The 57,671-nt window shown below is 46.9% G+C and carries 47 protein-coding genes (1 of these 47 running past the window's edge); 27 read left to right on the top strand and 20 right to left on the bottom strand.

What is annotated here, in order from left to right; translation table 11 throughout:
* From ACJJIB_RS06320 to ACJJIB_RS06280, 8 genes are all read left to right on the top strand, one after another.
* Positions 1-382, top strand: the 3' portion of a protein-coding gene (locus ACJJIB_RS06320; RefSeq protein ID WP_444888235.1) for a YcxB family protein. 101 nt of this gene lie to the left of the window's left edge; the window shows 382 of its 483 coding nt (coding positions 102-483); the start codon falls outside the window, past its left edge; its stop codon occupies positions 380-382.
* 1,140 nt (positions 383-1,522) lie between these two features.
* Positions 1,523-2,113, top strand: coding sequence for a hypothetical protein (locus ACJJIB_RS06315; RefSeq protein WP_444888234.1), 591 nt, complete (start codon positions 1,523-1,525; stop codon positions 2,111-2,113).
* Positions 2,114-2,606: 493 nt separating this feature from the next.
* Positions 2,607-2,852 (top strand): VF530 family protein, encoded by a 246-nt coding sequence (locus ACJJIB_RS06310; RefSeq protein ID WP_226648534.1) that lies wholly within the window; start codon positions 2,607-2,609, stop codon positions 2,850-2,852.
* A 622-nt stretch (positions 2,853-3,474) separates the two neighbouring features.
* Entirely contained in the window at positions 3,475-4,161 is a 687-nt protein-coding gene (locus ACJJIB_RS06305) for a DUF1963 domain-containing protein (protein ID WP_444888233.1), read from the top strand.
* 518 nt (positions 4,162-4,679) lie between these two features.
* The gene (locus ACJJIB_RS06300) at positions 4,680-5,150 is read left to right on the top strand and encodes a hypothetical protein (RefSeq protein WP_444888232.1); all 471 of its coding nucleotides are present in this window, start codon (positions 4,680-4,682) and stop codon (positions 5,148-5,150) included.
* 1,173 nt (positions 5,151-6,323) lie between these two features.
* The gene (locus ACJJIB_RS06295) at positions 6,324-7,145 is read left to right on the top strand and encodes a hypothetical protein (RefSeq protein WP_444888231.1); all 822 of its coding nucleotides are present in this window, start codon (positions 6,324-6,326) and stop codon (positions 7,143-7,145) included.
* A gap of 644 nt (positions 7,146-7,789) precedes the next feature.
* Entirely contained in the window at positions 7,790-8,410 is a 621-nt protein-coding gene (locus ACJJIB_RS06290) for a class I SAM-dependent methyltransferase (protein ID WP_444888230.1), read from the top strand.
* Between the two features lie 808 nt (positions 8,411-9,218).
* Complete coding sequence (locus ACJJIB_RS06280) at positions 9,219-10,463, top strand: cytochrome-c peroxidase (protein WP_444888228.1); 1,245 nt, start codon at positions 9,219-9,221, stop codon at positions 10,461-10,463.
* A gap of 521 nt (positions 10,464-10,984) precedes the next feature.
* On the opposite strand, the gene ACJJIB_RS06275 is transcribed toward ACJJIB_RS06280, so the two are convergent.
* The gene (locus ACJJIB_RS06275) at positions 10,985-11,347 is read right to left on the bottom strand and encodes a reverse transcriptase domain-containing protein (protein ID WP_444888913.1); all 363 of its coding nucleotides are present in this window, start codon (positions 11,345-11,347) and stop codon (positions 10,985-10,987) included.
* On the opposite strand from ACJJIB_RS06275, the gene ACJJIB_RS06270 reads away from it, so the two are divergent.
* The gene (locus ACJJIB_RS06270; protein ID WP_444888227.1) at positions 11,327-11,596 is read left to right on the top strand and encodes a hypothetical protein; all 270 of its coding nucleotides are present in this window, start codon (positions 11,327-11,329) and stop codon (positions 11,594-11,596) included. The genes ACJJIB_RS06275 and ACJJIB_RS06270 overlap by 21 nt on opposite strands.
* Before the next feature lie 565 nt (positions 11,597-12,161).
* Positions 12,162-12,395 (top strand): DUF5062 family protein, encoded by a 234-nt coding sequence (locus ACJJIB_RS06265; RefSeq protein WP_252084850.1) that lies wholly within the window; start codon positions 12,162-12,164, stop codon positions 12,393-12,395.
* A gap of 259 nt (positions 12,396-12,654) precedes the next feature.
* Here ACJJIB_RS06265 and ACJJIB_RS06260 read toward each other — a convergent pair whose 3' ends face one another.
* Positions 12,655-14,064: a YdgA family protein gene (locus ACJJIB_RS06260; protein ID WP_444888226.1), complete on the bottom strand. Its 1,410-nt coding sequence runs from the start codon at positions 14,062-14,064 to the stop codon at positions 12,655-12,657.
* Positions 14,065-14,626: 562 nt separating this feature from the next.
* On the opposite strand from ACJJIB_RS06260, the gene ACJJIB_RS06255 reads away from it, so the two are divergent.
* The 15 genes from ACJJIB_RS06255 to ACJJIB_RS06185 all read left to right on the top strand — a co-directional run bounded on the left by ACJJIB_RS06255 (position 14,627) and on the right by ACJJIB_RS06185 (position 31,590).
* On the top strand, positions 14,627-15,304 hold the full coding sequence (locus ACJJIB_RS06255) for a DUF3885 domain-containing protein (RefSeq protein WP_444888225.1): 678 nt from the start codon (positions 14,627-14,629) through the stop codon (positions 15,302-15,304).
* A gap of 488 nt (positions 15,305-15,792) precedes the next feature.
* On the top strand, positions 15,793-16,206 hold the full coding sequence (ndhC, locus tag ACJJIB_RS06250; protein WP_252084847.1) for an NADH-quinone oxidoreductase subunit A: 414 nt from the start codon (positions 15,793-15,795) through the stop codon (positions 16,204-16,206).
* Positions 16,207-16,224: 18 nt separating this feature from the next.
* Entirely contained in the window at positions 16,225-16,872 is a 648-nt protein-coding gene (locus ACJJIB_RS06245; RefSeq protein ID WP_444885845.1) for a NuoB/complex I 20 kDa subunit family protein, read from the top strand.
* 41 nt (positions 16,873-16,913) lie between these two features.
* On the top strand, positions 16,914-18,719 hold the full coding sequence (gene nuoC, locus ACJJIB_RS06240; RefSeq protein ID WP_444888224.1) for an NADH-quinone oxidoreductase subunit C/D: 1,806 nt from the start codon (positions 16,914-16,916) through the stop codon (positions 18,717-18,719).
* Between the two features lie 130 nt (positions 18,720-18,849).
* Positions 18,850-19,416, top strand: a complete 567-nt coding sequence (gene nuoE, locus ACJJIB_RS06235; RefSeq protein ID WP_444888223.1) for an NADH-quinone oxidoreductase subunit NuoE — start codon at positions 18,850-18,852, stop codon at positions 19,414-19,416.
* Complete coding sequence (gene nuoF, locus ACJJIB_RS06230) at positions 19,394-20,668, top strand: NADH-quinone oxidoreductase subunit NuoF (RefSeq protein WP_444888222.1); 1,275 nt, start codon at positions 19,394-19,396, stop codon at positions 20,666-20,668. The genes nuoE and nuoF overlap by 23 nt, the downstream gene beginning before the upstream one ends.
* A gap of 56 nt (positions 20,669-20,724) precedes the next feature.
* Positions 20,725-23,565, top strand: a complete 2,841-nt coding sequence (gene nuoG / locus ACJJIB_RS06225) for an NADH-quinone oxidoreductase subunit NuoG (RefSeq protein WP_444888221.1) — start codon at positions 20,725-20,727, stop codon at positions 23,563-23,565.
* A gap of 3 nt (positions 23,566-23,568) precedes the next feature.
* Positions 23,569-24,525, top strand: a complete 957-nt coding sequence (gene nuoH / locus ACJJIB_RS06220; protein ID WP_252084841.1) for an NADH-quinone oxidoreductase subunit NuoH — start codon at positions 23,569-23,571, stop codon at positions 24,523-24,525.
* Positions 24,526-24,565: 40 nt separating this feature from the next.
* Positions 24,566-25,084, top strand: a complete 519-nt coding sequence (gene nuoI, locus ACJJIB_RS06215; RefSeq protein ID WP_444885850.1) for an NADH-quinone oxidoreductase subunit NuoI — start codon at positions 24,566-24,568, stop codon at positions 25,082-25,084.
* A gap of 166 nt (positions 25,085-25,250) precedes the next feature.
* Positions 25,251-25,775, top strand: a complete 525-nt coding sequence (nuoJ, locus tag ACJJIB_RS06210) for an NADH-quinone oxidoreductase subunit J (RefSeq protein WP_252084839.1) — start codon at positions 25,251-25,253, stop codon at positions 25,773-25,775.
* Positions 25,765-26,082, top strand: a complete 318-nt coding sequence (nuoK, locus tag ACJJIB_RS06205; protein ID WP_435583630.1) for an NADH-quinone oxidoreductase subunit NuoK — start codon at positions 25,765-25,767, stop codon at positions 26,080-26,082. The genes nuoJ and nuoK overlap by 11 nt, the downstream gene beginning before the upstream one ends.
* 1 nt (position 26,083) lies before the next feature.
* Positions 26,084-27,922 carry an NADH-quinone oxidoreductase subunit L gene (gene nuoL / locus ACJJIB_RS06200; protein ID WP_444888220.1) on the top strand — a complete coding sequence of 613 codons (1,839 nt, stop codon included), beginning with the start codon at positions 26,084-26,086 and terminating at the stop codon, positions 27,920-27,922.
* Positions 27,919-29,511 carry an NADH-quinone oxidoreductase subunit M gene (gene nuoM / locus ACJJIB_RS06195; RefSeq protein WP_444888219.1) on the top strand — a complete coding sequence of 531 codons (1,593 nt, stop codon included), beginning with the start codon at positions 27,919-27,921 and terminating at the stop codon, positions 29,509-29,511. Before nuoL ends, nuoM begins: the two co-directional genes overlap by 4 nt.
* The gene (locus ACJJIB_RS06190) at positions 29,508-31,049 is read left to right on the top strand and encodes an NADH-quinone oxidoreductase subunit N (RefSeq protein ID WP_444888218.1); all 1,542 of its coding nucleotides are present in this window, start codon (positions 29,508-29,510) and stop codon (positions 31,047-31,049) included. Before nuoM ends, ACJJIB_RS06190 begins: the two co-directional genes overlap by 4 nt.
* Positions 31,050-31,131: 82 nt before the next feature.
* Complete coding sequence (locus tag ACJJIB_RS06185) at positions 31,132-31,590, top strand: hypothetical protein (RefSeq protein ID WP_252084835.1); 459 nt, start codon at positions 31,132-31,134, stop codon at positions 31,588-31,590.
* Positions 31,591-31,658: 68 nt separating this feature from the next.
* On the opposite strand, the gene ACJJIB_RS06180 is transcribed toward ACJJIB_RS06185, so the two are convergent.
* The 7 genes from ACJJIB_RS06180 to ACJJIB_RS06150 all read right to left on the bottom strand — a co-directional run bounded on the left by ACJJIB_RS06180 (position 31,659) and on the right by ACJJIB_RS06150 (position 42,313).
* Positions 31,659-34,139, bottom strand: a complete 2,481-nt coding sequence (locus ACJJIB_RS06180) for a TonB-dependent receptor plug domain-containing protein (protein WP_444888217.1) — start codon at positions 34,137-34,139, stop codon at positions 31,659-31,661.
* Positions 34,140-34,644: 505 nt separating this feature from the next.
* Complete coding sequence (locus ACJJIB_RS06175; protein ID WP_444888216.1) at positions 34,645-35,355, bottom strand: aspartate/glutamate racemase family protein; 711 nt, start codon at positions 35,353-35,355, stop codon at positions 34,645-34,647.
* Positions 35,356-35,474: 119 nt separating this feature from the next.
* A complete protein-coding gene (locus ACJJIB_RS06170; protein ID WP_252084832.1) occupies positions 35,475-36,293 on the bottom strand; it encodes an MBL fold metallo-hydrolase in 819 nt (272 codons plus the stop codon).
* 149 nt (positions 36,294-36,442) lie between these two features.
* Positions 36,443-36,946 carry a protein disulfide oxidoreductase gene (locus ACJJIB_RS06165; protein WP_444888215.1) on the bottom strand — a complete coding sequence of 168 codons (504 nt, stop codon included), beginning with the start codon at positions 36,944-36,946 and terminating at the stop codon, positions 36,443-36,445.
* Positions 36,947-37,027: 81 nt separating this feature from the next.
* Complete coding sequence (locus tag ACJJIB_RS06160; protein WP_444888214.1) at positions 37,028-39,061, bottom strand: protein-disulfide reductase DsbD family protein; 2,034 nt, start codon at positions 39,059-39,061, stop codon at positions 37,028-37,030.
* 971 nt (positions 39,062-40,032) lie between these two features.
* On the bottom strand, positions 40,033-41,061 hold the full coding sequence (locus ACJJIB_RS06155) for a glycosyltransferase family 4 protein (protein ID WP_444888213.1): 1,029 nt from the start codon (positions 41,059-41,061) through the stop codon (positions 40,033-40,035).
* A gap of 94 nt (positions 41,062-41,155) precedes the next feature.
* Positions 41,156-42,313: an NAD-dependent epimerase/dehydratase family protein gene (locus ACJJIB_RS06150; RefSeq protein WP_444888212.1), complete on the bottom strand. Its 1,158-nt coding sequence runs from the start codon at positions 42,311-42,313 to the stop codon at positions 41,156-41,158.
* A 1,089-nt stretch (positions 42,314-43,402) separates the two neighbouring features.
* On the opposite strand from ACJJIB_RS06150, the gene ACJJIB_RS06145 reads away from it, so the two are divergent.
* Positions 43,403-45,031, top strand: a complete 1,629-nt coding sequence (locus ACJJIB_RS06145; protein ID WP_444888211.1) for a di-heme oxidoredictase family protein — start codon at positions 43,403-43,405, stop codon at positions 45,029-45,031.
* Positions 45,032-45,088: 57 nt separating this feature from the next.
* Here ACJJIB_RS06145 and ACJJIB_RS06140 read toward each other — a convergent pair whose 3' ends face one another.
* Positions 45,089-45,571 (bottom strand): GFA family protein, encoded by a 483-nt coding sequence (locus tag ACJJIB_RS06140; protein WP_444888210.1) that lies wholly within the window; start codon positions 45,569-45,571, stop codon positions 45,089-45,091.
* Positions 45,572-45,663: 92 nt separating this feature from the next.
* Here ACJJIB_RS06140 and ACJJIB_RS06135 point away from each other — a divergent pair, with 92 nt between their 5' ends.
* Complete coding sequence (locus ACJJIB_RS06135; protein WP_444888209.1) at positions 45,664-46,458, top strand: class I SAM-dependent methyltransferase; 795 nt, start codon at positions 45,664-45,666, stop codon at positions 46,456-46,458.
* A gap of 115 nt (positions 46,459-46,573) precedes the next feature.
* Here the strand turns inward: ACJJIB_RS06135 and ACJJIB_RS06130 are convergent, their stop codons facing one another.
* The 10 genes from ACJJIB_RS06130 to pilW all read right to left on the bottom strand — a co-directional run bounded on the left by ACJJIB_RS06130 (position 46,574) and on the right by pilW (position 57,653).
* Positions 46,574-47,395, bottom strand: coding sequence for an MBL fold metallo-hydrolase (locus tag ACJJIB_RS06130; protein WP_444888208.1), 822 nt, complete (start codon positions 47,393-47,395; stop codon positions 46,574-46,576).
* Between the two features lie 165 nt (positions 47,396-47,560).
* Positions 47,561-48,250: a tRNA (N6-threonylcarbamoyladenosine(37)-N6)-methyltransferase TrmO gene (gene tsaA / locus ACJJIB_RS06125; RefSeq protein ID WP_444888207.1), complete on the bottom strand. Its 690-nt coding sequence runs from the start codon at positions 48,248-48,250 to the stop codon at positions 47,561-47,563.
* A gap of 53 nt (positions 48,251-48,303) precedes the next feature.
* A complete protein-coding gene (locus tag ACJJIB_RS06120; protein ID WP_444888206.1) occupies positions 48,304-49,767 on the bottom strand; it encodes an NAD-dependent succinate-semialdehyde dehydrogenase in 1,464 nt (487 codons plus the stop codon).
* A gap of 138 nt (positions 49,768-49,905) precedes the next feature.
* A complete protein-coding gene (der, locus tag ACJJIB_RS06115; protein WP_252084821.1) occupies positions 49,906-51,300 on the bottom strand; it encodes a ribosome biogenesis GTPase Der in 1,395 nt (464 codons plus the stop codon).
* Between the two features lie 139 nt (positions 51,301-51,439).
* Positions 51,440-52,603 (bottom strand): outer membrane protein assembly factor BamB, encoded by a 1,164-nt coding sequence (gene bamB / locus ACJJIB_RS06110; protein ID WP_252084820.1) that lies wholly within the window; start codon positions 52,601-52,603, stop codon positions 51,440-51,442.
* Positions 52,603-53,307: a YfgM family protein gene (locus ACJJIB_RS06105; RefSeq protein ID WP_444888205.1), complete on the bottom strand. Its 705-nt coding sequence runs from the start codon at positions 53,305-53,307 to the stop codon at positions 52,603-52,605. Before ACJJIB_RS06105 ends, bamB begins: the two co-directional genes overlap by 1 nt.
* Positions 53,308-53,376: 69 nt before the next feature.
* On the bottom strand, positions 53,377-54,639 hold the full coding sequence (gene hisS, locus ACJJIB_RS06100; RefSeq protein ID WP_444888204.1) for a histidine--tRNA ligase: 1,263 nt from the start codon (positions 54,637-54,639) through the stop codon (positions 53,377-53,379).
* Positions 54,640-54,702: 63 nt separating this feature from the next.
* Entirely contained in the window at positions 54,703-55,815 is a 1,113-nt protein-coding gene (gene ispG / locus ACJJIB_RS06095) for a flavodoxin-dependent (E)-4-hydroxy-3-methylbut-2-enyl-diphosphate synthase (protein ID WP_444888203.1), read from the bottom strand.
* 100 nt (positions 55,816-55,915) lie between these two features.
* Complete coding sequence (locus ACJJIB_RS06090; protein WP_444888202.1) at positions 55,916-56,884, bottom strand: RodZ domain-containing protein; 969 nt, start codon at positions 56,882-56,884, stop codon at positions 55,916-55,918.
* Complete coding sequence (gene pilW / locus ACJJIB_RS06085) at positions 56,874-57,653, bottom strand: type IV pilus biogenesis/stability protein PilW (protein WP_444888201.1); 780 nt, start codon at positions 57,651-57,653, stop codon at positions 56,874-56,876. The genes ACJJIB_RS06090 and pilW overlap by 11 nt, the downstream gene beginning before the upstream one ends.
* Positions 57,654-57,671 lie beyond the last annotated feature (18 nt).

Genomic DNA, 57,671 nt, shown 5'->3' with positions numbered 1-57,671 from the left:
TCTTCCTACATTATTATTATCTTCTGGTGCGGGATTACTGTTATTTACTGAGCAACCTAAGATCGCAAGTTGCACGTTAATTGCATTAGGCGTGCTGGAACTGATTCACATTCGATATCGACGAGCTTGGTGGTTAGCACGGCAGATGCTTGGGAAAAGTGCCGGTAGTGAGGTGAAATTAACCATAGATAAGGATGGAATCCAGACACAGAATCCTTATACGATAGCAGCTCTATTGTGGGCAGATATCGAGCGTATTATTGAAACCGATTTAGGGCTTATTTTGGTGGCTAAATCTGGGGGGCAGCAGTACTTGTCTAAATCGTTATTACCTGCTGAATTAATTAATGAGATAGTTACCAAGATTAAGGGTAAACATTGATTTCAATAAAAATTAAAGTCGTGCCTACAATGCAGCTAATACAATACACAACAAACTGCCCAAACGCGACGCCCCTACAGGGTCGCCGCTTGGTAAGGTGTTATGCACAATAGACATGTATATAAACCCAAAAACTAGAAACCAAAAAGCAGCACTATTAACTATAGCAGTGTCAGTGGCATTATTAGCTACTTATGTGTTCAATAGTGAGGGATTCTGCTACGACAGACATAATGGTTTGTACTGTTACCAAGGAACTAATTTGTATCTGATTGGTGTTGGATTACTTTTTACTAGTTCTGCAATATTGGTGCACTTAGCTGAACTTTATGCAAAACGCACAGTAATTGTTCTGCACTGCAGCCTATCTTTAGCGGTGTTTTGTGTAGGTATTATAATATTTTGGGTAGCGGTATTTATGGCAGGGCCAAATGCATAGGTAGTTTCTAGCTACCGGCCCCACACCACCCATCATGCGAGTTCGCAATGGGCAGCTCCCTATTCTTAATAAATTTCTACCCAGCGATAGTATTGAACAGTTCTTCAATCGAGTTGAATATCAGGGCAGTGCGCCACTTCAACTTTATACCCGACTAGAAGCATATCAGTAGGCTACTATGCCGTCGGCTGACTTCTGTTTAATCGCCTTGATCATTACTGACCGAGACTCTGCTAAGTATCACTACTTATATCTATTCCCGCGATGGTGGCTAACGGGTTGGACCTACTTGTGAGTCAGCGGTCACGCTGACAACTTCACAGCAGCAAGCTAAACAGATCTCCCCAGATAAGAAAGTGAACTTTCACTACCCAACTGCATCATTGACTCTACCCGTTAGATCACCCGGCTTCGGTGTCCTTTGCTACCTCGCCTCCAGGCTTAACCTTATAGGATGTTTCGGTCCGCCAGCTCATAGCTTTACTAGCCGCTTCATCCCCACAAGACCTCCCAGTTTGGCAGTTGCCATTCGCCAGTAGTTAGCATTTAATGGAATCCATTAAATGGTGAGCTTCCTACAGGGGGACTTTCACATCATTAGTCCATGCCCATACTGGGTGTGGAAAGTCAATCAATGCCACCCCTTCGGGGCTGGACCTCCACACTAAGTGCTTCGGCCCATTATTGAGGCGTTAAGTGAAATGATGAAATACACTCCATTACTCTTACTATTGATGTGGGCTACACCAGAAAATGTTTTTGCGTGTATGAAAATTGCTCCCTTTATGCTTAAGGAGTATGAGGGTATGTCAGTCTATGAATCGAATTTGGCGTCGAGTGATATTGCTTTTCGAGGGTACTTGATACAAGCGGAAACTACGGCACGAATATCTCGGGAAGAGGGTGGTGTGAGAATCTATAAGTATCTCGTAATTGAGCCATTTAAAGGGAATATTAAAAAAAATGAGATCGTGGAGGTATCACAAAATCGTACTTATTGTAGCTTTACTTATAGTATCGACAAAGAACATTTAGTTTATCTTACAAAAGATAAAAGCGGACTATATCAATTTGGTATGGCTAACTCTGGCCCGTTATTAGATCAAATTCTTGATATGGAAAAAGAGGAAGATGTAGAGTTTTATCAAGAGATCGTGGAAGCCGGTAGAGGATCTGATTATGTGGTGCGATCATATTTTCCCAACGGGAAGCCAAGAATTTACACATATAGTGTTGAAAAACAGCTGGACAAAGTTCGTGCCGCAACATTATTTAAATCGGGTAGTCAGTAGTTTCCACCTGCCGGCCCCACACCACCAATCGTACGAGTCCGCAATGGGCGGCTCCCAATTCGTACGAGCCAACGATAGTCTCGAACAGCTCTTCATTTGAGCTGAGTGTCATGGCAGTGCGCCACTTCTGAGTCAGCAGCCACGTTGACAGCTTCCCAGCAGTAAGCTAAACAGACCTCCTCAGACAAGAACCTGAAGTTTCACTACACAACCACGTCATTGACTCTACCCGCTAGACCAAATGGCTTTGGTATCCTTGGCCACCTCCCTTCCAAGCTAAGCTTTATAGGATATTTCTGTTCCTCAGCTCGTAGTTTTGCTAGCAGCTTCCTCCCCCACAAGGCCTCCCGGTGTTACAGTTGCCATTCACTAGTAGTTGGCATTTAATGGCGACCATTAAATGGTGATTTTCCTAAAGGGGACTTTCACCCCATTAGTTCACGCCCATGCTCGTGGCATTATGCGTCATTAAACATAGGGTATTGATTGAAGAATGAGTAAAGAACAACCAAATAATCCGCTACATGGTATTACTCTTGAGAAAGTTGTTACACGATTGCAGGAGCATTATGGCTGGGATGGTTTGGCAGATAGGATTAATATCAATTGCTTTAAGAGCGACCCATCAATTAAGTCTTCGCTCAAGTTTTTACGCAAAACCCAGTGGGCGCGAGATAAAGTCGAGAATCTGTATATCTCAACTTTTGAAAATAAATCTCCGTGGGGTAATCGTAAATAAGCACTATTTGGTAACCACATAGATGTCGCTGTGATTAGGCAGGGACAGGCGCATAAATCGGATAGCCGGTAGTTTCTAGCTACCGGCCCCCACACCACCCATCGTGCGGGTCTGCAATGGGCGGCTCCCTACCCGTAATGGCTCTCTACCTAACGATAGTGCCGAACAGCTTTTCATTTGAGTAGAGTATCATGGCAGTGCGCTACTTCTGAGTCAGCGGCCAGGCTGGCAGCTTCACAGCAGCCAGTTAAACTGATCTCCCCAAATAAGAACGTGACCTTTCACTGCACAGCTGCACCATTGACTCTACCCTTAGACCACCCCGTTTCGGTGCCCCTCCAGCCTAAGCCTTATAGGATGTTTCTGTTCGCCAGCTCATAGTCTTGCTAGCGGCTTCCTCCCCACAAGATCTCTCAGTGTTGCAGTTGCCATTCGTTAGTAGTTAGCATCTAATGACGCCCATTAAATGGTGACTTTCCTACACGGGACTTTCACCCCATTAGTTCACGCCCATACTAGGCGTACCAAGTTACTCAAGTACACTCCGTTCCGCTTCCACGGGACAGCCTACACTGAGTTTCAGCTGCCTATTAGCAAGGGTTTAGAGTACACAAGGATAAGTATGATTACTCGTAATACAATAAAATTTAAAGTAACTGAATTACCGATTTCTGATGTTGTTACAAAATTTGGCGGTCAGCCTAATTGGCTTGAGGAAGCTCAATGGCCAATAAGCTCTGAAATGGATTCTCCCATGCGCTTTATTTGTCAGATCAAACTTACAAATGATCTATTTCCAGGCTGTGAGGGAAAAGTGGCCTATATCTTCATGACAGATGATGATGAGTACGTTGATGGAACATGGGAGCCAGATGGTGGCGAGAATGCAGTAATTATTCAACCGGGTGGTAAGCCTCAAATTAAGGTACGAAATATCACCACTGGACCAACTTTACAGGACTATGTTGAAGTAAAGGGGAAAACTGGTCTTTACCCAATAGACATCGAATTAGCTGTTGATCTTTCAGCCTCAAAAGACCCAGAGTTCATTCCAGAAGCAGAACGCTTTGACCTAGCTGACGAGGACTATGAAAAATACTGTAATAAGCTGGGAGGAAATAAAATTGGTGGGACACCTAGCTTTCTACAAGGTGACGAATTTCCCGGAGATACGGATGACTGGTCACTTCTTATGCAGCTAGATTCCTGTGAAGTTCCATTTAGTATCAATTTTGGAGACTCCGGTGTTTCATACGCATTCATAAATAAAGAGGGAACGATTGGTAAGTTCCTCTGGCAATGTTGTTGAGCTGCTCAAAATCGTGTAGCCGGCAGTTTCTAGTTACCGGCTACTACACCATTCATCGCGGGGGGTGCGTAATAGGCCGCTCCCTATCCATATGCTTAACGATAGTCTCGAACTGTTACGCCCTGACAGTTTCACTGTAGTAAATTAAACAGATTTCCCCAGATAAGAACGTGAACTTTCACTACTCAACTGCATCTTTGACTCTACCTATTAGATCACCCGGCTTCGATGTCCTTGGCTCCCTCACCTGCAGGCTAAGCCTTATAGGATGTTTCTGTTCCTCAACTTATATTTTACTAGCGGCTTCCTCCCCACAAGTTCTCACAGTGTTGCAGTTGCCATTCGCTAATAGTTAGCATTTAATAGAACCCATAAAACAGTGATCTTCCTACAGGGGACTTTCACCCCATTAGTTCACGCCAATACTTGGCGTACCAAATTAATCAACGGTCGCCTACGGCTGAAGAGCCAAGTTATTTGTCCGCTATTGAGGCGTTAAACCAAAAAGGAGCTACCCAGTGTATCGATGCATAGTATTTATCCTGATTCTTTTTGCAAGTCAGGTTAGAGCAGATTACGGATATACATATAGTGGCGATTTAAATGGTGATGGTATAGCCGATAGAATCATGTCTGGACCATCAGCAATGTTCGGCAATAGTGGCGGCCCTTTTATAATCTATCTAAGTAAGGCGGATGGAACATACATAAATAAAGTTGTGGCATTTCACCCAAAGGCAATTGCTTTCGAAAAATATGAATCCGGCCGTAATAGTCTATGGGGTTATTGGAGACATGGCACGCGGCAAGGAACATTATTCAAATTATCTTTGGATGGTGAGTTCAAGGTAGAGAGCATCACTATAAACCCAATCGGGTCTAATCTTTCGTCGGGCATATATTCGACGGTTTTTGATAAAAATTCTTTATTGAAAATAAAAAGAGTTGAGGGCTACATGCCACCAGATTATCCATGGGGGAAAGGGTAGAAACACACACTAGGACAGTCAAAGACTGGAGGATTATGTCAACAGTAGCGAAAGCTCTATTTCTGACAATTCTTGCTCTTTGATTTAGAAGTAAACGAGTTCAAGTTCTGGGAATTTGCATTCAGGTCTTAGAAAACGCTATTTTTAGATCAAAGAGCGGTAATCTTGATATAGAGCATTTGGGTTAGGACTAGAATAGCAGGGCGAGGCTGAGAGGAAGCTTCGGCAATCGCCTATTCCGTGTACCCAGTGTTTATCGAGTTGAGCATAAACTTCTTGCACAGCCTCTCATTAGCTGGTTTCTAATTTAATGGATAGCTTTGCATCGATAAGCAATACCTTATTTTTTTACAGATACACTTTTTTCCAACCCTCCTAAATCTCTGCCAGCAGGTCGAGCTATTTGTATCTTAACGCGGTCATTCTAACCTTTGATTGATCACCAAAGCTCTGAACTTCTTTGTGTATTTATTTTATGTTTCTTGGTTGCTAACGGATAGAAAAATCTATGTTAATACTTAAATCGAGGGGACATATAAAGCTACAACATGAATAGACAGGCAAAACAATTGGGTTGCTCGAAGGAATTTGGCCTATTTCTGTTTAGGAAATATTGTTAAATCAATAACTTTTTTGGAGGGGGATGGCGGGTAAAAGGTCTTTAGTGAATGACCTACCCATATAAAATTATTGCTTGCAATCTTGGTTTTGAAAATAATATTATTTAACATGGATAGATACTGGAGATACCGATAAAGAAGATATTGCCAGCATTTATTATTGTTGTGGCCATTAGTGTGCAGACTAGTTTTTTCGGAAGGATTTTAAAAGATTCTCGCGTCAAAATATAAGCATAGGTTGTTTAAGTTATAGCTTTCCATCTTCATGATGAGCGAAGAATTTTACCTATCTATCAATGACCGAACAAGGTCAGAGAAGTTATTGCCAAGCATGTCAAGTAAGGTGTGGCCGGGGCTCTCATATGCGAAATACGATGAGCTTTCTCATGAACTATTTATTTCCACTGAATTGGTATTTAGGGAAAGCTCGAACTTTAATCAGTTGTCCTATGCCAAATATTTTTTATATCCTTTCATTTCGTTTTGTTAATCGAGCATAGTTTTATGGCATTAATGTCTGCAACAAGAGCATATTTAAAAACAGGAGAAAAAAATGGGCTATCACATCACCGTAAATATCGCAAATCACTGTAAGACCGATATTAAATATACCAAAAACATGAATCAATCCGAGGGTAATATTGAGCATGGCCCAGTAGATACTATTCCCGCGTTAACAACCACGAGAGCTTTCACAGGCTGGGCTAAAGGAAGTGACATGGCCGCTGGATATGTCCTTTATTATCTTCCTGGGAATAGCGGCAGCAAGATGAAGATCAACTACGCAAGCGAAACCGCGATAACTTCGCAAACCGATGGCGAAAAAGCGTATACGGCTTGTGTCTACGTATTCGCGCAGACCCCTAATAAGCCTGGATATAGCGCTGAAACGACGGGTTATTTCTGGGTCATGGATGACGCGATATTAATTTCGAAAAAAAAAGGCGGTAAAGACGAGTACACGGCCACCCTTCACGTATATCCGATAGGGGATCCGTACGAGATGAAAGAAGAAATTGAACCGGTAAGTCCTACCTATTATCTCGACAATCAGACCAAAAAGTGGATTCATTTATGCGACTACGCTAATCCACATCCATATGAGCTTTTGAATGGGACTACATCGATTGGACCAGGGCAAAAAGTGATGATACTTGATGGCTTTTCTGGAACCCAATGGGAGTCCCCATACGCTAATTTGCAGTACAGTATCGACGAAGACCACACCTTCTCAATCCAACCAGAATCCAATAGTGGATACGATGGCTGGCAACCTACGAGCGTGTCTTGGCCGCAGGGCAAGGGAAACTACAACACCTCGATCGCGGGGAATAATAGCCTGGGCCACACCACCATAACTTTAACGGAGTCCTAACGATTAAGGATTAACTACGCTTCACCGCAATCAATCCATCTTGTAAGACAAGCTCGATTTTATCGTGGATAGAGCTTCTTATTTAAGGGAGTAATTATTTGGGCAACTATTTTATTTATCAAAAAACTAAAGTGGACACCCTGTTGTTTTTAGTTTTCTTATTGGTAAGTTCCTCTGGCAATGTTGTTGAGTAGCTCAAAATCTAGTAGCCGGCAGTTTCTAGTTACCGGCTACTACACCAGTCATCGCGGGGGTGCGTAATCAGCCTATCCAAGTACTTAACGATAGTCTCGAACTGGTTAAGCCCATATATGAGTCTATTACCGCCCTGACAGCTTCACTGTAGTAAATTAAACAGAACTTCCCATTTCAGAGTATGAACTTTCACTACACAACTGCATCTTTGACTCTACCGGTTAGATCACCCGGCTTCGGTGTCCTTGGCTGTTGCAGTTGTCATTCGCCAGTAGTTAGCATTTAATGGAACCCATTAAATGGTGACCTTCCTACAGGGGATTTTCACCCCATTAGCTCATGCCCATGCTGGATGTACCAGTAGTCAGCATCGCCCCTTCGGGGCTAGACCTCGCTACGCTCGGCCGCTGTTGGCGGCGTTAGATTTTTTTACTCATCGGAGATAGGGAATGTCAACGAGAGAAATCTCCAACTATTATGACTCAACAGAACATAGTGATACTCGTGAAGATTTGATTTTTGCTCTTAGCAAAGTAAAAGGAAAAAGGATTTCTGTTGATTGTGGCTGTGGAGCAGGATCAGATATAGCTTATTTGCGCAGTAATAATTTCACGGTTCATGCCTTTGATATCGAGAATGAATCTATATCTAGATGTCGTAAACGATTCAAAGATGATGAGCAGGTTATTCTATCAAGGGATAGCTTTAATACTTTCCATTATCCTGAGTCCTCGCTGGTAGTTGCTGATGCCAGTCTTTTCTTTTGTCCTGAAAAAGATTTTGAGTCAGTTTGGTTGAAAATAACTAACTCTTTGACAGAGGGTGGAATCTTTTGCGGTTCATTCCTGGGGCCGAAAGATACAATGGCTGGGCCTGAGTATGATAAGGAAGCATTTTGGAGTGATACTCTAGTTATGAATGAATCGAAGATTAAAAAACACCTCAGTAACTTTGAGCTATTAAAGTGGACTGAACATGACCTTTCAGGAGAAACTGCAGATGGCACACCGCACCATTGGCATATATTCTCCATCGTAGCGAGAAAAAATTCTAAATCGGGTAACCAGTAGTTTCTAGCTACCGGCCCCCACACCACCCATCATGCATGTCCGCAATGGGCGGTTCCCTATCCGTAATAAATCTCTACCCAACGATACTGTCGAGCAGCTCTTCCATCGAGTTGAATGTCATGGCAGAAGAAAGGAGACGATAGCAGATGTAAGAGCCTATATTGCTTTTTACAACTCACGCAGAATGCATACAACACTGGGGGACCTATCCCCTATCAAATTTGAGAAATGTACTTAGAGGAGTGTTCGGTTGGAGTTGACCGCAACAGAGTGGGGTGAAAGAACTGAAATAGGCGTTTAAATTAACTAACGGTGGTTAGAGTCTGGCAATCTGACTTATGTGCGCCACGCCCCTGAGCTATTTTTTTAAAGAGGCTAGGCTACCGTAGATTATTGAATTGCAAATATATTTACCAGATTGCCACTTTATAGGAAATCTATAATCTAAAGTAGCTAATAGATTCGCTTTGGGACTTAAAGGGTCTTTAATAGAAAGATAGATAGTGAACCACTGGCTCCCTGGTCAACTATTACTTGAAATCAGGACTCTTAACTCATGAGTAAAGATACAAGATTTTTTCATAGTGTTTTTTCAAAATACGGTGATCTTTCCAAGGAGCAGTGGAAGCTGGCGCTATGTAATGTAACGCAAATATATACAGCGGATAAGATTAAAATGTTCTCTGTCTCAGAAAGAAAGGGAAGAAGCGAAATTGTAGCTTCAACGAGAGAATTTGCTGTAAAGCAGCATGCAAAGTACGAGGATTACAGCAAGATAATTAAAGCTAATAGGCGCGGGGGGCTGGGTATGTTGATCGTGGCCGGCACCATGATTGCCTTCTCGGTCTTCGTCCTCCCTTTGACGGGGGAAACGGCCACCTCATCAGACACGACACCCGCGGCGCTTCCGCCGCTGCAGAACACCCCACTCCCCGATCGGGTTAAGCTGGGATTCCTTCTTTACAACGACCTGAACATCTCGGCCAGGCGTAACACCGGCTGCGTCACCTGTCACGCGCACTCGGCCGGTTTCGCCGATCCACGCAGTGCCGCCGATCCCGTAAACATGCCGGTCTCCCCCGGGTCCGAGCCCGGGAAATTTGGCACGCGCAACGCCCAGACCGCCGCTTACGCAACGTTCAGCCCCCCATTCCACTGGGATGAGCAGAACCAGACCTATGTCGGCGGGCAGTTCTGGGATGGCCGGGCCAACGCGCTGAAAGACCAGGCAATCGGACCGCCACTCAACCCACTGGAGATGGCCATGCCGAGCAAAGAGGCGGTCCTCGCGCGCCTCGCGGAGAATCCGGTCTATCTCGAGGCCTTCCGGCGGCTCTACGGCGTAGACCTCAAGTGGCCACAAGTCGAGATGGTCTACCCCAAGTTCGGCGCCGCAATCGGGTCCTTCGAGCCCACTGACGAGTTCGCCGAGTTCAACTCCAAGTACGACTACTACGTTGCAGGCAAGATCGACCTGACCCCGCAGGAACAGTTGGGACTCCAACTGTTCAACGGCAAAGCCAAATGCAGCAACTGCCATAGTAGCAAGCCGCCGGCGAACTACCCGCACGCCCTGTTCACCGACTTCACCTACGACAACCTGGGGCTCCCTGTGAACCCGCGAATCGCCGGCCTGCACGGCGTCGACAGCCTGCCACTCGACCTAGGCCTGGGCGGTCGGCCAGAGATTGCCGACAAGCACCCCGACGGATCGCAGAATGGTAAATTCAAGGTCCCCACTCTCCGCAACATTGAGATCACCCCACCCTACGGGCACAACGGCGTCTTCGCCACGCTCGAGCAAATCGTCCATTTCTACAACACCCGTGATACGCTCGGTGAAGTGCCCGACGCAACCGACCCGAACTTCGGAATCACCGGCTGGCCTAAACCCGAAGTCCCTAAGAACGTCAACCGGGCCGAGCTGGGCAACCTCGGGCTGACAGACGAAGAAGAAGCCGCAGTCGTGGCGTTCCTGAAGACGTTGACCGACGACGCGTTCGACGAAAAGGACCTCGAACACCCCGAAGGCGAGGCACCGCTGCGCCGCTGACGATAAACAAATTGTCGAGCATGTTTGGATGTCTGGAGTCCATTCAATATCACTAAATCCTATCCAGGCAGTAGACTTTCGGACATCTCGCTCAGCTGGATGCTAGCCCGTGTCACTACGCATACCGACCTCTTCCCGATGAGAAATGCCCCCAAAACCCAGATAGCTTTGAATCCAACATCAGGGGCTGATTACGAGAGTCAATCAACCTTGAATCTGACTTCTAGGCTTTATCCCTATCAACGCCTGATGAATTAGACACTACCGGATAGTAGAGATATCGATGAGAGGTTTCGACACAAATTCAAGAGCACTGATCGACGCAACTTACTGCCTGCGAGTCTCAAAACAACCGGGGATTACTTGGCTTTTAGTATCGTTAACCTTGAGCCTAAGCTTGCGCTTAACAATGCGTTTAATACTCGCCATAGCCCGTTTACCCGCGCGTTTAGAGGCAACGACGATCACAAAATCATCCACATAGCAGACAAAATTGTGTCAACGTTTTTCCAGCTCTTTGTCTAGCAAGTCGAGTACAATATTGGAGAGCAGCGGCGATAAAAGGCCACCTTGTGGCACCCCTCATGACAGGCTTTCCAATATCCATCTTCTACACATCCTGCGTGCAAGTAAGTTGCGATCAATTTGAGTAAACGCTTATCGCTGATTCTTTGGCCAAGTAAACTCATAAGGAAATCATGATTTACTCGATCAAAAAATTTAGATAAATCGACATCCTCCGCTGTTCGTTTCCCATCCTCGATACACTTTCGCAGCTTTTTCACTGCATGGTGCTGTGATCGCTTTGGACGGAAGCCATAACTAAACTCCGAAAAAGTTTTATCGAAGATGTGGTGGATAACTTGGGCGACAGCTTGCTGAATAACACGATCAAAGTTCGTAGGTATCCCAAGACCTCGCTGACCACCATCTGGCTAGCGGATGTAGACACGCCTAACGGGAAGCCGCTGATAATGGCCTTGCCAAATAATTTCAACAATCGCACCGCCAACTACCTTGAAGTGCTGAACAAACTCATCGATGGTAATCCCATCAATGCCTGTGGCACCTTTATTGCCGACTGGCAACAGATCGATAGGCTGCCCTGTCTTTTAACCCTGGAGTTTGGTTGAGGCCTTCACCGTGTCCAAGGTATTAATCTTGGCCCTTAGCTACTATGCCGTCGGCTGAGTTCTGTTTAATCACCCTGATCATTTCTGACCGAGGCTCTACTATGACCCACTATTTTGTCTACTCCACGATAGTGGTGGACCTACTTATGAGTCAGCGTCCACGCTGACAGCAAAACAGATCTCCCTAGATAAGAACGTGAACTTTCACTGCACAGCTGCATCATTGACTCTAGCTGTTAGATCACCCAGCTAAACCTTATAGAATGTTTCTGTTCGTAAGCTCGAAGTTTTGCTGGCGGCCGTCTCCCCAAAAGACCTCGCGGTATTGCAGTTGCCATTCGCTAGTAGTTAGCATTTAATGGAATCCATTAAACGGTGATCTTCCTACAGGAGACTTTCGCCCTATTAGTCCACGCCCATACTGAGTGCACCAAGCGCCTGTAAATTGACCTCCGGCCATTGTCACCTTTTTTGCCAAAACCTTAACAAATAAGGTGACAGTAGCCTCCGGCAGTTGAGGCGGGCGTTAGGTGCGTAATATCGACGACCTCTTTGAGAGATGATAATGAAGAAACTCAAAAACGAAAAAGAGATGGTGAAAAAGGCTATAGCACTCGGTACTGCATATGGCACCAAGCGAGGCGTTGTCGAATTCGAAGCTACCGATTCAGCTCACGAGAAACTCGAATATATTTATCGTCTTTTAGTTCACGATAAATTAATTCAACCGCTTCCAGAAGACAAAATATCACAGAAAGCTATCATGCATAGGTTAGCAATATGGGCCTCAAAGCAGTGAAGAGAGGAGTTTTATTGTAAGACCAGGAAGTATTTGGTAGCCATACTAAAAGGACTTAAAAAGTCATAGTCATGGGTTAGCAGCCATTAGCGCCGATATTCCTACGTATTCAACACAAATAAAACTAAACTATGCCCGGCTTTGTTTATAGCTTAGGTAAACACCGTTAACACAAAAAAACCGATAAATCGTCAGCCTTAGAAGAGGAGTATGAAGTGGCTTAAGATAAGCCACTTCAATCACAAACAGCTAATATCCGTTAAAGGGGCAGCGGCATAGGTTTTTCATTCACCTTAAACTCGCTGTCTTTCAGGCTGATATTGGAGCTGTAGCCGTCATTGCTTGATACTAACAAACCTTGTTGCTCAAGAGACGCTAATATGGTTGGTACTTGTTGAGCAGCTACTTGCTCCAGCTGCTCTTCACTCATGCCTTGGGTTTGCGGGTTATTTTTCAATTGAGCTTTCATCACTTGTACGGCCATAAATTCAATCAGGGCTTTATCGCCGCTTAGCTTGCCGTCAACTAAGGCATGTGACAGCCAGAAAGCCGGATCTAGTGGTTGCTCCGGTAACACGCTAATGCCAACTAAGCTAGTATGAAGGTTACTGTTAAAGCTGCCTTGCGGGAAAGTACCACGTAAGCTGGTAATATTCACTTGAGGTTCGCCAGCCACTAAAGATAACAGATTAGCGTTCATAAACTCCATAGCCTTAGCTCCTGCCTCTTCAGCAGGCAGCGTATTGAGTGAGTAGGCAAAATCCTGATAAGACTTCCAAAATTCTTGGCTGATATTGGCGACCTCAATCTCAAGGGCCAAATCTTCACCATGGAATTCAGCTATGTCGACCTTTTTAGAGCCGTAAGCAACCTGCATATTTCCCAGTTGTTTTTCTTGGTTGAATTCAGTACTGCCCTTCACATATAAGTCAGCAATGTCAATATTTTCGTTTTGTTCTCTATCATTTAAACTGATGGCACCAAGGTTAATTATTATATCAGAATCATAAAAAGCACTTTCAAAGATTGCCTTAAAGGAGGAAGCCATGGTCATATCCATAGTCAAACTTTCAGCCTTGACGTCCCTTAACTCAGAAGTGACAGTAAGGCTATCGGCACCCCCCTGGTAAGTTAGTTGCCCATCCTGATATTGCCCGTTACCCTGGAAACCGCTGAAAGTTAACTGAGCTTTATGATCTTCAATATCAGTAGTAAATGGCGTAATGCTGTCGTTATAGTAATAACCACCTAAAACATTCATATTGCCATGAAGCTGGTAAAAAGGCGTTTGCTCAGCCCACACTAAATGTTCACGTAATTGATCACCGGCAGCTTCTAGTGTCCAGCCAAGCCATCCGAAACCGGCATGTTCACCGAAGCGAAAGGGGCCGTGGGAAGCACTGAAATCTACTTCTACAGAAAAAGATTCAAGTTCAGGGGTATCTGACACATCCGAGAAAGCATTGAAATCCATGCTTACCAAAAAGGTAGTCTGGGTTGAAAACCAGGATGAATCCATGCTTTTTATTTCAACCGTGTATGCCGAATTTTCATTTGCGGCAGTGACTATTTCATCAATGGATGACTCAAGTTGAATGCCGGCAATTTTCGGTGCAACAACACCAGTAAGCACTGCTGCTGGAAGCAATACACTCAATAATTTCTTCATTAAAACGAATCCAAACTACAAATTGGCTGAGAAGTAAGTCTATTATTATCTCATATTTACAGTCAGCTGTAAGCCAAAATATAAATACTTATTCTTTCTTGGTGTAAACTACAAACGGACGCCCCTATAACAACAATATGTAAAGCGGACTCAATAAAACTCACCACATCTAGTCCTTAATATTGGAGGCGGGAAGCCTTGCTCGCCGAAAATGTGAACGCTGTAATTAGTTGTAATTGGTACAAACTTTTATATTCTATAAGGGATCGCGTAAATGTAACCATTGGTAAGTTGAGATTCAGTTTGCTGGGCAACCGGAAAGTATAAATTCATGTATTTGTGATTGTAATTATTGCCTGCATTCAGCTTTAAAGTGCATCACTTACTTTACCCGTTAGATCTCCCGGCTTCTGTATCCTTGGCCAGCTCGTAGTTTTTCTATCGACCTCCTCCCCACAAGACCTTGCGGTATTACAGTTGCCATTCATTATTAGTTAGCATTTAATGGAATCCATTAAAGGTGATCTTCCTACAGGGGCTTTCACCCCATTAGTCCACGCCCATGTTGGGTGTACCAAAGCCATCAACCATTGCCAGCAAAGCTGCCTGGACCTCTGCACTATGTGCTCCAGCTGGTTATGACGGCGTTAAGGCTACAATGAATATTCGAGAATCTATCCAGTCTCAATTTTCCGGAAAAGCTTTCGAAAGACCTTTGTTCTATACCCACAAAGGAGGTCTTCGTTTTGAGCTTTCCTTAGGTGGAGATTGGCTCGATCAATTTGATTTAGCATTACGTAAATCTCACGAAATATGTGAAGAAATAATCGATAAGGAGATTGTTGCCTGTTACCGTATCTTTAGTAACGAACCCCTAGTATCTTCTATCTCCACTTTTCGTGAGCTTAGAAACATTGGATTATTTCCCAAGAAAGTGAAAGAGAAAGAGCACTGGCTTGAGCGTGTAGCGGTAGATGAAGGCTGGATTGAGGGGGAAACTGAAGATTACTGGCATACAATTGCGATAAGACTACCCAAATCAAGTCTGAAGAAGCTACTTTGGTGCAGCATGGCACAAGACTTAGGCGTCAAGCCATGTCCGCTAGTAAACATCTACCTCTTTGATCTAACTAAAGGAGTTGAAGCTTGGCCTTATGATGTTCGAGGCATGGACGTTATTGGCAACAAAGCCATACTGTCTCAGCTATACAAGAAATTCGACTCATACCTTCTCGACTAGGATAGAGAGATGATGGACACGAATTTTGGCTAACGCCTTAAATCGGGGGGCACAGTCCCCTGATTTATCCTCCGCATCACTCCCCATACTAATCCCAATCCCAGCTCTCTCTATCTTGCATCGCCTTCTCACCTATTTTATTGCGCCATACATTTCTTAAATATCTCCATTTATTGACACAAAATTAAGTTTTTCAATCACTGACGTTAATTATCACAGAATCCCATCTAATAAAAAGTAAAGGTATAAGAATTAAACGTTCCTTAGTGATACTGGCGTAATCTTGGACTAAGCCTTATAAACAGTGAACAAGCAAACAAGGATTTTGGGAGCTAGCAGGCACCTCGTTGAAGTAGAGGGCAACTCAAAAGTATTCCATTCGTTTTCTGTACCAGAAATCGTTCCTATCAAAAAAATACCATGTATTTTCGCGGCGGTACTAAGAATCAATTCGGGCGTGACCCATAAGAAAAACGGGGAGAAAGAAGTTGAACTACCCAGAGCAGCTCAACCCGGAAGTGTGGCCTCTTGTCGTTTATTGCCTTGCTGTACTCGCACTAATTGTCCTGATGCTGAGCCTTTCCTATTTTCTCGGGCAGAAGAGAAGAGATCCCGCAACAGATGAACCTTTTGAATCGGGGATTATCTCCCAGGGCAGTGCTCGCCTGCGAATTTCAGTTGCCTACTATTTGGTTGCCATTTTATTCATTGTATTCGACCTGGAAGCGGTTTATCTGTTTAGCTGGTCAATTGCCTTCTTTGAGACCGGACTTCTCGGCTTTATCGAAGCCACAATCTTTATTGTCATCCTACTGGTAGGGCTGATCTACCTATGGCGCCTGGGTGCATTGGAGTGGGGCGGACAACAAAAAAGTTTGATTGGCCGCAAAAATAATCAATAAAGAAACCAGGAAAATACCATGCGCTGGCAGCTGAGTAAGGCAGATGATGTCATCGCCTCTGACTCCCGTAAGTCAAGTGGCGAGGAATTCGAAGAAGACCTGCAAAAAAATGTTCTACTCGCCAAGTTGGAAGAGTTAGTCGCCTGGGGACGCTCTAATTCACTTTGGCCATTTAACTTCGGGCTTTCCTGCTGCTATGTGGAAATGGCCACTGCATTTACCAGCCGCCATGATATCTCCCGTTTCGGCGCAGAAGTCATTCGTGCAACCCCACGGCAAGCTGATCTTATTGTAATTTCTGGCACCGTATTCCTAAAAATGGCGCCTGTGGTACAGCGGCTCTACGAACAAATGATCGAGCCTCGCTGGGTGATATCCATGGGCTCTTGTGCCAACTCTGGCGGCATGTACGACATTTACAGCGTGGTGCAAGGTGTCGATAAATTTTTGCCTGTAGATGTATATGTCCCCGGGTGCCCCCCACGCCCAGAAGCATTACTGCAGGGTCTCACTCTGCTACAAAAATCCGTTGCTGCCGAGCGCAGAAATTTCAGTTGGGTAGTGGACGAACAGGGAACCAGAAAAGTAGCCAAACCAAGCCAGCGGGATTTGCATCGAGAAGAACGGATGCGTACGGAACTATTGCGCTCTCCAGATACGGTTTAAAGCTTAAAGCGCTCTAATAAAACAATAACAATGGGACCCTCATGACAGGCGTTATAGCAAAAAGTATTCACAGTGAGACTGCCTATAGCAAGGAGGCTGAGCTATTCCTGCGTGATCTCGACCAGGAATATCATTTGCACAATTACTGGTTACAACCAAATTGTGGAGATATGCCCACTCTATGGGTAGATGCCCAGTCCCTGATTCCCATATTGCAATTTCTCAAGGTGAATATTTCCCGTCCATTCGCCATGCTTTACGACCTCAGCGCAATAGATGAGCGCTTGCGAATAAACCGCGGAGAGGGTCCAGAAAAGCAGCCAGCTAGTGATTTTACCCTGGTCTACCAACTCCTATCTTTCACTCGCAATTTATTTATCCGCATTAAAGTCGCTCTGGCCGAATCCAAGCTTTCAGTACCATCAATTGATGATATTTGGCAAAACGCCAACTGGTATGAGCGGGAGGTTTGGGACCTCTTTGGGATTAATTTCGAAGGGCATCCACATTTGCGCCGGATTATGATGCCCACTACCTGGAAAGGACATCCCCTGCGCAAAGATCATCATGCGCGCGCCACAGAAGTAGACCCTTTCAGTCTTTCTGAAGAAAAAGAGCGTAAGGAGCAAGAGGCACTATTATTTCGTCCTGAAGATTGGGGCATGGCTCGTGCCAATGAAGACTCAGAGTTTATGTTTCTAAATCTGGGGCCAAACCACCCCAGTGTGCATGGCGTTTTTCGCATCGCCCTGCAACTCGATGGTGAACAAATAGTGGATGCGGTACCGGATATTGGTTATCACCATCGCGGCGCAGAAAAAATGGCAGAACGCCAAGCCTGGCATACCTATGTGCCCTATACAGATCGTATTGATTACCTGGGTGGCGTTATGAATAACCTGCCTTACGTATTGGCTCTGGAGCAACTCGCTGGAATTCAGGTGCCAGAACGTGCCCAGGTTATTCGTGTAATGATGTGTGAGTTTTTCCGCATTTCCAGCCATCTCGTCTTTTTCGGCACCTTTGCTCAGGACGTCGGACAGATGTCCCCAGTCTTTTACATGTTTATCGACCGGGAGAAACTATTTGGCATAGTCGAGGCCATCACTGGTGGGCGTATGCATCCGGCCTGGTTTCGGATCGGCGGTGTAGCCCAGGATCTACCAGAGGGTTGGGAAAAGATGGTCCGGGAATTTCTCGACTATATGCCACAACGCTTGCGCGATTACGACGGGATGGTAATCAAAAATAAACTGCTACAAAAACGTACACGGGGCATCGGCGTCTACAATACCGCTGAAGCACTGGAGTGGGGAGTGACGGGTCCCGGTCTGCGCGCAACCGGGCTTGAATGGGATTTACGTAAAAAACGCCCTTACAGTGGCTATGACCAGTTTGAATTCGATATTCCCAGCTATGATGGTGGTGATTGTTTTGATCGGTGTCGCGTGCGAGTGGATGAAATGTGGCAGAGCCTGCGTATTATCCGCCAGTGCCTGGAAAATATGCCAGCTGGGCCCTATAAATCCGATCACCCATTGACGACGCCTCCACGAAAGGGGCGCACTATGCAGGATATAGAAACCCTCATCCAACACTTTGTAAATAACAGTTGGGGACCAGTAATGCCCGCCGGTGAAGTGTGTTTTCCAATCGAAGCCACTAAAGGTCTCAACAGTTATCAAATTGTCAGCGATGGAGGGACGACATCATACCGCACCAGAATACGCACCCCCTCATTCCCACATTTACAAATGATTCCACTTATGTCACGGGGACTGTTAATTGCGGATCTTATTGCAATCATTGCCAGTATTGATTTTGTGATGGCAGATGTTGACCGATAACAACAATAAATTCAGCTTAGATTATGGGGAGATTTATGAAATACAGGATTCGATGCTCTTATGTCGCAGTAACCACCGGCGGCAGTAGCATCTTCTAGATGCCTCCGTGATTCGACCATAGGAGGCGAAAATGTCCAGCGTACTAGAACCGGAACTGATCGAAGTAATGGAGCAAAGTAACAAGGATCCAGAAGAACTCTCCGAAACCCTCACCGATGAGGAAAAGCGAGAAATTGATGAAGAGGCCTCTCACTATGAGGGAAAATCTTCTGTGGGTTTAGAAGCACTTAGAATCGTACAAAAGTATCGGGGCTGGATTTCAGACGGTAGTCTACGGGCCATTGCAAACTACTTGGAGATGCCTGTAGCTCAACTGGAGAGCGTAGCCACTTATTTTCAACTGATTTTTCGTCAGCCCGTTGGGAAAGAAGTGATCTTGCTTTGTAAAAGTGCCAGCTGCTGGGTTATGGGCTGTGATCAGTTACAAAAACATATAAGCCAGAGTCTACAAATTGAACCAGGCCAGACAACTAAGGATGGAATATTTACTCTACTAGAGGCTCCCTGCTTAGGCGACTGTGATAAAGCGCCTGTACTCATGCTGGGAGAGGAAATGTATAGAAACCTCGATGAATCAGCTATCGACGAACTAATCGATAAAAAGAAACAAATCCATGCTGACAAATCCTCTCACTAAAAATATCTCCAAAGAAAATACCGCAGCAGATATCACCCGGTACCTGGATAATGATGGTTACCAAGGATGGCGCAAAGCGCACTCTATGGTACCGGATGACATTATCAATCTTGTCAAAGATGGCGGGTTACGTGGACGCGGTGGGGCGGGATTTAACACTGGATTGAAGTGGAGCTTTGTTCCCCGAGGCGAAGGATCCCCTGAGCAAAAGTTTGTTGTCTGCAACGCAGATGAAATGGAGCCGGGCACATTCAAAGACCGCCTCCTTATGGAGCGTGATCCACATTTATTATTAGAAGGGATGGCAATTGCTGCCTACGCCATAGGCGCATCCATTGGTTACATATTCATTCGCGGGGAATATCACCTGGCAGCAGAACGCCTGGAGCGAGCAATAGAGGAAGCAAAATCTCAAGGTCTTATCGGAAAAAATATTTTTGATAGTGATTTTTCATTGGAGATTTTTGTGCATCGCAGTGCAGGTAATTATATCTGCGGTGAAGAGACAGCGCTTCTCAATGCTCTCGAAGGGCAACGTGCAATCCCCAGAGCTAAACCACCATTCCCTCAAGTAAGTGGCTTATGGGGTAAACCTACAGTTGTAAATAATGTAGAAACCTTCTGCAATATACCTCATTTGGTAGCATATGGAGTCGACTGGTACCGTGGTTTGGGCGTCGGACAGGATGCTGGCAGTAAAATATTTGGCGTCAGCGGCAAAGTCAAAAATCCCGGCACTTGGGAATTGCCAATGGGTACCCCTATTCGTGAAATCATTGAACAGTATGCTGGTGGCATGCGAGATGGACTTCGGCTAAAAGGTTTTCTACCAGGCGGAGGATCTACCGATTTCCTGGGGCCCGATCACCTCGATCTCCCTATGGATTATGACGTGATCGGCAAGGCTGGTAGCCGTATGGGGACCGGAACAATTATTGTGCTGGATGATAAAACCTGTCCTATTGGACTGGTACTAAATCTTACACAGTTTTTTGCGCGCGAATCCTGTGGATGGTGTACTCCTTGCCGAGATGGCTTGCCCTGGATTGTGAAAGTTCTGCAAAGAATCGAGAGTGGGGAAGGTCTGCCCGAAGACCTTGAATTGCTACATGAGCAATGTAAGCGCATTGCCCCAGGTAAAACTTTCTGTGCATTGGCTCCTGGGGCAGCAGAACCCATTCAGAGTTCCCTCAAACTATTTGAACAGGACTATATAGATCATATCAAGAAAGGCTGTTGCCCCTATAAATAACTAGCGAAAGAGATTGGCCGGACTCCCAATAATATCAAATAAATAATGGATTAACGATGCCAACCATAACGATCGATGGCGAGAAGTATCAGGTTGATGGCGATCAAAATCTTCTCAGCAGCTGTCTGACTGTAGGTCTAAATGTCCCCTATTTTTGCTGGCACCCTGAAATGGGCTCGGTAGGTGCTTGCCGGCAATGTGCCATGATCGAATATAAAGACAGTGAAGACCAATCGGGTCGATTAATTATGAGCTGTATGACACCAGTTCGAGATGGTGGTATCTACAGTGTCAATGCCGAGGCAGCAAAAGAATTTCGCGGTAGTATCATTGAAGACCTGATGACCAATCATCCCCACGACTGTCCAGTTTGTGAGGAAGGTGGTGAGTGTCACTTGCAGGATATGACTGAAATGTCAGGTCACACCATGCGCCGCTATAGGGGCACCAAGCGCACACATCGCAATCAATATCTTGGTCCATTTATCAATCATGAAATGAATCGGTGTATTACTTGCTATCGCTGTGTACGGTTTTACAACGATTATGCTGGAGGGAGTGATTTACAGGCACTCGGTCGTAATCATCAGGTTTATTTTGGTCGTCAAGAAGAAGGTCGCCTACAAAATGGCTTCAGCGGAAATTTGGTTGAAGTCTGCCCTACTGGTGTTTTCACTGATAAAACATTCAGTGCACATTTTGTTAGAAAATGGGATCTACAAACAGCGCCTTCGGTTTGTGAACACTGTGCAGTAGGGTGTAACACTGCACCTGGTGCAAGAGAATCCAGCAATGGTAACGACCCTGTACTAAGGCGTATTACCAATCTCTTCCACCACGATATAAACGGTTACTTTCTCTGCGATCGAGGTCGTTTCGGGTACGAATATGTCAATGGCTCAACACGCATTGATCAGGTATTAAGTGTACATAATGAGGAGCTTATTAGCTCCACTGCAGATTCAAAAGATAAACTTCACTGTAAAGTAAACCCCCGCGATGGTGTTCTACACCTATCGGTACAAGTCACCGCAGCTCAACGTCAACTTCGCCGGATCATTGGCGTTGGCTCTCCCCGAGCATCAATAGAAAATAATTTTGCTCTACAGCAACTAGTTGGAGCCGACAATTTCTTTTCTGGGCTAAACCGTCTCGATCAGCAATTATTGCAACAGATCAACACTATACAGACTGACGAACGAATAAAAAGTCCCACTACTCCAGAAATAGAATCCGCAGATGCGGTTCTGATAATCGGTGAAGATATCTATAACACGGCGCCCCGTATTGCCTTGGCTGTGCGTCAAGCAGCACGTAATCGTCAAAAAAAGCAGGCTCAAAATTTAAAAATTCCTTTGTGGCAAGATGCTTCCGTAAGACAACTAGAGGGTGATCCCAGCCCGATTATTTTTATAGGAACAGAGCTTACCGACCTCACAGATATAGCCAAAACCACCCTGTTTGAGTCACCAGAAAAAGTTGTACAGTTTACTAATGCACTCACTGAGGAAATCAAAAATTCTAACAACCAGGGAACTGAAAATACCTCAGAACTACAGAAACAGATTAGACACGTGGCTCAAATACTGGAAAACGCGATTAATCCACTGATTATATCCGGAGTATCCAGCAGGCATCCCGACACTTTAAGCGCCGTAGCCAATCTGGCTTGCGTAATAAGCGATCACAAAAAGTCACCCACTAATCTGTATTTAAACTGTGGTGAAGTTAACAGCTTGGGATTAATTCAGCTTGTTAATGAAAGTGATAACAATCTGGATCAGCTCTTAGAGTCACTGACAACAACAAAGAATACTATTCCAACCAGTCTTGTTGTGCTGGAAAATGATCTATATCGGCGACTGGATACACCATCTGCAGAGAAGATTTTTTCTCTAGTGGATGAAGTTATTCTGATGGATTCTCTACTTACGCCTACCGCCAAAAGAGCCAACTGGATCTTCCCAGCATCTACAACAGCCGAATCACAGGGTACTTATATAAATAATAATGGTTTAGCCCAGCGATTTTATGCAGTCTATGAAGGCAAAGGATACATTCAGGAGAGCTGGCGCTGGCTTGTGGATGCTGTAGATTTCTGTACTGAGAAGTCCGCTAACCTCTCAGTGATCAACAGCTGGAAGCACAGTACAAATCTCAGTAATGCCATAGCGAAGGAGTTCACGACACTGGGGGTTCTCGCTGATCTCGGCCCCAATGAAGACTATCGCATAGATGGTCTTAAGATCGCTCGACAAAGTGCCCGTTATAGTGGGCGTACCGCTATCCACGCCCAACAACATGTTTCAGAAACACCCCCCATTAAAGATCCTGATGCTCCCATGAGCTTCAGTATGGAAGGCATACACAATCCCAATAAAACTCCACTCCAGGCAAATATTTGGTCACCAGGATGGAACTCCAATCAATCTATCTTTAAGTTTCAACAACAAGTTGGTGGTGAGCGTAAAGGGGGGCCGTCAGGCAAAAGAATTGAACGAGCTCCACGACCTATCTCTGAATACCTCCCCTCTAGTGGTGAATTAGAGCATCCATCAGAAACCTCCAATAAAGTACAGATGCTTCCCATTTATCGCCTCTTTGGTAGTGAGGAACTCAGTAACCAATCAATGTCTCTCTCTGAAATTATTGACGGTCCATTTATATTGATACATCCAGATACCCTAGCTCACTACACTCTGACTATGGGAGAACTGGTAGATATAGAAACTAGCAATGACACCCATAGAGCAGAAATAAGACCCTGCAACACCATACCCCATGGGTGTATTGGTGTGCCTTTTGGATTACCGGGAATGGAGACCCTGGCTCCTCAGATTCCTGGCTATGCCTCTCTACGTCCGGCAGTGGCACCTATGATTAGCGAGGATCAATAAGCCATGAGTACACCAATCTGGATTACTCTGCTCAATATTTTCGGTGTACTTATCGTTACCGTGTTACTCGCAGCTATTCTCACTTGGGGAGAGAGACGACTTCTTGGATTTTGGCAGGATCGGCCAGGTCCAAATCGGGTGGGTCCCTTCGGCACATTACAAGTTCTTGCCGATATGATTAAGCTGTTCTTTAAAGAAGACTTCATTCCTCGGTTTGCCGATATTCCTGTCTTTGTTCTAGCGCCTACAGTCGTTATGGCAACCATGCTGATTGCTTTTGCCGTAGTGCCCATGTCACCAAGTATTGGGGTTGCCGATCTTAATATTGGTCTACTGTTTGTGCTTGCAATGAGCTCCATTGCCGTTTACAGCATCATCCTTGGTGGCTATGCCTCTAATAATAAGTATGCGCTACTAGGTGGTCTCCGAGCCGCCGCACAGACAGTCTCCTATGAAGTCTTTATGGGATTGAGCCTGATGGGTGTAGTGATGATGTCCGGTAGTTTCAATTTGAGGGATATTGTTAATGCCCAGGCGGACACCTGGTTTATTGTGCCCCAGTTTCTGGGTTTTATTGTTTTCTTTATTGCCGGTATCGCCGAGAGTCGCAGGACACCCTTTGACCTCCCCGAGGCAGAACATGAATTAACAGCAGGATTTCATACTGAGTATTCAGGTATGAAGTTTGGAATGTTTTTTGTTGGTGAATACCTTGCTGTAATTCTGATATCCGCACTAATCACCACTTTATTTCTAGGAGGGTGGCATGGCCCTCTACTCCCTCCTATTATCTGGTTCTGCTTAAAAACAGCTTTTCTGGTTGCCATTTTCATTCTATTGCGTGCAGCCCTTCCCCGTCCTCGATACGACCAGTTGATGAAATTTGGCTGGAAGGTCATGTTGCCCTTGTCTCTGTTTAATCTGCTCGCAACCGCTGGAGTACTGTTATGGATCGCCTAGGCCTTCAATCACATCCCCACAGTATTGCCGGAGGACGGAAATGATCGCCAGTCAAATTCGCAGTATGTGGTTAATATTTAAACATCTATTCCGGCGTAATGTCACCGTTCAGTATCCAGAGGAGAAACCTTACCTGGCACCACGCTACCGTGGGAGAATTATTTTAAGCCGGGATCCCAATGGCGACGAGCGCTGCGTAGCCTGCAATCTCTGTGCAGTTGCCTGCCCGCCAGATTGTATTTCTTTACAGAAAACCGAAGATCCTGATGGTCGTTGGCGTCCAGAATATTTCCGTATTAATTTTTCGCGCTGCATCATGTGTGGACTCTGTGAGGATGCATGCCCAACTTATGCGATCCAATTAACACCTGATTTTGAAATGTGTGAATACGATCGTCAAAACATGGTGTATGAAAAGGAAGATCTATTGATCGATGGACCAGGAAAATATCACGACTATAGTTTTTATCAGGTCGCAGGCAAAGCCATAAAAGGAAAAGATAAGGGCCAGGCAGATAATGAAGCAGAGCCAATTAATGTTAAGGGCCTGAATCTATAGCTTTAAAAATACACATCATTATTGGCCCCAACAATCATCAACAAGCCAACAGTCGCCGGCAAAGAAAACAATAATTAAAAACAACAAAAATAATTCACTAAACAAGAAAAAGTCGCTGAGAAAAAAATCACTAACCGACTAACACATTACCAGGGAGCCGAACGGCATGAATCTTATCTTCTATTTGACAGCTGCAATAGCCGTAGCGTCCACAACCATGGTTATTTTTCATAAAAATGCTGTACATGCCCTTCTTTATCTAGTGACATCGCTACTCGCAGTGGCTGTCATCTTTTATCAATTTGGAGCCCCTCTTGCTGCTGCTCTAGAAGTGATTATTTATGCCGGGGCAATTATGGTATTGATTATTTTTGTCATTATGATGCTCAACCAGGGAGATTCCACTGTAGCTCAGGAACAGGCGTGGCTTCAGCCCAGAACCTGGATCGGCCCGGCTTTATTGTCTGCCTTATTATTAGCTCAACTTATTATATTGGTGAGTAATGGACAAATCTCTTCAAGTCAAACCTATCACTACATAGGCCCCAAACAAGTAGGTATTGCGCTATTTAGCCACTATGTTCTCGCTGTAGAGTTGGCTTCAATGTTATTGCTGGCTGGATTAGTTGGTGCATTTCACTTAGCTCGTCGTAGAAATATTGATTCAGAGGGATCTAATAATGCCAATTGAAACCGCACCAGGTCTTGAGGCAGGTGTTCTACTTGCAGCCATTCTCTTTTGCTTGGGACTGGCAGGATTAATGATGCGAAGAAATGTCATTTTCATGCTGATGTGTGTGGAGATTTGCACAAATGCTGCAGCACTGATGTTCGTAGTCGCTGGTGCACATTGGGGGAATGCTGATGGTCAGGTAATGTTCTTATTTGTCGTCACTCTTGCGGCAGCTGAAGTAGCAATTGCGCTTGCCTTAGTTCTGCAATTTTATCATCGCAAGCATACTGTTGATATTGATCAATTAAATGAATTGAGAGGCTAACATGCAGGGCCTATTGGCTTGGGTGCCACTTTTACCACTGATCGGCTTCCTCACATTGGTAGCTATCCCACTATTTTATCGGGATGAGCCTTCGCAAAAGGTGATTGCCTATATCGGCGTAGGCAGTGTTGGCTTGGCTGCTCTATTTACAATAATTGTGGCTATTGTTTTATTTTGGGGGAATCCCTCTGAATCAATCAATATTTCTCTATGGTCGTGGATGTTGGTGGACAACCTGAAACTAGGTTTCAATTTCCACGTGGACTGGCTAACCATGGTGATGTTACTGATTATCACTGGTGTTGGGTTTCTTATCCACCTCTATTCAGTGGGCTATATGCGGGAAGACCTGGATTTCCGCCGTTACTTCGCTTATCTAAACCTGTTTGTCTGTGCCATGTTGATTCTGGTTTTGGCTGATAATCTGGTCTTACTTTATCTTGGCTGGGAGGGTGTTGGACTCTGCAGCTATCTTCTGATTGGTTTTTGGTATAAGGATCCAGCCAATGGAGCAGCTGCCCAAAAAGCTTTTATCGTCACCCGTATTGGTGATACGGCAATGGCTATCGGCTTGTTTCTGCTTTTCTATGAATTCTCAACACTAAACATTCCTGAGCTTGTCTCGACCATAAACGGTCCAGATGTAAACAATGACATAGTCACTTTAGCGTGCCTTCTCTTACTGGGTGGTGCCGTGGGTAAGTCGGCACAATTACCACTACAAACCTGGCTACCTGATGCCATGGCTGGTCCAACACCAGTGAGTGCCCTGATACATGCTGCCACTATGGTTACCGCAGGTGTATATTTAATTGCCCGTATGCATCCTCTTTATATGTTATCGGAAGTGGCAATGACCGCTGTGGCAGCCGTTGGCGCTCTCACACTACTTCTGGCTGGCTTCAGTGCAATAGCTCAAAGTGACATAAAAAGAGTACTCGCCTACTCCACAATTAGTCAGATCGGTTACATGTTTCTTGCTTTAGGCGTTGGTGCTTGGTCTGGCGCTATTTTTCACTTAATGACTCATGCATTTTTTAAGGCCCTGCTATTCCTATCTGCAGGATCAGTAATTTTAAGCCTGCATCATGAACAAAATGTTTTTTCAATGGGTGGACTCTATCGAAAAATACCACTTACTTTTATTTGTTTTACCATTGGATGTGCATGCCTCGCTGCACTTCCCTTCACCTCGGGATTCTATAGTAAAGACCATATATTATTGAGCGCCTGGGAATATCACCATGGCATTAACATCTTGTGGCTCGCCGGCATACTCGGAGCACTCGTAACCGGAATTTATAGTTTCCGTGTATTATTTCTCGTATTTTTGGGAAGAGAAGGTCAAGCTTCCACTCATTGTAAAGATGCCAATATCCCTGTAATGAGCATACCTCTCTGTATTCTCGCAGTGTTGGCATTATTTGGTGGCTTATTGGCCCCGCCGCTGCAATCCGTATTTGGTGTTCGCCCAGACGAAGCCCACTCCCCCTGGATCGAAGGCACTGCTATTGCAATGCCATTAATAGGCCTTGCCATTGCCTGGAAGTTATTCCGTCATGAACAAAGAACAGGAGAACAACGTTCAAGTCTATTGCAGTTCTGGTTCTCCGGCTGGGGATTCGATTGGTTATACGATCATCTACTGGTGCGACCTTTCAAGTTTCTTACTCAAATAAACCACAATGATATTATTGATAGCATTTACAAAGGCACCGCAACAATTAGCCGACAAATGCATGCTCTTCTAAGTACCTCGCAAAATGGACAAGTGCGTTGGTACCTAACTACCTTCGCCGTTGGTTCCATTCTTTTCCTCGCACTTCTGGTGGCGTTATGACCCTTTTAACGATCATTATTATATTGTTCGCCGGCGGCGTGCTAGCCTGGCTAGCTGAGCGCTATTTTAAAACTGGTGGGCGCTGGATCAGTATGATCAGCTTATTACTTGCCGCCTTATTACTCACAAACTACTCAACATTTATTCATTCAACAGAAGTTGGCACATCGGAGCCTTGGTGGGAGAGTTTACAAATACCCTGGATTCCCAGATTTGGAATTGACTTCCATTTAGCCATTGATGGCTTAAGTTTTCTCATGCTGGTACTGACACTGGCAATGGGAATTTTTGGGATAGTAATGACCTGGAATGATATTAATTTTCGCAGAGGTTTCTTCTATTTCAATTACCTATGGACTTTAGCCGGTGTTGTTGGTGTCTTTACCGCTATTGATCTTTTCCTTTTCTTCTTTTTCTGGGAAGTAATGCTGATACCCATGCTGTTCTTAATCGCAGTATGGGGTTATGAGCAACGTATTTACGCCGCAATCAAGTTCTTTATTTTTACTCAAGCAAGCAGTCTTCTAATGCTTATTGCGATAGTTGCTCTTGTTTATATCCACTACACCAACACCGGGCAGCTCACTTTTAATTACAATGCCCTGCTAGATGCCCGTGTATCACCCGGAATTGCCTACTGGATAATGTTAGGTTTTTTTGTTGCTTTCATAGTTAAATTACCAGCTTTACCTTTCCATACTTGGTTACCAGACGCACATACTCAGGCACCTACAGCAGGGAGTATCCTGCTGGCCGCCATTCTCCTTAAAACGGGTGCTTATGGCTTGTTGCGCTTCAACCTACCACTATTTCCTGAAAGCTCAGTAGCATTTGCACCGGTAGCAATGACTATTGGAGCACTCAGTATTATTTACGGAGCAATGCTCGCCTTTGCTCAAAGAGACATGAAGAGGTTGGTAGCCTATTCCAGTGTTAGCCATATGGGGTTTGTGTTACTTGGCTTGTATGCCCTTGATACTATTGCTATTCAAGGAGCTGTTATGCAAATGATCGCTCACGGCTTGAGCACTGCAGCTTTATTTGCCCTGGTGGGTGCTATTCAGCACCGCTTTCACACCAGAGATATGCACCAGTTGGGCGGTCTTTGGGCCAGATTGCCAAAGTTATCCGCCGTTGCGCTTTTCTTCGCAGTAGCATCTCTGGGCCTACCTGGTTTAGGCAATTTTGTTGCTGAGTTCACCGTACTCGTAGGTAGTTTCCGAAGTAATCACTGGCTTACAGCCCTGGCAGCAGTTGGACTTATTGGTGCAGCGCTCTATGCCTTACTTATGATGCAAAAGGTATTCTTTGGAAAACTGAACAAGCGACTGGAAAAGCCGATTCAGGAGCACGAGGCTACAGATCTCAGCATACGGGAATCTAGCGCCCTTCTCACTCTCGCCGTCCTATTAGTCTTTATCGGTTTACGCCCACAACCAGTTTTTGATATTGCCGATCCAACTGTTCAACGGTCCGCAACAAGAATTGATACTGTTTTAAATGATCAGAAAATCTTAAATGAGCAATTATCATCTCAGACTCTCTCACCCAAGCTTAAACCGACCTCAGTTGAGGATAACACCCCATGAGTGCACAGGAACTTTTTGGAATACTACCACTACTGATACTTAGTGCAGGTATAGTTATTCTATTGTTACAGGTATCTTTTTGGCGTGGGCACCTGGGAGCATTGGTAACCACCCTAATCACTCTACTGCTTGCCATGGCTTCTTGCTTTTGGGTTGCCGATGAACTGACTGGTGCAACAAGCTCGCTTCAGGTAACTGAGCTTATCCTGATCGACTACACTGCATTATTTTTCACACTTATATTGCTGGTAACCGCCTTTGCCGTCAGTATTATGGGGTTCAACTACCTACGTCTACGCTGTGATCCAAAAGGAGTAGCTGGTAGTTATCCAGAGGAATATTATATTTTATTGCTTCTGGCAATGCTTGGTGCCTGCACTCTGATTTTCTCCAGCCATTTTGCAACATTTTTCTTGGGACTTGAGTTAATTAGCCTCTCTCTTTATCCCATGCTAGGTTTTTCCTTAACTGGCGATCTATCCCCAAAAAGAGAGCAGCTTCAGTCCCTTGAAGCAGCCATTAAATATTTAATTCTATCAGCACTATCCACTGCATTAGGCCTGTTCGGTATTGCGCTTATTTATAGCGCTTCTGGCGCGCTAGACTTTACTGGCATAGCTTCTCGAATTACCGAGTTATCCCAGACCTCCACGCTATTTGCGACTGGAGTTACTTTATTTCTTATCTCTGTGGCTTTTAAATTATCACTTGTGCCCTTTCATATTTGGACACCTGATGTTTACCAAGGGGCCCCCACGCCAACAACAGCCTTGATTGCAACCGTAGCCAAAGGAGCGGTTATTGGCTTCCTATTACGTTTCTTTAATACTCTGGACCTATACAGCAGCAAAACTTTAATCGATATGCTTTCTATTGCAGCCATAGCCAGTATGATTGTAGGAAATCTTCTCGCATTAATGCAGTCGAATATCAAACGCCTTTTAGCCTACTCTTCAATTGCACATATCGGTTATTTGATTGTGGCTTTTATCATAGGAAAAAGCACCTTTGGCACAGAGGCCGTTATTTATTACTTGATAGCTTACATAATTACTACCCTAGGTGCTTTTGCGATAGTGGGCTTGGTCGCCGATTCGGTTGAAGAAAAAGTGCTCAGTGGAGAGTACCCTGAAAATCCCACTTCAGATAGCCAGAACCCCTATCAGCGTGCATTTTATCAGGGGTTGCTCTGGCGCTCCCCCTGGTTGGCCAGCTGTTTCGCTGCCATGCTCCTCTCCCTTGCCGGCATACCGCTAACAATTGGTTTCATTGGCAAGTTCTACGTGTTTACAGCAGGGGTTGAGGGTGAAATGTGGGGGCTTCTAGCGGGTGTGGTTATCGGTAGTGCTCTGGGACTTTTCTATTATCTAAGACTACTTCTTACCCTTGTACAACGTGATAGCTCCCTAGATACAACCTCTAATGGCACAGTACAAATTGCTGCATCTGGCCAGCTGTTACTATTGGCACTGACGGGGGCTCTGTTAGTATTCGGTATTTTTCCTCAGATCTTGATCAACTGGATAAATGCACTATAAAGATTAATTAGGGTATGGCCGCAAGAAGATACGACCTGTTTTCCGCCCAATAACAATTTCCTGGGTATCAAAGGGCAGACCTATGAAGACTTTCAAGCAGGCATTTGAAATCATTCAGGATGCAGAAAAGTTTCACCTGGATATGGCAGACCTTTACGAGAATTTACTTGAAAAATCTGAGGATTATCGAACTCAGCTGTTATTAAGGCATATGTTAGAGCATGAACAACGTATGGCGAGAAACCTCTCAAACTATGGAGAAATCGCCCAGCAAAAGGTCATGCAGACCTGGTTGCAGTACACCCATGAAGAATCCGCCCATGATTTTATTCGTCAACTACCACTTAGTGACCCCCCCACTATCAAAGAGGTCAATAATATTGGAAGGGAAGTAGACCGATATTTTTCCAGTCTTTATGAAGCGGTGTACGGCGCTATTGAGTCCATGGAAGTGAAAGAAGTCTTTGAGGACTTGAAGCAGATACAAGACAAAGAACGTATCACCTTATCTATGGCAACTAACTCTCTCTGGGACATGTAAAAAAGCCCGCATAAAGCGGGCTTTTTTACAGTAACGATAGCTTTTAAGTAAAGCTATTCACTGAGGGCTTAAAACTCATACTGTGCACGTACATAGTAGAGCGCACCATTAAAGCCCATTGGTGCTGTCTCGGGGTATTCAGCGCCTGCAACACCTGACCAGGGGTTCTTATCTGGGTAGTTATTAAACAGATTTTCAGCCCCTGCGATCAGCGACAGCGAATCGCTAAAGTCATAGGCACCCTCTATATCCACAGTCCACTCATCACCGGCATCAATGGGTAAGCTGTAATCATCCAGGTGCGCTTCCCAGTAGCTGCCATAGTAGTTCAAACGAACTAGACCACGCCATCCTTCACCCGCATGAGAAATGGTTGCATTACCACGAATGTTGGGTAGACCATCTTCCAACTGCCCAAGGCGCATATCACTGATGGTTTCTTCCCGATACTTGGTGACTTCTGTATCAGTCCAGTTTGCTGCGAAACTTAAGTCAGTGGCATCTCCGAGCGGATAGGTTGCCACCACATCAATTCCACGGGTCTTGGTGTCGAAGTCGTTGGTATAAAAGCGAATCGATGTTAGTGAATCAGCTCCGCTAATACCATCGGCCACCAGTTGCGCTTTTTCCGCTTCACTTAGTTCCTGATCAGCAGACTGAGTGATACGATCACTTACGGAAATTTGGAAATAATCGAGGGTAATATCCCAGTCACCGGCAGCAATAATGGCGCCAATAGTAAAGTTTTTCGACTCTTCAGGTTGTAGTTGCTTTCCACCCTTTAATACCGCAACAGGGTTTGTCGGTGGGATAGTACCTTTATTCTCTAGCTGACCATCTGCAAAAGCCGTAGTCACATTACTTATATTTGACTGAGCTGGTGTAGGTGCACGAAAGCCGGTACTGTATGTAGAGCGCAAGGCGATTACATCATTAATTGCCCAATGTCCGGAAACCTTATAGTTGAAAGTACTACCGAAGTCTGAGAAATCTTCCCAGCGTAGGGCTGTGCCCAAACGAAGATTATCAGTCGCTTCCAGTTCAAAGTCGGTATAGAGCGCAATATTATCGCGGTCGAAAGTACCAATAACTTCAGGTCCGAACCCAGAAAAACCATTAGAACCAATAAGGAATTCTTGTTCTGTCAATGGACCTTGAGTCCATGAGGCTTCATCCCCCATATTGACTTCGAACTCTTCCTCACGCCACTCAAAGCCCCCGGCCATATACAATGCCTTACCGGAAATTTCAGTAGCCTTAGTCAGGTCAATATTAAAATTGGTCTCAGTTTGCCCATATCCACCAGGGCTAAAGCTGGTTGGGGTATTGGGACCCATAGTGGCATTAATGGTATTGTAGATATGGAAATCTACTTCGTTCTGGCCCCTACTGGCACTGACATCATAACCAATACCATTGGCCAACTCACCGCGCAACCCGAAGACCATGGAGTAATCTTCTAGGTCACCACCGAAACGAGGGGTAAACCCGCCAGGGAACATCTCGGTAAAGGAGAAACACTCATCGAGATCGTGGGCTTCAGAGACGCTGACATTCTGACAATTATCAATACCATTACTGGGGTCTAGGTCTCCAATTAATGGATTACCATTTTCATCAGCAAAAACACCCTCTCTAGTTTCCGGATTACGGAAATAGAATCCTCCATCGGTGGAACGGCTAGCGTAGTTACCAAAGGCATATAGCTCAACAGTATCGTTCAGCTCAATGGCACTGTTAATAAAGAACTTAGTGTCATCATCAACTTCGGGCTGACCCCAAACTTGCGCTGGGTTAGCAACATGAGTATTGCCATCGGCGATCAGCTGCGCAGCATCGTCCCGCTGGGTACTGCGGCTTGTGGAGTCCTGCTCGCGATACTCCATACTGAAGTTTATAAAACCAGAATCGGTCAATGGCAGTCCAAAGTTGGCGGCAACCATACTCTGGTCGCCATCACCCTCGGCAGTGGTAGCATGCTTTACCTCAACGGTGCCACCCTCAGCAGCATCTTTAAGCTGGAAGTTAATCACCCCGGCAATGGCATCAGAGCCGTACTGAGCGGCCGCACCGTCACGGAGTACTTCTACTTGCTTCAGTGCAATCGCTGGAATAGCAGAGATATCAGGTCCTTGGGCACCATCCGATACACCACTACCAAGGAATGCAATCACGGATGCACGGTGACGGCGCTTACCGTTTACTAGAACCAGGGTGCTATCGGGCGGCAGTCCACGCAGGTTGGCCGGGCGTACAATCGATGCGGCATCGGAGATCGGCTTGGCATTGACATTGTAGGAAGGCACAACATTACGCAGCAGGTTGTTGAGGTCACCATCACCTTGGTTAACAAATTCGTCACCAGTAACGATGTCGATAGGTGCGGAGGAATCCGTAGCCGAACGCCCCTCAACACGGGTACCGATAGTGATGACTTCCTCCAGAAGTGCATCCTCGGCAACTGCGGGGCTGGACACAGCGGCAACCGCCATTGCCAATAGCGATGGCGCGCCACAGGCCGCTAGCCAACGCTTCTTATTTTCTTTCATGTAATTACCCTGTCAATTATTGGTTTTATCTTCCAATGCTAATCGATCATTTTTCGGCAGTGTGGTACCGGGTACGAAGCAATCTATCCTGATTGGAACAGTACGTGCCGAATAGCGTACTGATATAGCCCGCCCCTCCAATGATGGACATCATCATTCTTCATCACTGCAAGAAGCGTGACACAGGTAAAAAATGCCAGCAAAAATGGAAAATTAAAATACCTAAATAACAGGTATTTACAATTTAAATCATGTCTATTGGGGTGATAATGACATTCATGTCACTGTAAGAATTCACAGCAAAACGAACTAAAAGAGATTAATAGGAAGAAATTTTCAGAGAACTAGGTGGGCAACTGTCATACAAACAAAGGATATGCGAAATGGTAACTGATATTCACTCCAGAGAGAAATAGCTCATCCTAAAAACGTAAAATAAGTAGGGATCAACATCCACACAAAGGTATTGGGACCCCAATATATTCCTATAGGCCCCAAAAACTGACTAGGAGGCGTTCAAGGAAAATTCCACTGCTTTATTCGCATGAATTTGAGTAGTATCCAGCAGTGGGATAGTCACATCCTCTTTTGAAACCAGCATACCAATCTCGGTACAGCCAAGAATCACACCATCCGCCCCTTGAGCCGACAACGAGTGGATAATACGCAGATATTGCTGCTTTGATGCAACTTCAACTTTGCCCTTACAAAGCTCCTCATAAATTACCCGATGAACAATTTCCCTATCTGGGGCTGCGGGAACTATTAGGTTTATTCCGTACTTTTCCTGAATGTATTTACGATAAAAATCCTGTTCCATGGTGAAAGCAGTACCCAGCAACCCTACCTTATTGACTTTATCTCTAAGCAAAAATTCAGCTACAGCATCGGCAATATGTAAGAGAGGAATACCTACGGAAGCCGTCACCTGATCCGCTACTTTATGCATGGTGTTGGTACAAATTAGAATGCAATCTGCCCCAGCAGCTTCCAACGCTTTGGCGGCTTGTGCTAAAAGGTAGCCTGCCTCATCCCAGTTACCGGATCGCTGTAGCTTCTCTACTTTATAAAAGTCGACACTGTATAAAATAATCTCTGCTGAGTGTAATCCTCCAAGACATCGATTGACCCCTTGGTTAATTAACCTGTAATAAAGCTGTGTACTCTCCCAGCTCATACCACCAATTAGGCCAACTTTTCTAACTTCACGCTTCACTACTTGCTCACCTAACTTTTATAAAATTAAGCAACAAATTTAAAGTAACCCAGCAGTAAAAACAACCAATAGAAAAACAATCAGATAAAAGAAATAAAAATATAAAATATGGCTAATAGCTACTCGGTGTACTTTGATGGATCCATGGACATACAAGAAGCAATCAAGTTTCTTTTACTGAAGTTATAGCCTGAAAGAAGAGCCATCATATTCTCCCTCCCCAAAAGACGACGAGTAATTTCTTTAAGTGATACTCCCTGGCGCCCCAACTCCTGAGCAGAACTCGACAGGTTAAGCAAGTAATCATACTTTTCTTGAAGCCTTTTCTTACCATTCTCTACCAAACCCCGATGGGGACATAAGATAAGATCAAATTCATATTGAAGTACTTTGCGCATGCTTTTCATCAAAACCGGAATACTTTCATCCTTACGCAACATTTTTAGATGACTGGCCACATAGAGGTCAGCAGTAAAAATCCAGCCCCGGTCTTCCATCAGGTAACAGGTCATATCCTTAGCATGGCCTGGTGCGGCGATAGGTATTGTTTTCTCGCCGGCTATACGCAGATCTTTTGGCAATTCGGCTGCTTCAGCCAGACCGGCAGCTCCCCAAATTAGCCTTTGAATTGGCGGTATACGAAAACCCCGTTTAAGAATTTCTATAGTGGCTTTGGGGGCACGAGGTTGAACTCCTGTCAACTTATAGATAGCGCCGGCATTGCCGCTATGATCCTCATGATGGTGAGTAAGTAGAAGCTGACGAAACGGCTTGTTTTTCACAAACCACTTGACATACTTCCATTGATTGCTAGGCCCTGTATCAATAATGGTATCTTTTAAGCGATAAACAATAAATGTGGTATTGATCCCAAAATCAAATCTGCCAACTCTCTGCGCATCAAGATCTTTGTAGTCAAATGAATCAATGACCGACACACAAGCCTCCCATGCCTGAGACCGAAAAATTGAGAAGACTAGAGATTTAAGATAGTTATACCTCAGTGAGAAGGTCTAGATATCTGATGAAGTAGGGATAAAATTGGTGACAGCATCGACCTATTGAGTCATGAATCTGCTAAAAACGGCTATTCCGTGAGTTCCATACGCAATTTCAAGCCAAGCTTGGTGGTAGCACCACTGGTAGTCCAGGCAATCTTTCCGTCACTCCCCACAATAATCATCGTTGGCGTTACTTTGATTCCCCAACGGGAACTTATTCTGCCCTCGGGGTCATTGATTGTAGGAAACTTCAGATTGTGCCGGAGCATATATTTCTCTACCTCATCCTCATCACCAGATCGCATGGCAATTCCCAAAACCTGATATTCCCGCGCCAGCTCAGATATTTTGGGAGATACTATACGGCAATAAGGGCACCAGGAGCCCCAAAAGTAAATAAGGACTGGTCCATGAGTTGTCATCTCTTTAAGATTTAACAAGTTTCCATTTATGGTTTTACCTTCTAGTGGTGGAGCTGTGTCTTTGGGAAGGTCTCTTTGCTGGTAATAGCCAACCGCAGCCATTACCACTATAGCTAGCATAGAAAAGGCTACTATTTTTACCGCCGCCCGGTACCATTGAATTTGCACCGTAAACTTTTCCTATATTTTGAATTTTCTAGCCAATTTTGGAAATCCATCACACCCAGTACAACTAAGAGTGGTTCAACTCTATCGCTCCTCATCCTCTTCGTTGTTATTACTATCTTCGAACAAATCGACAATCATAAATTCCTGCAATACCTGGGGTAGAAGCTTGGGTCTCTTTGCTCCAGCAGGATACCAAGCGTAAACAGGGATTGAGTTGCGCCCTAATGCGGCCAGGGATTCAGTAATTTCTGGGTCTTCTCGAGTCCAATCGGCACGCAGTAACAAAACATTATTATCCTGAAAGAGTTTTAATGTTTCCTCTTTATCAAGCACTCGCTTTTTATTTACCTGACAGGTAACACACCAAGCAGCTGTATAGTCGACAAACACTGAACGCTTTTCCTGTTGCGCCTGTTTAAGCAGTTCAGGATCATACTTTTGCCATGAAACTAAAGTTTGTATCATTTTCTGATCTGCTCGCTCCATAACCTTAAAAGCTAACGGCAAACTGATAAATAAGAGCCCCCAGGAAATTCCCCTAACTAAACCTGTGGAGTTATGTATCATCCAGAGGATAATCGTTGCTATCAGTACCATAGAGGTACCCATTAGCCAACCCATCTCTCCTTCCATTCGACCCAGAATCCAAAGGAGCCAAATCACTGTAGCGTAGAGCGGAAAAGCCAGAAATTGGCGAAGTTTTTCCATCCATGGTCCCGGAGATGGAAGCCTTCTTAGGAGTGATGGGCTAACACAGAGAATTAAGAATGGAGCTGCTAAACCAATCCCCATAGAGATAAAGATAAGCATGGCCTCTAGTGGAGGTAATATTGTTGCAGAACCCAACGCTACGCCCATAAATGGTCCAGTACAGGGTGCAGCAACAAACACTGCAAGGGCACCTGTACCAAAGGTTCCCCCTTTACTCAGGCCTGCAACCTTCACCAAGTGTTGACCAAATTCAAAGACTCCATGAAAAGACATGGCCATCACCCAAAATAATACAATCAGGCTCAACACCACTTCAGGGGACTGAAGTTGGAAGCCCCACCCTATAGATGCCCCTCCTGCTCGAAGTAGTAAAAGTAACAAGCCTAGGATCGTAAAGGTGCTAACCACGCCAGCAGCATAAATGAGCCCTTCCAACGGGCGAGAACCACCGCTATAGCCCTCCCCTATTAAGCCAAGCAGCTTAATTGAAAGTACAGGGAAAACACAGGGCATCAGATTCAATATGACCCCGCCAATAAATGCCGTGAGGATGATCAGCCAAATGGGACGCCACTTCTCAGTAGGTAGAGGGCTACCGAAGGGTACATCATCAAACTTCCAGGCCTGTTTTCCATCACTGATGACAAAACCAGTTACCGCGGGAGTAGTCGCCTCAGGCTGGCGCTGGAAGAGATAGATGAGTGACCAACCATCTCGTCGGACCCTTGGCTTGGCGGGAGAGATGACTTTTCCATCCAGTGGAAAAACCTGTGGTACCTGACCTTTCTCACGTGCTTCAATCAACAGGCGTATGCGGTCTTTTCCTTGAGGAACCAGCGATTTTATCATCCAAGGGCTGCTTTCATTCGAGGTAGGCACTCTCTCTGCAAAGTAATCCCTTATTATCAGGTCATCTCCTGTCCACTTGGGCTGCTTCCCAACAGGGCGGGTTAAGGTTATGGTGCCACGTCCTGGAATGCACTCGATCTTACACACAAGCCATTCAAGATCCGCTTTCAAAGCGACTTGCTCAGCTCCTGACTTGGGTTTGAGGTCAAAAAGATAGGCAACACTGCTCTCATAACCCAGGTTTGTAAGGTGTTCCACCTTCAAACGAGTTGGAAAAGGCCATTCAATATTTCCTATGCTTGCCCCCGAAGCTTGTATATTAAAACGGGGCGCGGCTCCGGAATCTCCCGGATTTCGCCAATACACGTGCCACTCAGGGTCCACTTCGAAGTAGATACCAATTTTTTCGGTGCGTACTTCTTCAAAGCTAGAAGGGGCTAACCAACGTATACGCACATGATCGCCGGAAGTCTCTTCCTCTGCATAAAGGAAAGAACCATAAAAAAAAGCCAATCCACTAATGATGATTATCAAGACAAACTTGATTTTAAACACACTCTTTTCCTTGGGCCTTATGCCTGGGAAATTTATAAATGCAGTACTGGTTATCTATGAACACTATACTGAGAGATAACCACTTAAGATCAATAAATTGGACGCAGATTACCCCGTCAATATCCCCTTACTAACTTTTGTAATTAGACGCAGATTCTCGTTTGAGATATTCATCAGCCCTTTTATGTTTTTCAATAATCTATAACCATCGCTCCTTAGACTCCAGGCTGGTCAGAGACCTAAAACTTACTCACAGCTCATCTTGGCACAAAAAATAGCCGCCGATTAGCCTGGTATTTAGATACTCATCAGCACATAGTAGGAAAATAATTGATTGGAAATAGAGATCGAGACTCTGGCAGACCGCTTACAGATCAACCACTTGTCAGTCGTTGAATATTATGACGGCGTTCCTTATGCCCTTTCTAGCGCCCATTGCTTTCCATATTGGTCTCTCGCTTATTCAGTATCAATCTTATGGAAAAGGGAGTGACGCCTAAGAAAAAGGCAACCATCTGAAATTTATCAGCAAAATCCGCCAGAATATGTTTTCTGATTTAATGTATCTGCGCTTTTACGGCGAATAGTGCCTCAAAGAGATAGGTAATTTAATCTGACAGACTGTAGAGAAAAACAATCAGAAGCAATAATTCTAGTGAGCACTTATCTTTCAACGCAATGTTTAAGATTTCTTTTATTACTGGACTCATAAAGAGTGAATAAAGTATTTATAAAATAACAATGGCACTCTGGAATTGAGTCTTTGGGCGTGAAAACCTGTAAAATTCAACCTCAATTTTCTATGAAAGTTTTAATGATATCATTGATATATATAATACCCTTGCGCGAGTTCGCCCCCCAACACATACTTTCATCTTTAATCTGAAATGGGTCATTACACATACTTATTAAATACAAGCGGGACTTAACTCTTTTTATCCACACTATCAATATTTACGTAATTTATCTTTTCAATATTCAGCCAATAAAGGATGTTCAACATTAACAGGAACCAAATTCTCCAAAAAATCCTCAGTAGCCAAATCCCAGCAGAAAGTTCTCGCTCGTGCGATACAATCCTCTGATTTGAATGTAAGAGCTTTTTGAATGGCCACCCCAAGATCTTCATCCATTGCACCAACGGGTGCATCGCCAATGATATCTCTTGGCCCGGTGACCGGATAGGCCGCAATTGGCAGGCCACAAGCTAACGCCTCAAGATTCACCAAACCGAAGGTATCTGTTAAAGATGGAAATACAAAAACATCCGCTCCAGCATAACACTCGGTTAATGCCTTTCCCTCTTTTATCCCCAAATAAATCACCTCTGGAAACTCTTTCTTTAATGTATTTAATTGAGGACCATCTCCTACCACCACTTTGGTTCCAGGAGTATTAATAGACAAAAATCTATCTAGTGACTTCTCCACAGCAATACGACCAACATTTAACATAATTGGCCTGGGCAGCCCTGAAAAAATTTCAGTTTCAACGGGGTGGAATTTATCCAACTCCACTCCTCGACGCCAGCGAACAATCCTACTAATACCTAAATTTCTTGCTTCTGCCTCCATACTTGTAGTTGTCACCATCGTTTGAGCTGCAGACTGGTGAAAATCCACAAGTAGTCTATGCAACCAACTTACAGGTATTTTGTATCTTAGGGAAACATATTCAGACAATCTTGAAAGCCATGAAGTTGTATATCTTAAACTTCGCTTTTTACAATATCTCCGCATGGAAATACCAATTGGCCCCTCTGTCATAATATGAATAGTATCTGGGGAAAAGTCATCAACAATACGAGCAAGACGGGAACCAGGGAATACTGCAATTCTAATTTCATGATATCCAGGCCAGGGGAAATACCTAAAGTCATCAACAGATAAAAGCTTGACTTCATGCCCTCGAACAGACAATTCTTTTATGGTTTTCTCTAGAACCCGCGATACGCCATTAAGCTGCTTCGGATAGGTGTCCGTAGCAATCAATATTTTCATACCATAAAACCTTTATCTAAAGAGAAGAATCGTTTCAAAGCAGCGCAAAAAAAAATACGAAACCACTAAATAAAGCTTGAAACGATTCCGACACTTACCATTTTGACAAGCAGGGTATTTTGCTCTGATCACAGCGACTGGAATATTTCTTTGCCACCTGCTCCACTTCTGATAAAAGCTTATCACTCAGCGTGATCGGCTGTAGCCCCATCTCCAGCAACTGGTCATTAACAGCCAGTAAATCATTTTCTGGAGACTCTTTTCTTGGGTTATCCACATAGGCAATAGCCACGTCTGTTTTATCAGCAATCAACTTCGCCAGATCCCTGACTCGATGCATTTCAGTCATCTGGTTCAATATTTTGACCCGATCATCTTTTTCCGGAGGATTTTCTATCGCTAACTGTATACAACGGCAACTATCCTGAATATGGATAAAAGCACGTTTCTGCCCACCGGTACCATGAACTGTAAGGGGATAATTAATCGCAGCCTGCATTAAAAATCTATTCAATACAGTGCCATAATCTCCATCATAATCAAATCGATTGATAAGATACTCATCCTTACGGGTTTGATTTGTTTGTGTGCCCCAAACAATACCCTGATGTAAATCAGTAATACGCAGCCCATCATTTTTATTATAAAAAGCAAACAATAACTGATCCTGAGCCTTAGTCATATGATAGATAGAACCAGGATTCGGAGGATATAAAATTTCCGAACTGATAAATCTACCTTCCTCTTCCACTTGCACCTCCAGATATCCTTCTGGAATTCTCATGCCGGCAGTGCCGTAACCATAAACACCCATAGTTCCCAGGTGTACAAGATGAATATCCAGCTTACTCTCTACAATCGCGGCAAGAATATCGTTGGTCGCACTCAAATTATTATTAACCGTCAATCGTCTATGGCTTGATGACTTCATCGAATAAGGCGCTGATCGCTGTTCGGCAAAGTGTACAATTGTGTGCGGTTTCTCGGTAACCAATAGCTCTAGCAGCCTGTGATATTCTTTACCGATAGTGATTACAACATGCCGAATATTCTTGCCCGACACTTCTCGCCAAACCCTCAGCCTCTCTCCTAATGGCTGAATAGGCGTGAGCGACTCGACTTCCAGCTCTATATCGGTTTTTCTCCTTGAAAAATCATCGACAATTATAACTTCATAGCCTGCATCAGAAAGATGAAGGGCGGTTGGCCACCCGCAGAATCCATCCCCACCAAGAACCAGTACTTTTCTCACCCTAACCTCATTTATTAGTGACAGAAAAATGACTTCTATTTGAATACACTGAATCAACTATTGATAACGAACTAGATTATCTTCACTAGCGGCATATCCAATCCAAGAGCAAAATCCTTTCGCTTATTGGTTATCTTTATCATTAATTTCCACTCAAACTTAACTCACGGATAAAGCCAAGCATCTCTGCTAGAACTATCTCACTGTTTGCAGTGTGAAATATATGGCGTCAAAGACAAAACAAGCGCCAATCAAAGGGAAATAGCGCCAATCTTCACTTTCTTTGGCTTTTGTGGGAACAGAGTAGATCATTCAGGAATTCAGCGTTACTTTGAACAACCTTCAAATTACTAAGCATGTCCCAACCAATCAGACAAGATTTACAATCATTTTTGATTATCTTCACCGGCGTAGATCACCACCATTTCATGTGCAATAGAAATTTGCACATTCCTTCCACATTCCAATCATGATCAGGAAAACCTGAGCCCATCCACGCAAGGCAGGGCCATCAGAGCTACCAAACCTATTCCTCACATTGAAAAAAACCTGCACTCATAAAAACACGGGACTTTATTATTTGCTGTACGAAAAACTTATGCCTGCCAGATTAAAGTACTGACCACCATTACCAAGAGGCCAACTGTCATCGAAAAACAACTTTTTAATTTATCTAAATTAATGGGAACTTCACACGCCGAGATGACAACTAAGACACGTAAGACAAATATAAAAGGTCTGTGCAGCAGCGCAGAGGGTTATGGGCAAAAATTAATATCTGGGGTTGTACTTAGGGCATTAGCTCTAGCAGAAAGTTAGCTCTCTAAAAAAGCCAACTATCAGCAAATCTCCCTATATTTTGAGCCTACTTCCGCAAACGGTTTTCCGTAAGCGGCTTGCAAGGATGCATTTAAGCTTTATTGAAATGCACTTTGTGGGAATAAAAATATCCTCACCAAGAATCTATTTAGCAATTTTTCCTGAGACTGACTGATCAGCCCCTGGATAAATTGCCACACTTTCTACCCGTGCATTTTTATAAATATACTGCTCCATCCGCATTCTATTTCGTACCGGGAGATATAGCTGATGATTTCCAGAAGACACTTATTGCCTATTTCCCTGGCAATATCGGCCCTAACATTTATTGCACCTCCAGTCCTCGCGGACTTTGGTTCTAAACATGACAAGCATCGGGTACCCAAGAACGCAAGAAAAGGTCCGCGGCCACCCAAGCAACAACCCTTCGATTTCAGTTCAATCTTTAACACCGTCCAGATTCTGGAAGCTGGCGCTGTGGAAATACACCTCGGTGGCCATATTGATCAGGCCACACTGGAAGCAATGGACCCAATTGAGGCCTATGTTCATGCTTTCGAAGAAGGTGATGAGCTATTTGAAATGAACTACAACGCGCTCGATGGGGTAGGTGTCAATGTCGGCAACGGTAAGCGCTTCACCAGTTTTCCGCGCCCTGATCTCAGAGGCCCAAGGGCCTGGGCCAATATTTTGCCCCATCGAGCTACAGGCCCCAACGGTGATTCCTGTATCAGTTGTCACAATGTTCCCGTTGCCGATGGCGGCGGTGGTGTGAACGATAACGTGATCCGTATGGACCCAGAGCGTAAACAAAAAGGCTTTATTGAGCGTAACTCCCCGCACCTGTTCGGCATGGGCGCGGTACAGTTGGTGGCCGAGGAAATGACCACCGAATTACACAACCTCAGGGATCAGGCTGTCGACGACAGTTGTGCCTCCGGTGACAGTGCCACTGTGGAAATGGTATCCAAAGGGGTGAATTTTGGTGAAATATCCGTTTCCTGTGAAAACGTCAACTACGACAATCTCGCTGGCATTGATACAGATCTCGTTGTGCGCCCCTTTGAGTGGAAGGGACTCACCGGCTTCGTACGTGCTTTTGTGCGAGGTGCTGCGCACCAGGAGCTCGGTATGCAGGCCACCGAACTGGTCGGTGATGCCGATAGCGACTTCGACTCTGTCAGTAACGAACTGAGCGTGGGGGATATCACCGCACTGGCAATTTACAATGCTGCACAACCACGGCCAGTCACCAAGCTCGAATTGAACAGCGTGATTGATACCCTGAATGAAGAGGAACGAGAAACCTACGGGCTACCTCTCAGTGAGGCAGATATTGCCAGCATTCAAAATGGCGAGGAAATTTTCTCCTCTATCAGCTGCGCCTCCTGCCACTCTCCCGAGATGGAAGTCAGCTCACCAATATTTTATGAACCGTCGAAACACGCCAGCTATCGCGATGAGACCTACCCAGCGGGCAACATTGCCGGGTTACCCACTACCTCCCTGCAATTTAACCTGCTGACAGATATTCTCGACAACCCTCAGGAGCTACCTTCCGGCCAGACCCTGGGACAGTTCGAGGAGTCCGAGAATGGCGGAGCAATTGTACGCCTCTATGGCGACCTGAAACGCCACGATATGGGCCGAGCCATGGCTGAGGAGTTCGATGAGGGCAACGTGGGTGCCTCGGTATTCCTTACCGAAAACTTGTGGGGAGTAGGCTCCACACCACCCTATCTACACGATGGCCGCGCCACCACCATGACGGAAGCCATTCTGTTTCACGGAGGGGATGCACAATCCAGTAAAGAGCAGTTTGTAGCCCTTAGCGATGCTGACAAAGCCGACCTGCTGAATTTCCTAGATAACCTGGTACTTTACCTGGCTCCAGAGTAAGCCTCTAAAAACCCACAATCCAACCGGGGCGGCCTATCGGCTCGCCCCTTTCACATCTCAGTACAAATTATGGCGTTGATGCCACTCTGCCAGTGACTCATCTGGGTACTCATCGAAATGCTTGTCCGCGGCTCGAATATCCGGCTCTACCCAGGTTTTGGCAAAGGCCAGCATCATATGAGTAAGTTCTGGTGGTACGGGAAGTTCACTATCTATCGCAGAGGCAAATGGGTGGACCAGATCAGGCCAGCGGGGGTCCCACAACCAAAGCGCACTGCCACAGCGGGAACAAAAATGGCGTTGCGCCGGGCTGGCACTATTGCTGCCAGACTTATCTCGCAATATTGCCTGATACACTGAGATAAACTCCTTCCCCTTTACCGTCAGCGACTGGTAATCCCCTCCCAGGTTAACGGCATAGCCCCCTCCCCCAGCCGTCTTGCGGCAAATCGAACAGTAACAGCGGTTAAATGGGTATGGTTGTGCACATTTAAGATTGAATTGCACCGACTGGCAATGACAGGAACCATTTAGTTTCAATATAAAATCTCCCCACTTGTCTTGCTTACACCTCCAATGCCTGTATCTAGGCTAGACTGGTTAGCGGTCCCACAATCAAGGTTTATGCCGCCATGGCAATAGATAAGCCCGTCAGACACGATAAGTGGCAGGCCCAAGAATATGTAAAGGCCTCCTCCATGCAGTGGCGGCACGCTATGGAAGCTATCCAGCGCTGCAACTATCAAGGCGCCAGTACTATCCTCGATGTGGGCTGTGGCGATGGCAGAATCACCAGCTATCTAGCCGAACACCTCAAGAGTGGCAAAATCGTCGGTGTGGACCTCACTGAGGATATGATTCGCCACGCCCGCAAAGCCCACTCCGGCGTACCCAATCTCTCCTTCGAGCAAATGAGCGCCGATGAAATTCAGTTTGATAAGCAGTTCGACATTATTTTTTCTTTCAGTTGCTTGCACTGGGTGGCAGACCAGAAGAAGGTCTGGAATGGCTTTTACAAACACTTACGAGAGGATGGCAAGATTGTGGTCGGCTTTCAGGTTGACCATGAGAATTTCTGGGATACTGTGTACGAATTCCAAAACAATAATCAATGGCAGGCACATTTTGAGAACTTTCTCGATCCTTACAATCATTATTCCCTGAATGAAATGCGTAATTATATCGAGGATGCTGGATTTTACCTGCCCAGGATCGATGAAATCCATCATGTGGAAAATTTTGGCACCCGAGACACGCTCACAGCGTTTTTCTTATCTTGGGTGCCTCAATTTCGACATCTGCAGAACTCGCAAAGACAAGAATTTGCCCAACAAGTGATGGACGCCTTCTACCAAAAAATGCATCCAGAAATGCGCAAACATGCTGGAGTACGGATCAAGCGATTTATTATTGAAGCCGTCAAATGAATCGGAATCCATGTATTAATTTTAAAGCTAGTGAACTCAAATCACCCTTAGCTGCTAACTTTTTAGAGCTTAACCATTCTCTGCAAACTTTTGAAAAAGTATCAACAAAATAAAATCACGAACGGGCCATTGTATCTAGGTCCACCTTCAAGCAAGAGGCAATTAAGTTTCTCTTACAAAAGTTGTGGCCAGTTAAAATACTTACCAAACCCTCTTTTCCCAGCAAACGCTCGCTGATTTGCTCTAATGGCAGCCCTTGCTGATCAAGCTGCTGTGCCTCTGCAGATAAATTCAACAGAAACTCATACTTCTGCTTTAACTGCTGCCAGCCATTTTCTACAACTCCTCGATGGGGACAGAGAATGACTTCGAAGGAGCGCTCCAATACACTTTTGATACTGTTTAACAGGATGGGGATATCTTCATCGATGCGAAGAAACTTTAAGTAATTGGCAATATATAAATCTGCACTGAACAACCAGCCGCGCTCAGGCAACAGGTAACAGGTCATATCTTTGGCATGACCAGGGCTAAATAGGGGCTGCACTTCTTCAGTGCCAATGCGGATATCTTCTGGCAATGGCGCTACTTCGGCTTTTCCAGCAGTTCCCCAGAATAGTTTTTGCATGGGGGGAATACGAAAGCCCCTTTTTAATATCCCTATAGTTAAGTCCGGAGCAAAAGCCTGCACGCCGGTGAGCTTTTGGATAGCACCGGCGTTGCCGCTGTGATCCTCGTGGTGGTGAGTTAGCAATAGTTGTTTTAGCGGTGTATTTTCAATAAACGGCTTAACATATTTCCACTGGTTACTAGGGCCAGTATCTATTACTGTGCCATTAAGCCTATAAACGACAAATGTGGTGTTGACCCCCATATTCAGGCGACCAACTCGGATTGCCTCCAGGCCCTGATAATTAAATGTTTCTCTTACCGACATGGGGAACTCTCTTACAGATTTTGGAGTATTTTCAGGCAAGTGGCACAAGCGGAGAAATTGCAATTTCCTCGAATGTAGGTGACATATCACTACTAATCTCTAGAAGGGGACAAGCAAGAAGGCCCAAGTGAGGCATAAATCCCCTAACCCAGTAGCAAACTGTTCTCACAATGCTTCCAGCGACACCACCTCAATCCCTCTTTCCGTGTAGCGCCAACACAAATTGAACCCACACAGCGCCATGCCATAAATTCGCTGTGGATCGTTTTTTTGGTAAGCCGGCCGGGGATCTTGTGCCAGAACCTGCTCAATTAAGTTCGGCAGATCGGTGCCCCAGTCATCTTTATAGGCCTTGGCTTGGTGAAGAATCGCTTCCGGGATATTTACAGTGATCAATGCGGGGGCGGCATCGGCAAAAGCGCTTTCAGCATGTTGTAGGGCATCGGCATAGGGCACATAGGGTTTGATATCCAACACTGGTGTGCCGTCTACCAGGTCGGCTCCACCGACAATCAATTCCACTTTGGGGGAGGTGCGCACTTCCAGTAAACGCACCACGGAAAGACCAATATTATTGGGCCTAAAGGGGGAACGAGTGGCGAGTACACCGAGCTTTTTATTACCACCCAGACGCGGAGGACGGACCTTGGCGGACCATTGCCCGGCAGCCTGGTGAAACTGGAAAACAACCCAGATATGACTGTTTTCCTCCAACCCCGCTACCGCATCTGCCACATTCAGTGGCGCTAGTAGTTCGATACTGGCCCGGCTGGCATCGGCGAGCAGTGGCTGACGGGGAACACCAAATTTTTCACCAAAACAGGAGTGCACACGGGCAATGGGCTCAACAACCATGGAAAATCCAGACAACCAATAATGAGCCCGATATTTTAAACCAGTTGCGGGAATTATTTATCGACACCAGCAATACACAAATATTTTATTTCCATGTAGTCCTCAATACCGTATTTAGAACCTTCCCGTCCCTGACCAGATTCCTTTACACCTCCAAAGGGCGCCATTTCATTGGAGATAATCCCTTCATTCACACCCACCATGCCGTACTCCAGCGCTTCAGACACTCGGCAAACCCGTCCAATATCACGGGAATAGAAATAAGAGGCGAGGCCAAACTCGGTATCATTAGCCATGCGAATCACCTCTTCTTCCGTGGAGAATTTAAACAGTGGTGCCACTGGACCAAAGATTTCCTCTTTAAACAGATTCATTTGCTCAGTGGCATTTCCCAGTATTATGGGTGCATAGAACTGATCTCCCATAGCATCGGGTCCGCCAGCAACCAGAGTTTTCGCACCTTTTTGTAGGGCATCTTCTACCAACCCCTCCACCTTTTCGACCGCTTTGACGGTAATCATAGGGCCAATATCGGTTCCCTCTGCAAAGCCATTCCCCATTGTTAGCGCGTTAACTGCCTGGGCAAATTTCTCCGCGAAAGCCTCGTAAACCCCTTCCTGTACGAAAATACGATTGGCGCAGACACAAGTTTGCCCGGCGTTGCGGTACTTACAGACAATGGCACCTTTCACTGCCTCATCCAGATCCGCATCATCAAAAACAATAAATGGCGCGTTGCCGCCCAGCTCCATGGAGGTTTTCTTCATGGTTTCAGCACACTGGGCCTGCAGTTTCTTACCCACAGCGGTGGAACCGGTAAAGGTAAACTTGCGCACTAGAGGATTCTTCGTCATCTCGGTGCCGATGGCCGGCGCATTTTGACCAACCACAATATTGAAGATCCCCGGGGGAATACCCGCTTCCTCCGCCAGTACCGCCAGCGCCAGGGCGGATAATGGCGTCTCATGGGCCGGCTTGGCGATAAATGGACAACCGGCCGCCAGGGCCGGCGCCATCTTGCGGGCGATCATGGCATTGGGGAAATTCCATGGCGTGACTGAACAAGTGACCCCAACAGGTTGCTTGATCACCACGATGCGGCGGTCGTTGGCGGGGGGCGCTATGACATCGCCATAAATGCGCTTAGCCTCCTCGGCAAACCACTCGATATAGTTGGCACCGTAGACTATCTCTGTGCGTGACTCAGAGAGGGGCTTCCCCTGTTCGGCGGTAAGAATTCTGGCTAAGTCCTCGGTGTTATCGATCACCAAGTTGTACCAATGCCGCAGTAACTTGGCCCGCTCCTTAACCGGAGTAGCAGCCCAGTCTGGCCAGGCAGCACTGGCCGCCTCAATAGCGCGACGGGTCTCATCGGCACCAAGGTCAGCTATGCTGGCCACTACCTTGCCGGTGGCCGGATCTTTAACGTCGAATGTAGCGCCGGAATCGGCATCGACCCACTGGCCGTTGATATAGGACTGGGTGCGCAATAGCGCGGGTTTTTTCAGCTCCAGCATCGCCATCTCCTTAGGTGTCGTCCCTGATCCCGGTCGGACCCGCGATCTACCGCTAAGGATATTAACCCGTAAAATGCCCCCCGCAGTGCAAGACAAGGGGGGGATTGGCGACACTCTGGCTTGTAGGCGTGTGGAACTTTATTTTTTCTTTTTCACAAACTTCATCAGGCGGCGTTTCTTGGCCTTCTGGCGATCACTCAGTTTGTTTTTCTTACCGGCGTAGGGGTTGTCACCGGTACGGAATTCGATTTTCACCGGTGTCCCGTGTAGCTCCAAAGCCTTGCGGAACGTCTTTTCCAGATAACGTACATAGTGCGCAGGCACCTGTTCGGTCTGATTGCCGTGAATAACGATCACCGGCGGGTTCTGGCCGCCCGCATGGGCGTAACGCAGTTTGATACGATGGCCGTGCACAAGCGGTGGTTGGTGCTCACTTACTGCCCATTGCAGAATACGCGTGAGGTGGTTGGTGGAGAGTTTATCTGTCGCACTCTGATAGGCGGCCTCGATAGACTCGTACAAATGGCCAACGCCAGTACCGTGCAGGGCGGAAATAAAGTGCACATCGGCAAACTCGACAAAACGCAGGCGGCGCTCCAGCTCCGTTTTCACGTAGTCGCGGTGATCTGCCTCCAGGCCATCCCACTTGTTCAGAGCCACCACCAAGGCTCGCCCGGCCTGAATCACGCTGCCCATCAGGTGCATATCCTGGTCCACCAGGCCCTCGCGAGCATCAATCACCAGCACCACCACATTGGCGTCTTCCACCGCCTGCAGGGTTTTGACGATAGAGAACTTCTCCACCGATTCCTTAATGTTCTTGCGACGGCGAATACCGGCAGTATCGATCAAGGTATAGGGCTTCTCATCGCGCTCATAATTGATATAGACACTGTCGCGCGTGGTGCCAGGCTGGTCGTATACCACTACGCGGTCCTCGCCGAGCAGGCGGTTGACCAGGGTAGATTTACCCACGTTGGGGCGCCCAACAATGGCAATCTTGATTCCGGTGGCCTCTTCCGGCTCCTCTTCAGCCGCCACCTCAGGAAGATCCTCAACCACGCGCTGCATCAGGCTGCGCACACCACGACCGTGGGTGGCAGTGGTGGGAAAGAGTTCACCGATACCCAGCTCATAGAAGGGCGCCAGGGCGATATCCGGGTTGACACCATCGACCTTGTTGGCAACCAGGAAGGTCGGCTTGGAGCGAGTGCGCAGCCGGTCTGCGATCATTTCATCCGCCGGGGTCAGGCCATCGCGACTATCCACCAGGAACAGCACGATATCCGCTTCTTCGATAGCCTGCATAGACTGCTGCGCCATGGCCGCATCAATGCCCTCTTCTCCGCCGGTGATACCGCCGGTATCTACGAGAAGTACTTTGCGTCCATCGATTTCGGCCTCGCCATATTTGCGGTCGCGAGTAAGACCGGCGTAATTAGCCACCAAGGCGTCACGGCTCTTGGTAAGACGATTAAACAGTGTGGATTTGCCCACGTTGGGGCGCCCGACCAGGGCGATAACTGGCAGCATAGAATTCTGGCTTTAGCCTAATAAATAAATACAAACGCCCGCACAAGGCGGGCGATTTCAATTCACCTGCGAAGCAGGCTCCTTTTGCGGGCTGGTGCCCAAAAGCGGACTGCCTGTCCGCCACAGCAATATTGCGCGCTTAGCTCCGAGCGAGGGTCAGGGCTACCAACTTGCCGTCATCAGACAGGACAAACAACAGGTCGCCATCCACCAGCATGGGGATACGAATCGAATCGTTATCCACCTCTTCGCGGCCGATAAACTGACCGGAACTGGGGTCAAGCACATGCAGGTAACCTTCCAAGTCGCCGACAATCACAACATCCTGGAAATAAGCCGGGCCACTCAGTTCGCGGCGCAGTAATTCATTGTTACTCCAGGCGATCTGGCCAGCGCCCACATTGTAAGCGTATACACTGCCCGAGGCGCCGCTCAGGTACACATGCCCTCCACCAACAGCCACTGAGTGGTTGGTAGAGGCATCACGCGCCCAAAGGCCACGACCGTTTTCCTTGGATAAAGCGACAACACGACCCTGGTAGCTGGCGGCAAACACCAGATCACCGCGCACTACCGGCGACCCGTCGATATCCACAACCCGCTCCAATTCAGCAGAACCCTGCGGAATGGCAACGCGCTGTTCCCAGCGAGTTATGCCGTCGCGGGCGTCCAGGGCAACCAATTTGCCATTATCGAGACCGGCAATTACCAGACCGCCGCTAATCACGGGGGCCGCGGTGCCGCGGAGAGTCAGTACCGGCAAGGTGGTGGTTTGGCTCCACAACTCTTCACCGCTGCTGGCATCCAGGCCCACCAACTTACCGTCAACGGTTTGCAGGACCACAACACTGGATCCTATTGCCGGAGCGGAGACCACTTCACCAGAGACTTGATAGGTCCACAGTTGAGCGCCATTTCGCAAGTCCAGGGCCACCGCACGGCCGCGGTAGTCAACAACTACAGCGATACCCAATCCAACACCGACACCACCGCTCAATTCAATATCCAGATCGGTTTCCCACTGGGGCCTACCGCTGCTGCGATCAAAAGCGGTCACTTCACCGTCGCTGCTGGCGGCAATCAGTTTACCGTCAGCCAGACCCGGCTGCAGCATCGCATAACGCTTCTCGTCGATGCTGCCCACATCCGCCGACCAGACTTCGCGCAGCTGAACACTAGGCGCGAAATCGACCAGGTCTACCGGCTCGACATCCTCCTTACTCTCGTTGGAGGCGCAGGCACCCAGAGCTACCGCTAGGGCAACCGCTGCGGTGCGCCCCACAGCGCGATTGAGAAATCCCATTATTCGCCTCCCTCAGGTGCTGGTTCACTTGGTTTCTGCTCTTCGCCAGAGGCCACTGCTAGGCTCTCAACTTTGAGTTGTAGCAGCTGGGTACTGCCCGCTTGCTCTGGTAACAGCTCGGTCAAAGCCTGTTCGTAGGCGCTGCGCGCGCCGGCGTCATCGCCTTTCTGTCGGAGAATATCACCGCGCGTCTCAGAATAGAGGGCGGCAAAGGCCGGGGGCACACTGCCCTCAATCAGCTTCAAAGCTTCATCTGGTTTGCCGCGCGCGGCAATCACCGTGGCCAGGCGGCGCTTGGCCAGCAGCTTCATGGCATCTTCTTTGGTGTTGTCGAGCACCCACTGCAAGTGAGTCTGCGCGACTTCCAGGTCATTCTTTTCCACAGCAATTGCGGCCAGGCGCAGAGAGGCCTGACTAGCGTAGATACGGCTGCCGTACTCGTTTTTCAGCTGCTCGGCAAGTGACTTCGCAGTAGTCAGCTGCTTGTTGTCTGGCTGGTTGTCATTAGCGGATACCGCCTGGATAAAACCTTGGTAAAGGTCCGAGGCCGCCTCAGCCTTGGAGCGCTGGTCACCCTGCCACCATTGATAACCAAAGTAGCCGGCCAGAGCCAGGACTATGCCGGTAAGAATGCCCCTGCCGTTTTCCGCCCACCAGCGCTTCAGCGTTTCTATTTGTTCTTGTTCGGTAAGATGCTCAGACATTGGGTAAATCGCCTTTCCTGTGGTTTCTAACTATCCTGGCGGGGGCCACCGCCACCCTGAGTATTTGAATCAGCCCTGCAGCAATGCCGCAAGTTCCGTGAGCGCGAGAGTCTGCTGCTGTTGCTCAGAGCGCAGATATTTCACTGTAATCTGACCATTTGCAGCCTCATCCTCGCCGATAATCAGTGCGTAATCGGCACCGCTTTTATCCGCTTTCTTCATTTGGCTCTTAAAGCTCCCACCTCCGCAGTGCGCCTGTAGACGCAACCATGGTAGCTCGTCGCGTAATTGTTCGGCGGCAGCCAAGGCGGCTGATTGTACATCACCCACCGCCACCAGGTAGGCATCTACTTGCTGCGCCAGACTCTCCGGTAGTACTTCAAGGGTTTCCAACATCAATACCAGGCGCTCGGCACCCAGGCCAAAGCCAACTGCTGGAGTGGGCTTCCCACCCATCTGTTCTACCAAACCATCGTAGCGGCCGCCGGCACAGACAGTGCCCTGGGCACCGAGACTGTCGGTCACCCATTCAAAAACGGTTTTACCGTAGTAATCGAGACCGCGCACCAGTTTGGGGTTGATCTCGTATTTCACCCCTGCTGCATCCAGTAGCTCGCGCAACTGGGCAAAGTGGGCGGCAGATTCCTCATCGAGGAAATCCAATAGACAGGGCGCCTCGACGAGCAGTTCCTGGGTTTGCGTATTTTTACTGTCGAGAATACGCAAGGGATTGCGCTCCAGGCGGCGCTGGCTGTCCTCGTCCAGCTGCTCGCGGCGCTCGCTTAGGTAGGCCACCAGGGCCTCGCGATAGGCTGCGCGGCTGTCGGAATTGCCCAGGGAGTTCAACTGCAGGGTGACATGTTCACCGATACCCAGCTGACGCCACAGCCGCGCGGTCATAATCAGCATTTCCGCGTCGATATCCGGCCCTTCGATGCCGAACACTTCCACTCCAAACTGGTGGAACTGGCGCAGACGGCCTTTCTGTGGGCGCTCATAGCGGAACATGGGGCCGAAATACCACAGGCGCTGGGGCTGAATCAGCAGGTTGTTTTGGATCGCTGCGCGCACGGTGCCTGCGGTGCCCTCTGGGCGCAGGGTAATGCTGTCTCCGCTCTTGTCCTCGAAGGTGTACATTTCCTTTTCGACAATATCAGTAGCCTCGCCCACGGCGCGGCTGAACAGCTGGGTTGCCTCCAGAGTCGGCGTACGGATTTCACTGTAGCCGTAGCGGGCAAAGAGTTCACTGAGGGTGGCTTCCACATATTGCCAAACCGGGGACTGTTCCGGCAGCAGGTCGTTCATGCCGCGAATTGCGCGAAGTTGTTTCAACGCTGTTCCTTAAATTTCTAATTACTTAAATCAACGAATAGGGCAGTGCAATAGACGTGCCCGCTACGCTTTGGCGATGATATCTGCCTCGCGCTCGGCCTTGGCAGAGGCCTTTTCGCGAATTAGGCGTTCCAAATCATCCACTAGATTCTCATTTTTGAATTTGCGGTCTGGCTGGCCGTCCACATAAATCGCGTGGCTCGGTGTACCGCCGGTGAGGCCAATATCCGCTTCCTTCGCTTCGCCCGGGCCATTGACGATACAGCCGATCACCGCCACATCCAACGGCGTGGTGACATCTTCAAGGCGCGTCTCCAGCTCGTTCATGGTTTTTACCACATCAAAGTTCTGGCGTGAGCAGCTGGGGCAGGCGATAAAATTGATCCCCTTGCTGCGCAGGCGCAAGCTCTTCAGAAGATCCCAACCTACTTTCACCTCTTCCACCGGGTCTGCCGCCAGGGATACCCGCAGGGTATCGCCAATACCGTCGAGCAACAGGGCGCCGAGGCCAATTGCGGATTTCACCGTACCGGCTCGCAGGCCGCCGGCCTCTGTAATACCTAGGTGCAAGGGCTGCTCAATTTGCTGGGCCAGTTTGCGATAGGCAGCGGTAGCCATAAAGATGTCCGAGGCTTTCACGCTCACCTTGAAGTCCTGAAAATTCAGGCTATCAAGAATCTCAACATGGCGCAGTGCGGACTCCACCAGTGCATCTGGCGTGGGCTCACCGTATTTTTTTTGCAGGTCTTTTTCCAGAGAGCCCGCGTTTACACCGATACGAATCGGGATGTTCAGATCGCGGGCCTTGTCCACCACCGCACGAATACGCTTCTCACGGCCGATATTACCGGGGTTGATGCGCAGGCAATCCACCCCCAGGTCGGCCACTCGCAGAGCAATGCGATAGTCGAAGTGAATATCCGCCACCAGCGGAACATTCACCTGCTTTTTAATTTCCCCGAAAGCCTCAGCGGCCTCCATGCTGGGCACTGAGACCCGCACGATATCCGCACCGGCATTTTCCAGACGCTGGATCTGGCCCACAGTGGCGGCCACATCACAGGTTTCGGTATTGGTCATGCTCTGCACCGAGATCGGCGCATCGCCACCGACCGGTACATTACCCACCATGATCTGGCGCGACTTGCGGCGGACAATGGGAGATTCAAATTGCATAGGGCTGACCTGGCAGTATTGCTGCTAAAAATTCGAGGGGGAGATTATAGAGAGATTGGGCGCAAACCTACAGAGTTCGCGCCCAAACGGCGGAGATCCTTTAATTGCCCACAATCAGGCGGCGGGTGCGGCGATTGCCAATGGGGTCGCTTTCAATCGTCTGCTCGCGGTAAACCACCTTGGTTGCACGGGCATTACCGAGCATCACTTCGAAGGGCGCGCGACCATCCAGGTTCTTGGAACTGCCGGCTTGCTGAACACCGGCGAGCAGTACAACACCCTCGGCATCCTTTACTTCAACCCAGGAATCCTCGTCGAAACTGAGACGCAGCGCTCCTTGCAACTGTTCATCCAGCTGCGCAACGGTTGCGGGTAGCTGGGCGGTAGCGTCTTCAGCTTGCAGGCTGACCTGGGGTTCAGTAAGCGCATTATGCTCGGGAGTTTGAGCCTCCTCCGAGACTTCTTCCCCGGCGGACTCTAGTTGTTGCGCCGGTGCCTCAGCAACCTGCAACTGGGTTGAACCAGGCTCCGCCAATGCTATTTCATTGATATTTACGGATGGCTCAGCAACGGATAGCTCAGCAGTTTCGACAGGGGCTGCATTTTGCTCTACTGAGTTCTGCAGGCCGGGAATATTTACCGGGCCAACATAGAGCCACCAAAATACAGCGCCCGCCACCACAAATGGCAGAAGAGCCAACAGACCATAGCCGTGTTTGCGCGCCGGGCGCAGGGCGTCGGCTTTCATCTCGATACGTCGCGATTCTTTGCGCACCGGCTGTTTTGGGCGTGCGGCATCGTAGGCCGTAAGCACAGGAGCGGAGTCAATGCTCAGCTCCCGGCAAATATTGCGGATATAACCTCGCGCATAAACCGCTTCCGGCTGGCGCTCGTAAAGGTCTTCTTCTAACCACTCCACCGTATTGTCGATAATACACAAGCGCCGGGACAGCTCCTCGCGAGACAGCCCGGCCGCCTCGCGCGCAGAGTGCAGTAGCGCACCGGGAGAAGCCTGTGTACTGGATTCGATTTGGCCGCTGTCGCGGTGCACGGAGTTACTATCCGTCATTACCACTCAACTCCTGATATTTCAGTGTTTCCGCAGAGTACGGGTACAGATTTTTTAGCGCAAGAGCATAACTCAGCTCCTTGTCGCGGTTGCCAAACACCTTTTCGATACGTATCCCCAACCATAGGGATTGGGGTGTCTGGCGTTTATTCTCACTGTAACGATCAAGGTACTGTTTGGCCGCAGAATAGTCGCCGGCCTCATATTTAAGCTCCGCCAACTCCAGTAGCGCTACCGGCAGATTGCTGTTGAGAGCGAGCGCACGCGTGTAGGCCCGTTCTGCTTCATCTGCTAAGCCCAGGCGATTGGCAGTACGGCCATAGTTAACCAGGGCAAAGAAACGGCGGTTGTAAGTCAGGTCATTGGAGGCGTGACGAAATTGCTCTAAAGCATCCTCGTAGCGCTCCTGCTGGTAAAGGAACACGCCATAGTTTGTGCGCGCCATGGAGAAATTGTCGCTGTAGCGCAGGGCCTTTTTGAAATGGGACTCGGCCACCTTCAATTCGCCATCGGCCTGGTACAGCAGAGCCAGGCCATGGTGGGCCATAGGATTCTTCTTGCCCAGCTCCAGCGCTTTGTTGAAGTGACGGCGAGCCAGCTCGCGGTTCTCTCCACTCTGCAGATAGCGAATACCCAGTTGAACATGGGTTTCCAAAGCCTTCTCCAGATTGACCTCCTGGCGCTCTGGCAAACCAGTGGTTACACACCCCCCCAGTAACACAGTGAGAATCAGGCCTAAGAACCGCAGGCCAAAAGAATTTGCAGACACGACATCACCTGTACATTT

This window comes from Microbulbifer mixtoriginis (SeqCode), from assembly GCF_052467705.1.
This window is presented reverse-complemented; position numbering and strand designations above follow the sequence as displayed.

Coding starts and splice junctions, on each gene's coding strand:
- ACJJIB_RS06315 (WP_444888234.1), top strand. CDS start 1,523: ATGATGAAATACACTCCATTACTCTTACTATTGATGTGGGCTACACCA.
- ACJJIB_RS06310 (WP_226648534.1), top strand. CDS start 2,607: ATGAGTAAAGAACAACCAAATAATCCGCTACATGGTATTACTCTTGAG.
- ACJJIB_RS06305 (WP_444888233.1), top strand. CDS start 3,475: ATGATTACTCGTAATACAATAAAATTTAAAGTAACTGAATTACCGATT.
- ACJJIB_RS06295 (WP_444888231.1), top strand. CDS start 6,324: ATGGGCTATCACATCACCGTAAATATCGCAAATCACTGTAAGACCGAT.
- ACJJIB_RS06290 (WP_444888230.1), top strand. CDS start 7,790: ATGTCAACGAGAGAAATCTCCAACTATTATGACTCAACAGAACATAGT.
- ACJJIB_RS06280 (WP_444888228.1), top strand. CDS start 9,219: ATGTTGATCGTGGCCGGCACCATGATTGCCTTCTCGGTCTTCGTCCTC.
- ACJJIB_RS06265 (WP_252084850.1), top strand. CDS start 12,162: ATGAAGAAACTCAAAAACGAAAAAGAGATGGTGAAAAAGGCTATAGCA.
- ACJJIB_RS06260 (WP_444888226.1), bottom strand. CDS start 14,064: ATGAAGAAATTATTGAGTGTATTGCTTCCAGCAGCAGTGCTTACTGGT.
- ACJJIB_RS06255 (WP_444888225.1), top strand. CDS start 14,627: ATGTTGGGTGTACCAAAGCCATCAACCATTGCCAGCAAAGCTGCCTGG.
- ACJJIB_RS06245 (WP_444885845.1), top strand. CDS start 16,225: ATGCGCTGGCAGCTGAGTAAGGCAGATGATGTCATCGCCTCTGACTCC.
- nuoC (WP_444888224.1), top strand. CDS start 16,914: ATGACAGGCGTTATAGCAAAAAGTATTCACAGTGAGACTGCCTATAGC.
- nuoE (WP_444888223.1), top strand. CDS start 18,850: ATGTCCAGCGTACTAGAACCGGAACTGATCGAAGTAATGGAGCAAAGT.
- nuoF (WP_444888222.1), top strand. CDS start 19,394: ATGCTGACAAATCCTCTCACTAAAAATATCTCCAAAGAAAATACCGCA.
- nuoG (WP_444888221.1), top strand. CDS start 20,725: ATGCCAACCATAACGATCGATGGCGAGAAGTATCAGGTTGATGGCGAT.
- nuoH (WP_252084841.1), top strand. CDS start 23,569: ATGAGTACACCAATCTGGATTACTCTGCTCAATATTTTCGGTGTACTT.
- nuoI (WP_444885850.1), top strand. CDS start 24,566: ATGATCGCCAGTCAAATTCGCAGTATGTGGTTAATATTTAAACATCTA.
- nuoJ (WP_252084839.1), top strand. CDS start 25,251: ATGAATCTTATCTTCTATTTGACAGCTGCAATAGCCGTAGCGTCCACA.
- nuoK (WP_435583630.1), top strand. CDS start 25,765: ATGCCAATTGAAACCGCACCAGGTCTTGAGGCAGGTGTTCTACTTGCA.
- nuoL (WP_444888220.1), top strand. CDS start 26,084: ATGCAGGGCCTATTGGCTTGGGTGCCACTTTTACCACTGATCGGCTTC.
- nuoM (WP_444888219.1), top strand. CDS start 27,919: ATGACCCTTTTAACGATCATTATTATATTGTTCGCCGGCGGCGTGCTA.
- ACJJIB_RS06190 (WP_444888218.1), top strand. CDS start 29,508: ATGAGTGCACAGGAACTTTTTGGAATACTACCACTACTGATACTTAGT.
- ACJJIB_RS06185 (WP_252084835.1), top strand. CDS start 31,132: ATGAAGACTTTCAAGCAGGCATTTGAAATCATTCAGGATGCAGAAAAG.
- ACJJIB_RS06180 (WP_444888217.1), bottom strand. CDS start 34,139: ATGAAAGAAAATAAGAAGCGTTGGCTAGCGGCCTGTGGCGCGCCATCG.
- ACJJIB_RS06155 (WP_444888213.1), bottom strand. CDS start 41,061: ATGAAAATATTGATTGCTACGGACACCTATCCGAAGCAGCTTAATGGC.
- ACJJIB_RS06145 (WP_444888211.1), top strand. CDS start 43,403: ATGATTTCCAGAAGACACTTATTGCCTATTTCCCTGGCAATATCGGCC.
- ACJJIB_RS06135 (WP_444888209.1), top strand. CDS start 45,664: ATGGCAATAGATAAGCCCGTCAGACACGATAAGTGGCAGGCCCAAGAA.
- ACJJIB_RS06130 (WP_444888208.1), bottom strand. CDS start 47,395: ATGTCGGTAAGAGAAACATTTAATTATCAGGGCCTGGAGGCAATCCGA.
- tsaA (WP_444888207.1), bottom strand. CDS start 48,250: ATGGTTGTTGAGCCCATTGCCCGTGTGCACTCCTGTTTTGGTGAAAAA.
- ACJJIB_RS06120 (WP_444888206.1), bottom strand. CDS start 49,767: ATGCTGGAGCTGAAAAAACCCGCGCTATTGCGCACCCAGTCCTATATC.
- der (WP_252084821.1), bottom strand. CDS start 51,300: ATGCTGCCAGTTATCGCCCTGGTCGGGCGCCCCAACGTGGGCAAATCC.
- bamB (WP_252084820.1), bottom strand. CDS start 52,603: ATGGGATTTCTCAATCGCGCTGTGGGGCGCACCGCAGCGGTTGCCCTA.
- ACJJIB_RS06105 (WP_444888205.1), bottom strand. CDS start 53,307: ATGTCTGAGCATCTTACCGAACAAGAACAAATAGAAACGCTGAAGCGC.
- ispG (WP_444888203.1), bottom strand. CDS start 55,815: ATGCAATTTGAATCTCCCATTGTCCGCCGCAAGTCGCGCCAGATCATG.
- ACJJIB_RS06090 (WP_444888202.1), bottom strand. CDS start 56,884: ATGACGGATAGTAACTCCGTGCACCGCGACAGCGGCCAAATCGAATCC.